General features: G+C 69.7%; 54 protein-coding genes (2 of these 54 only partly in view). 25 read left to right on the forward strand and 29 right to left on the reverse strand.

Annotation, left to right across the window (positions count from 1 at the left end; all coding sequences use genetic code 11):
* The 9 genes from ACFSE6_RS17255 to ACFSE6_RS17295 form a co-directional block, all read left to right on the forward strand.
* Positions 1-475: the 3' portion of a gamma carbonic anhydrase family protein gene (locus ACFSE6_RS17255; RefSeq protein WP_388010210.1), read on the forward strand. Its footprint begins 50 nt before the window's first position; only the last 475 of its 525 coding nucleotides appear in the window; its start codon lies off the left edge, out of view; the stop codon is at positions 473-475.
* A 60-nt stretch (positions 476-535) separates the two neighbouring features.
* Positions 536-1408, forward strand: a complete 873-nt coding sequence (locus ACFSE6_RS17260; protein ID WP_388010213.1) for an NAD(P)-dependent oxidoreductase — start codon at positions 536-538, stop codon at positions 1406-1408.
* A complete protein-coding gene (locus ACFSE6_RS17265) occupies positions 1405-2289 on the forward strand; it encodes an amidohydrolase family protein (protein WP_388010216.1) in 885 nt (294 codons plus the stop codon). The genes ACFSE6_RS17260 and ACFSE6_RS17265 overlap by 4 nt, the downstream gene beginning before the upstream one ends.
* Positions 2286-3302, forward strand: coding sequence for a 4-hydroxythreonine-4-phosphate dehydrogenase PdxA (locus ACFSE6_RS17270; protein ID WP_388010219.1), 1017 nt, complete (start codon positions 2286-2288; stop codon positions 3300-3302). Before ACFSE6_RS17265 ends, ACFSE6_RS17270 begins: the two co-directional genes overlap by 4 nt.
* 167 nt (positions 3303-3469) lie before the next feature.
* On the forward strand, positions 3470-4225 hold the full coding sequence (locus ACFSE6_RS17275; RefSeq protein ID WP_388010222.1) for an RraA family protein: 756 nt from the start codon (positions 3470-3472) through the stop codon (positions 4223-4225).
* 124 nt (positions 4226-4349) lie between these two features.
* A complete protein-coding gene (locus ACFSE6_RS17280) occupies positions 4350-5318 on the forward strand; it encodes a carbohydrate ABC transporter permease (protein WP_388010225.1) in 969 nt (322 codons plus the stop codon).
* Positions 5315-6241: a carbohydrate ABC transporter permease gene (locus ACFSE6_RS17285; RefSeq protein WP_388010228.1), complete on the forward strand. Its 927-nt coding sequence runs from the start codon at positions 5315-5317 to the stop codon at positions 6239-6241. The genes ACFSE6_RS17280 and ACFSE6_RS17285 overlap by 4 nt, the downstream gene beginning before the upstream one ends.
* Positions 6242-6284: 43 nt before the next feature.
* On the forward strand, positions 6285-7655 hold the full coding sequence (locus tag ACFSE6_RS17290) for an extracellular solute-binding protein (protein ID WP_388010231.1): 1371 nt from the start codon (positions 6285-6287) through the stop codon (positions 7653-7655).
* 154 nt (positions 7656-7809) lie between these two features.
* Positions 7810-8463 (forward strand): hypothetical protein, encoded by a 654-nt coding sequence (locus ACFSE6_RS17295; protein WP_388010234.1) that lies wholly within the window; start codon positions 7810-7812, stop codon positions 8461-8463.
* A gap of 34 nt (positions 8464-8497) precedes the next feature.
* Here the strand turns inward: ACFSE6_RS17295 and ACFSE6_RS17300 are convergent, their stop codons facing one another.
* The 7 genes from ACFSE6_RS17300 to ACFSE6_RS17330 form a co-directional block, all read right to left on the reverse strand.
* Positions 8498-10108 (reverse strand): alpha-L-arabinofuranosidase C-terminal domain-containing protein, encoded by a 1611-nt coding sequence (locus ACFSE6_RS17300; RefSeq protein ID WP_388010237.1) that lies wholly within the window; start codon positions 10106-10108, stop codon positions 8498-8500.
* A gap of 38 nt (positions 10109-10146) precedes the next feature.
* Positions 10147-10980: a carbohydrate ABC transporter permease gene (locus ACFSE6_RS17305; protein WP_388010240.1), complete on the reverse strand. Its 834-nt coding sequence runs from the start codon at positions 10978-10980 to the stop codon at positions 10147-10149.
* A complete protein-coding gene (locus ACFSE6_RS17310; RefSeq protein ID WP_388010243.1) occupies positions 10980-11930 on the reverse strand; it encodes a carbohydrate ABC transporter permease in 951 nt (316 codons plus the stop codon). The genes ACFSE6_RS17305 and ACFSE6_RS17310 overlap by 1 nt, the downstream gene beginning before the upstream one ends.
* A 15-nt stretch (positions 11931-11945) precedes the next feature.
* Positions 11946-13265 (reverse strand): extracellular solute-binding protein, encoded by a 1320-nt coding sequence (locus tag ACFSE6_RS17315; protein ID WP_388010246.1) that lies wholly within the window; start codon positions 13263-13265, stop codon positions 11946-11948.
* On the reverse strand, positions 13262-14752 hold the full coding sequence (locus ACFSE6_RS17320; RefSeq protein ID WP_388010249.1) for a sulfatase-like hydrolase/transferase: 1491 nt from the start codon (positions 14750-14752) through the stop codon (positions 13262-13264). Before ACFSE6_RS17320 ends, ACFSE6_RS17315 begins: the two co-directional genes overlap by 4 nt.
* Before the next feature lie 75 nt (positions 14753-14827).
* A complete protein-coding gene (locus ACFSE6_RS17325; RefSeq protein WP_388010252.1) occupies positions 14828-16036 on the reverse strand; it encodes an ROK family transcriptional regulator in 1209 nt (402 codons plus the stop codon).
* 131 nt (positions 16037-16167) lie between these two features.
* Positions 16168-16941 (reverse strand): FadR/GntR family transcriptional regulator, encoded by a 774-nt coding sequence (locus tag ACFSE6_RS17330; RefSeq protein WP_388010255.1) that lies wholly within the window; start codon positions 16939-16941, stop codon positions 16168-16170.
* Between the two features lie 179 nt (positions 16942-17120).
* On the opposite strand from ACFSE6_RS17330, the gene ACFSE6_RS17335 reads away from it, so the two are divergent.
* From ACFSE6_RS17335 to ACFSE6_RS17345, 3 genes are all read left to right on the forward strand, one after another.
* Positions 17121-18272 carry a trans-sulfuration enzyme family protein gene (locus tag ACFSE6_RS17335; protein WP_388010258.1) on the forward strand — a complete coding sequence of 384 codons (1152 nt, stop codon included), beginning with the start codon at positions 17121-17123 and terminating at the stop codon, positions 18270-18272.
* Positions 18273-18300: 28 nt separating this feature from the next.
* Positions 18301-19809, forward strand: coding sequence for a Na+/H+ antiporter NhaC (gene nhaC, locus ACFSE6_RS17340; RefSeq protein WP_388010261.1), 1509 nt, complete (start codon positions 18301-18303; stop codon positions 19807-19809).
* A 97-nt stretch (positions 19810-19906) separates the two neighbouring features.
* Positions 19907-20443 (forward strand): hypothetical protein, encoded by a 537-nt coding sequence (locus ACFSE6_RS17345; RefSeq protein ID WP_388010264.1) that lies wholly within the window; start codon positions 19907-19909, stop codon positions 20441-20443.
* Here the strand turns inward: ACFSE6_RS17345 and ACFSE6_RS17350 are convergent.
* Positions 20440-21891, reverse strand: a complete 1452-nt coding sequence (locus tag ACFSE6_RS17350; protein ID WP_388010267.1) for a sulfatase-like hydrolase/transferase — start codon at positions 21889-21891, stop codon at positions 20440-20442. The two genes, ACFSE6_RS17345 and ACFSE6_RS17350, sit on opposite strands and share 4 nt — an antisense overlap.
* Positions 21892-22049: 158 nt before the next feature.
* On the opposite strand from ACFSE6_RS17350, the gene ACFSE6_RS17355 reads away from it, so the two are divergent.
* Together ACFSE6_RS17355 and ACFSE6_RS17360 are read left to right on the forward strand one after the other, a co-directional pair.
* Positions 22050-22679, forward strand: coding sequence for a bifunctional 4-hydroxy-2-oxoglutarate aldolase/2-dehydro-3-deoxy-phosphogluconate aldolase (locus ACFSE6_RS17355; protein ID WP_388010270.1), 630 nt, complete (start codon positions 22050-22052; stop codon positions 22677-22679).
* A gap of 1 nt (position 22680) precedes the next feature.
* Positions 22681-23667, forward strand: coding sequence for a sugar kinase (locus ACFSE6_RS17360; protein ID WP_388010273.1), 987 nt, complete (start codon positions 22681-22683; stop codon positions 23665-23667).
* A gap of 16 nt (positions 23668-23683) precedes the next feature.
* Here ACFSE6_RS17360 and ACFSE6_RS17365 read toward each other — a convergent pair whose 3' ends face one another.
* Positions 23684-24418: a GAF and ANTAR domain-containing protein gene (locus ACFSE6_RS17365; RefSeq protein WP_388010274.1), complete on the reverse strand. Its 735-nt coding sequence runs from the start codon at positions 24416-24418 to the stop codon at positions 23684-23686.
* 322 nt (positions 24419-24740) lie between these two features.
* On the opposite strand from ACFSE6_RS17365, the gene ACFSE6_RS17370 reads away from it, so the two are divergent.
* Both ACFSE6_RS17370 and ACFSE6_RS17375 read left to right on the forward strand, forming a co-directional pair.
* Positions 24741-25109 (forward strand): STAS domain-containing protein, encoded by a 369-nt coding sequence (locus ACFSE6_RS17370; protein ID WP_388010276.1) that lies wholly within the window; start codon positions 24741-24743, stop codon positions 25107-25109.
* A 172-nt stretch (positions 25110-25281) separates the two neighbouring features.
* Positions 25282-26787 carry an FAD-dependent oxidoreductase gene (locus tag ACFSE6_RS17375; RefSeq protein WP_388010278.1) on the forward strand — a complete coding sequence of 502 codons (1506 nt, stop codon included), beginning with the start codon at positions 25282-25284 and terminating at the stop codon, positions 26785-26787.
* A 70-nt stretch (positions 26788-26857) separates the two neighbouring features.
* Here the strand turns inward: ACFSE6_RS17375 and ACFSE6_RS17380 are convergent, their stop codons facing one another.
* From ACFSE6_RS17380 to ACFSE6_RS17390, 3 genes are all read right to left on the reverse strand, one after another.
* A complete protein-coding gene (locus ACFSE6_RS17380) occupies positions 26858-27241 on the reverse strand; it encodes a PIN domain-containing protein (protein ID WP_388010281.1) in 384 nt (127 codons plus the stop codon).
* Between the two features lie 2 nt (positions 27242-27243).
* A complete protein-coding gene (locus tag ACFSE6_RS17385; protein WP_388010284.1) occupies positions 27244-27513 on the reverse strand; it encodes a hypothetical protein in 270 nt (89 codons plus the stop codon).
* A 137-nt stretch (positions 27514-27650) separates the two neighbouring features.
* A complete protein-coding gene (locus tag ACFSE6_RS17390) occupies positions 27651-29090 on the reverse strand; it encodes a sulfatase-like hydrolase/transferase (protein ID WP_388010287.1) in 1440 nt (479 codons plus the stop codon).
* A gap of 159 nt (positions 29091-29249) precedes the next feature.
* On the opposite strand from ACFSE6_RS17390, the gene ACFSE6_RS17395 reads away from it, so the two are divergent.
* Positions 29250-29960, forward strand: coding sequence for a FadR/GntR family transcriptional regulator (locus ACFSE6_RS17395; RefSeq protein WP_388010290.1), 711 nt, complete (start codon positions 29250-29252; stop codon positions 29958-29960).
* Between the two features lie 12 nt (positions 29961-29972).
* Here ACFSE6_RS17395 and ACFSE6_RS17400 read toward each other — a convergent pair whose 3' ends face one another.
* From ACFSE6_RS17400 to ACFSE6_RS17410, 3 genes are read right to left on the reverse strand one after another with little or no spacing between them, the layout of a single operon-like run.
* Complete coding sequence (locus ACFSE6_RS17400; RefSeq protein WP_388010293.1) at positions 29973-31478, reverse strand: tripartite tricarboxylate transporter permease; 1506 nt, start codon at positions 31476-31478, stop codon at positions 29973-29975.
* Positions 31479-31922, reverse strand: a complete 444-nt coding sequence (locus ACFSE6_RS17405; RefSeq protein ID WP_388010296.1) for a tripartite tricarboxylate transporter TctB family protein — start codon at positions 31920-31922, stop codon at positions 31479-31481.
* Positions 31915-32868, reverse strand: coding sequence for a tripartite tricarboxylate transporter substrate binding protein (locus ACFSE6_RS17410; RefSeq protein WP_388010299.1), 954 nt, complete (start codon positions 32866-32868; stop codon positions 31915-31917). Before ACFSE6_RS17410 ends, ACFSE6_RS17405 begins: the two co-directional genes overlap by 8 nt.
* A 329-nt stretch (positions 32869-33197) precedes the next feature.
* Between ACFSE6_RS17410 and ACFSE6_RS17415 the strand changes: the two genes are divergently transcribed.
* The 8 genes from ACFSE6_RS17415 (at position 33198) to ACFSE6_RS17450 (ending at position 41024) form a co-directional block, all read left to right on the forward strand.
* Positions 33198-34220 carry a LacI family DNA-binding transcriptional regulator gene (locus ACFSE6_RS17415; protein ID WP_388010302.1) on the forward strand — a complete coding sequence of 341 codons (1023 nt, stop codon included), beginning with the start codon at positions 33198-33200 and terminating at the stop codon, positions 34218-34220.
* 88 nt (positions 34221-34308) lie between these two features.
* Positions 34309-35202, forward strand: a complete 894-nt coding sequence (locus ACFSE6_RS17420) for a creatininase family protein (RefSeq protein WP_388010305.1) — start codon at positions 34309-34311, stop codon at positions 35200-35202.
* Between the two features lie 26 nt (positions 35203-35228).
* Positions 35229-35891, forward strand: a complete 663-nt coding sequence (locus tag ACFSE6_RS17425; protein ID WP_388010308.1) for a class II aldolase/adducin family protein — start codon at positions 35229-35231, stop codon at positions 35889-35891.
* A gap of 4 nt (positions 35892-35895) precedes the next feature.
* Positions 35896-37125 (forward strand): Tm-1-like ATP-binding domain-containing protein, encoded by a 1230-nt coding sequence (locus ACFSE6_RS17430; RefSeq protein WP_388010311.1) that lies wholly within the window; start codon positions 35896-35898, stop codon positions 37123-37125.
* A 48-nt stretch (positions 37126-37173) separates the two neighbouring features.
* Positions 37174-38286 carry a zinc-dependent alcohol dehydrogenase gene (locus ACFSE6_RS17435; RefSeq protein ID WP_388010314.1) on the forward strand — a complete coding sequence of 371 codons (1113 nt, stop codon included), beginning with the start codon at positions 37174-37176 and terminating at the stop codon, positions 38284-38286.
* A 29-nt stretch (positions 38287-38315) separates the two neighbouring features.
* Entirely contained in the window at positions 38316-39077 is a 762-nt protein-coding gene (locus tag ACFSE6_RS17440; protein ID WP_388010317.1) for an ABC transporter ATP-binding protein, read from the forward strand.
* A complete protein-coding gene (locus tag ACFSE6_RS17445; protein WP_388010320.1) occupies positions 39074-39940 on the forward strand; it encodes an ABC transporter permease in 867 nt (288 codons plus the stop codon). Before ACFSE6_RS17440 ends, ACFSE6_RS17445 begins: the two co-directional genes overlap by 4 nt.
* 22 nt (positions 39941-39962) lie before the next feature.
* Positions 39963-41024 (forward strand): ABC transporter substrate-binding protein, encoded by a 1062-nt coding sequence (locus tag ACFSE6_RS17450; RefSeq protein ID WP_388010323.1) that lies wholly within the window; start codon positions 39963-39965, stop codon positions 41022-41024.
* A 33-nt stretch (positions 41025-41057) separates the two neighbouring features.
* On the opposite strand, the gene ACFSE6_RS17455 is transcribed toward ACFSE6_RS17450, so the two are convergent.
* The 14 genes from ACFSE6_RS17455 to ACFSE6_RS17520 all read right to left on the reverse strand — a co-directional run.
* Positions 41058-42395, reverse strand: coding sequence for a sulfatase family protein (locus ACFSE6_RS17455; RefSeq protein ID WP_388010326.1), 1338 nt, complete (start codon positions 42393-42395; stop codon positions 41058-41060).
* A 116-nt stretch (positions 42396-42511) separates the two neighbouring features.
* Complete coding sequence (locus tag ACFSE6_RS17460; RefSeq protein WP_388010329.1) at positions 42512-43534, reverse strand: LacI family DNA-binding transcriptional regulator; 1023 nt, start codon at positions 43532-43534, stop codon at positions 42512-42514.
* Between the two features lie 20 nt (positions 43535-43554).
* The gene (locus ACFSE6_RS17465; RefSeq protein ID WP_388010332.1) at positions 43555-44790 is read right to left on the reverse strand and encodes a Gfo/Idh/MocA family protein; all 1236 of its coding nucleotides are present in this window, start codon (positions 44788-44790) and stop codon (positions 43555-43557) included.
* A 204-nt stretch (positions 44791-44994) separates the two neighbouring features.
* The gene (locus ACFSE6_RS17470; RefSeq protein ID WP_388010335.1) at positions 44995-45786 is read right to left on the reverse strand and encodes a carbohydrate ABC transporter permease; all 792 of its coding nucleotides are present in this window, start codon (positions 45784-45786) and stop codon (positions 44995-44997) included.
* Between the two features lie 107 nt (positions 45787-45893).
* Complete coding sequence (locus ACFSE6_RS17475) at positions 45894-46787, reverse strand: carbohydrate ABC transporter permease (RefSeq protein WP_388010338.1); 894 nt, start codon at positions 46785-46787, stop codon at positions 45894-45896.
* Complete coding sequence (locus ACFSE6_RS17480; RefSeq protein ID WP_388010341.1) at positions 46784-48157, reverse strand: ABC transporter substrate-binding protein; 1374 nt, start codon at positions 48155-48157, stop codon at positions 46784-46786. The genes ACFSE6_RS17475 and ACFSE6_RS17480 overlap by 4 nt, the downstream gene beginning before the upstream one ends.
* A complete protein-coding gene (locus tag ACFSE6_RS17485; RefSeq protein WP_388010344.1) occupies positions 48154-49452 on the reverse strand; it encodes an ADP-ribosylglycohydrolase family protein in 1299 nt (432 codons plus the stop codon). Before ACFSE6_RS17485 ends, ACFSE6_RS17480 begins: the two co-directional genes overlap by 4 nt.
* A 32-nt stretch (positions 49453-49484) precedes the next feature.
* A complete protein-coding gene (locus ACFSE6_RS17490; RefSeq protein ID WP_388010347.1) occupies positions 49485-50411 on the reverse strand; it encodes a ribokinase in 927 nt (308 codons plus the stop codon).
* Positions 50408-51445, reverse strand: coding sequence for a nucleoside hydrolase (locus tag ACFSE6_RS17495; protein WP_388010350.1), 1038 nt, complete (start codon positions 51443-51445; stop codon positions 50408-50410). The genes ACFSE6_RS17490 and ACFSE6_RS17495 overlap by 4 nt, the downstream gene beginning before the upstream one ends.
* A complete protein-coding gene (locus ACFSE6_RS17500) occupies positions 51442-52293 on the reverse strand; it encodes a carbohydrate ABC transporter permease (RefSeq protein ID WP_388010353.1) in 852 nt (283 codons plus the stop codon). Before ACFSE6_RS17500 ends, ACFSE6_RS17495 begins: the two co-directional genes overlap by 4 nt.
* Before the next feature lie 2 nt (positions 52294-52295).
* Positions 52296-53207, reverse strand: a complete 912-nt coding sequence (locus ACFSE6_RS17505) for a carbohydrate ABC transporter permease (RefSeq protein WP_388010356.1) — start codon at positions 53205-53207, stop codon at positions 52296-52298.
* A gap of 24 nt (positions 53208-53231) precedes the next feature.
* On the reverse strand, positions 53232-54530 hold the full coding sequence (locus tag ACFSE6_RS17510) for an ABC transporter substrate-binding protein (RefSeq protein WP_388010359.1): 1299 nt from the start codon (positions 54528-54530) through the stop codon (positions 53232-53234).
* The gene (locus ACFSE6_RS17515) at positions 54527-55528 is read right to left on the reverse strand and encodes a LacI family DNA-binding transcriptional regulator (protein ID WP_388010362.1); all 1002 of its coding nucleotides are present in this window, start codon (positions 55526-55528) and stop codon (positions 54527-54529) included. The genes ACFSE6_RS17510 and ACFSE6_RS17515 overlap by 4 nt, the downstream gene beginning before the upstream one ends.
* A gap of 212 nt (positions 55529-55740) precedes the next feature.
* Positions 55741-56188: the 3' portion of a carbohydrate ABC transporter permease gene (locus tag ACFSE6_RS17520; protein ID WP_388010365.1), read on the reverse strand. Its footprint extends 434 nt past the window's final position; only the last 448 of its 882 coding nucleotides appear in the window; the start codon falls outside the window, past its right edge; the stop codon is at positions 55741-55743.

Genomic DNA, 56188 nt, shown 5'->3' on the forward strand with positions numbered 1-56188 from the left:
GGCCTGGGTCGCCCCGGACGCCACCGTCATCGGAGCGGTCGAGCTCGGCCCCGACGCGAGCGTCTTCTACACCAGCGTCCTCCGCGCCGACATCGAAACCATCCGGATCGGCGCGCGCAGCAACATCCAGGACGGCTGCGTCGTCCACGCCGACCCGGGTGTTCCGGTCTCCGTGGGAGCCGGCGTCTCCGTCGGGCACCGCGCCGTGCTGCACGGCTGCACGGTCGAAGACGACTGCCTGATCGGCATGGGCGCCGTGGTGCTCAACGGTGCCCGCATCGGGGCCGGCAGTCTGATCGCGGCCGGTGCCGTCGTCCCGGAGGGCACCGACGTCCCACCCGGGTCCCTGGTGGCGGGCGTCCCGGCGCGCGTACGGCGCGAGCTCGACGACGCCCAACGAGAGAGCCTGCGCGAGAACGCGCGGACCTACGTCGACCTCGCCCGGCGGCACCGGGAACGGCACGAGACCGACTGACCATCTGGCGCACCCCTGCGCCCCCGTGACCTTCTCCCTGCCCCGTCGAAAGGTGCGCGCATGATCAGCCCCTCGGAGACCACCGTCGGCTTCGCCGGCCTCGGCAACCTCGGTGCTCCCATGGCACGCCGGCTTCTCGACGTCGGATGGCGCGTCACCGTCCACGACGTCACCGAGCACAAGACACAGCCCTTCGCACAGGCGGGCGCCACGGTGGCGGGCTCGGTCGCGGACGTCCTGGCGTGCGACGTCCTCGTCCTCGCCGTGCCGGATGACCACGCCGTCGAGTCGCTGCTGCTCGGCGCCGACGGTTATTACGCGGGCGACGGCTCAGGGCGCCTCGTCATCGTGCACAGCACGATTCTGCCGGCGACCGCGCAGCGGCTGGCCGACGTGGCGGCCGACCACGGCGTCGACCTCATCGACGCCCCGGTCAGTGGCGGCGCCGACCGAGCGGCGGACGGTGACCTGACCCTGTTCCTCGGCGCCGAGCCGGACACCGCCGCCCGTGCCGATCGGCTCCTCGGTTCCGTCGCCAGCACGGTCGAACACGTCGGCCCACCCGGTGCTGGTGCGGCGGTGAAGCTCGCGAACCAGCTCATGCTGTTCGCAACACTGGCCGGAGCGCACGAGGCCCTCGCCATGGCCGGCGGCTACGGCGTCGACGAGGGCGCCGTGCTGCGCGCCGTCGGCACGAGCACCGGGGCCTCCTGGGTCACCGACCACTGGGGCTTCTTCGATCGCACGGCACAGGCCTACACGGCGGCCGGCACTCCCGTGACCGATCGCCCGTGGAGCAAGGACCTCCTGGAGATCCTGGCCGCAGCGCGCGCAGTCGGCGTCGAGGTACCCGTCGCGGCCGTGACCTCCCAGACCCTGGCCCCCGCCGTCGAGCAGCACGCCCACGACACCGCGAGACCGGAGCAGTCATGATCATCGACGCGCATCACCATTACTGGCACACCGCCGCGCAGGAACAACCGTGGCGCGACCCCGCCCACGAGGCCCTGGCGCGGGACTACCTCCCCGGCGACCTCGCACCCCAGCTCGCCGAGGCCGGCGTGGAGCGCACCGTGCTCGTCCAGTCCGTCGACACGCCGGAGGAGAACGACCGGCTCCACCGGTTCGCCGACGAGGCCGGCACGGTCGCCGGTGTGGTCGGCTACCTCCCGCTGCACGACGCCGACGGCTCCCGTGCCGAACTCGACCGGGCGGCGACCGAGCGCTGGTGCGGCGTCCGGTGTCTCATCGGGCGCGACCCGATCCCCTGGCTGACCGAGGCACCGAGCCGCTCGCTCTTCGCCGCGCTCGCCGACCGCGGCCTGGCCTGGGACGTGGTCCCGGTCACGGACGAGCAGACCGACTCGGTGCTCGAGCTGGCCGACGCCGTCCCCGAGCTGCGCATCGTGGTCGACCACCTGGCCCGGCCGCCGCTCGACGGCTCCGATCGGAACGCCTGGGAACGCCGCATCGAGGCCCTGGCGGGCCGCCCGAACGTGGCCATGAAGGTCTCCGTCGGGATCGACGTGCTCAGCCGCTGGGAGCGGTGGGAGCCAGAGGCGCTGCATCCTTACGTGCGCCACGCCGTCGAGACCTTCGGTCCGCAGCGACTCCTCCTGGCCAGCAACTGGCCGGTGGTCGAACTTGCCACGGACTACCGCCACGCCGTGACCGATCTGCGTGCCGTGCTCGCCGCCCACCTGGGACCGGCCGAGCTCTCCGACATCTGCGGTCGCAGCGCGGCGGACTGGTACGGCCTGCGCACCTCCGACACCGCCGACGCCGCGGCCGCCGGACCGGCGGACCGACCATGACCGCCGGTACCGGACGGCGCGTGCGCATCGCCGTCACCCTCGGGGACGTCTCGGGGATCGGGCCGGAGGTCGTGGTCAAGCTGCTCGCACAGGACGCGGTCCGGCGCCGAGCCGACATCGAGGTGCTCGCCCGCGAGGACGAGATCGCCCGCGCGGCCGACGAGGCGGGCGTCAGCGTCCCGGTCGCACCGACGCCGTCGCCGGACGCCGTAGCCACCATGGCGCCGCACGTCGCGGGACCCGTCGAGCGTGGCACGATCTCGCAGGCCGCCGGCGAGCGAGCACTGAGCGACCTGAGCCACGCCCTGACGAGGTACCGCGACGGGGCGGTCGACGGCATCCTCTACGCACCGCTGAACAAGAGCGCACTGGCGCTGGCGGGCATGAACGAGAAGGACGAGCTCCGGTGGTTCGCCCGGCAGCTCGGGTTCGACGGCGTCACCTCGGAACTCAACGTCGTCCCCGGGCTGACCACGGCACGCGTCACCTCCCACATCGCCCTGCGCGACGTGCCCGCCCGTGTCACGCCGACCGGGGTCCTCGACGCCTGCGAGCTGCTCGATCAGGCGTTGCGTGCCCAGGGAATCGACCACCCCCGGCTGGCCGTGTGCGCGTTGAACCCGCACGCCGGCGAGAACGGCGCGTTCGGCACCGAGGAACGGGACGTGATCGCCCCCGGCGTCGCACTCGCCCGCGAACGTGGCCTGCGCGCCGACGGCCCCCATCCGGCGGACACGCTGTTCCTGCGCGCCTTCGGCGGTGAGTTCGACGGTGTTGTGACGATGTACCACGACCAGGGCCAGATCGCCCTCAAGCTGCGCGGCTTCGACGAGGGCGTCACGGTCCAGGGCGGGCTGCCCGTCCCGATCGCCACGCCCGCGCACGGCACTGCCCACGAGATCGTCGGGCAGGGCGTGGCCCGGCCCGGCCCGATCGAGCGAGCGTTCGAGGTGGTCGCCTCGCTCGCCGAGCACGCACGGCCCGCCGTTCCAGCGCCGAAAGCGGAAACCTGAGTCAACAGCGGACGTTCAAACATCCGCTCAAGGCACAGGTTTCCGCTTTCGGCGGGGGCACGGCAGGTCCGGTCCGGCATGCGGGAACCACCGCTGCAGGGGTTGCCCCACCACGCACGTCTACTGTAGACAATAGGCACCGATTGCTCAGCGCAGAGAGGAACACGATGACGTCGCCGACGACGACCCTCGAGAAGGCCGACCCGAACGACCTGAACAGCCTGTACAAGTACCTGCGGGTCTGCGACGTGGCGGACGCCCTCGACGGGATCGGCTACTTCAACCTCACCCTGATGTCGCCCGAGGTGCGGCCGCTCTGGGAGGGCATGAAGTTCTGGGGTCACGCCGCCACCATGCGGTGCGTCCCCGCCAACAAGCCGATGTGGAAGCTCGACACCACCGAGGACATCGTCGATGCGCACCGCATCTGGTTCGAGCGCCACGGCCACCGCAAGCTGCCCGATGATCTCGCACCCGGCCACGTCATCGTGATGGACTCCGGAGGCGGACCCGAGGTCGGATTCTGGGGTTCGGAGAACACCATGGCCGCCGTGGGGGCCGGCGCCGTCGGCATCGTCAGCGACGGCAACTGCCGCGACACCGGCGAGGTCATCCTCCAGCGCACCCCCGTGGCCGTGCGCGAGCGTGGGCGCACGATCATCCCCGGGCGCATCGAGGTGGTCGAGGTCCAGGGGACGATCTCCTGCGGCGGCGTCCAGGTCCGTCCGGGTGACATGGTCGGCTGCGACGACGACGGCGTGATCGTCGTCCCCGCGGAGGTCGCGCACGAGGTGGCCACGCACGCCCGCGCGATCCTGCTCGCCGACATGTACAAGCGTCGCAAGCACTACGACGCCCTCGGCATGCAGCCCGACAGCACCGTCGACGTCGACGCCGTGCTCGCCTACTACGACGGCATCTGATCCCGACGGGCCCCGCGGCCGCCCGAGTGCCGCCGCGGGGCCCGGCCCGCTTCTGTCCCCGACCGCGTCCCCGCGGTCTGCTGGTGCTCACGCGCACCGACGCGCACTCGAAGGAGGAGGACCGGTGGCAACACTCTCGACCCCGGCCGCCACGGCCCCTGAGCCGGCTTCGCACCGCCCGGCCGCACCGGGCCGGTCCCGCTCGCTGAACCGGCGCACCCGCGAGGCGATCGCCGGGTACGGCTTCCTCGCGCCGTGGATCGCCGGCATGGTGCTCCTGACGCTCGGGCCCATGGCGTACTCGCTCTACCTGAGCTTCACCGACTACGACCTGATGTCGTCACCGAACTGGATCGGCCTCGGGAACTACGAGCGGATGGCCGCCGATCCGCGGCTGGCCTCGTCGGTGCTCGTCACGCTGAAGTACGTCGCCGTCTCCGTGCCCGGCGTGCTCGCGTTCTCGCTCGGCGTCGCGATGATCCTCAACAAGGGGATGCGGTTCCTGCCGTTCTACCGCGCCGCGTTCTACCTGCCCTCCCTCATCGGAACCAGCGTGGCCATCGCGGTGCTGTGGCGACAGGTCTTCGGCGGTGACGGCATCGTCAACGCGGCGCTCGGCACGCTCGGCATCAGCGGCCAGAGCTGGATCGGCGATCCGGACTCGGCGCTGTGGACCCTCGTGGTGCTCAACGTCTGGACGTTCGGTTCGACCATGGTCATCTTCCTCGCCGGCCTACGTCAGATCCCCACCGACCTGTACGAGGCGGCCTCGGTCGACGGCGCCGGACCCATCCGGCGGTTCCTCAGCGTCACCGTCCCCCTGCTGACCCCGTTGATCTTCTTCAACCTACTGCTGACCACCGTCAACGCCTTCCAGGCCTTCACGCCCGCGTACGTCGTCAGTGGCGGGACCGGGGGCCCGCTGGACTCCACGCTCTTCTACACCCTGTACCTCTACCTGCGCGGCTTCGCCAATCTCGAGATGGGCTACGCCTCCGCCATGGCGTGGGCCCTGGTGGTCGTGCTGGCTGTCTTCACCGCGGCGTTGTTCGCCTCGTCGCGGTACTGGGTCCACTACGGAGACGAACGATGACCGCCACTACCACATCCACCGACCGCGCCGCCCGTGACCACTCCGCCGGCCGGCCCCGGCCACCGCGGCAGATCTTTGGTCGCCGCGTGGTGCGCAACCGCCTGCTCGTCGGGCTCGTCCGGCACGCGACCCTCATCGCGGTACTGACGATCGTGCTCTATCCGCTGCTCTGGATGGTGGGGGCGTCGCTGCGCCCGGGCAACGAGGCGTTCGGAACGCTGAACTTCCTCACCTCGAACCCGACGTTGGAGAACTACCGCGAAGGCTGGAACTTCGGGCAGCTGAACTTCTCCCGCTTCTTCCTCAACTCCCTGGCGGTCACCACGCTGTGCGTGATCGGCAACGTCGTCGCCTGTTCCATGGCCGCCTACTCCTTCGCGCGGCTGAACTTCCCGTTCAAGCGGATCATGTTCGCCCTCATGCTCGGCACGATGCTGCTGCCGTACCACGTGACGATGGTTCCGCAGTACGTGCTGTTCAACGAACTGGCGTGGATCAACACCATCCTGCCGCTGACGGTGCCGAAGTTCCTGGCCACCGACGCCTTCTTCATCTTCCTCATGGTCCAGTTCATCCGAACCCTGCCGCGGGACCTCGACGACGCCGCCCTGCTGGACGGGTGCGGTCATGTGGGGATCTTCTTCCGCGTTGTCATCCCGCTGTCCCTGCCGGCGCTCGGCACCACCGCCCTCTTCACGTTCATCAACACGTGGAACGACTTCCTCGGACCGCTGCTCTATCTCAACCGGCCCGAGCTGTGGACCGTCACGCTCGGGCTCAACGGCTTCCTCGATGCCACCGGCGAATCGGCCTTCGGACCCTTGTTCGCGATGGCCACGTTGTCCCTCGCCCCCGTCGTCGGCTTCTTCCTCGTCGCACAGAAGCTCCTCGTCGAGGGCATCGCGACGACAGGCCTGAAGTAACCCGCCCATCACCCCTGACCGGTCATGACAGAGAGGACACCCCATGACTTCCACCCCACGGCCGCGCAGGCTCGCCGCAATGATCGCGGCCGGTACCTGCGCCGCTCTGCTCGCCGCCTGCACCGGCGGCACCTCCGTCGGCGAGAACCCTTCCGGCGCGAACTCCGGTGAGACCGTCGACGGAACCGGTCCAGTCGAAGGCAGCGTCCGCCTGGCCTACTGGGGCTCGGGGCCCCGAATCGAACGGACACAGGCTGTGGCCGACCTGTTCCTCGAGGAGCACCCCGAGGTAACCATCGAGCACGAGAACGCCGACTTCGCACCGTACTGGGAACGCCTCAACGTCCAGGCGTCCAGCGGCAACATGCCGTGCCTCACCCAGACCCAGGGACGTCAGCTCAACGACTACACGACCCGCGGGGCGCTTCTGCCGCTCCAGCCGATGATCGACTCCGGCGCGATCGACGTCAGTGACATTCCCGAGGACGTCCTCGACACCGGGCGCGGTCTCGACGGCGAGCTGTACATGATTCCCTACGGCGCCGCGTACGACGCCGTCGTCATCAACGAGACCCTCGCCGAGGAGGCCGGAGTCGGGCTGCCCGAGGAGGGCTACACCTGGGAGGAGTTCGGCGACTACCTGCGCGAGGCGCAGGAGGGGCTGCCCGAGGACGTCAAGGCCGCGAACCTCGGCGGCGGACTGCCGAACTACTTCATCGTTTACGTCCAGGGCACTGGGCAGGACCTGTTCGACGGCAACCAGATCGGCTTCGACGAGCAGGTGCTCGTCGACTACTGGAACTTCTGGGAGGAGCTCCGCGCCGACGGCGTGACGACGACTCCGCAGCAGTCGTCCGAGGAACCGGACCAGACCGAGCAGCGGTACGTCGCCCAGGGCCGGGTCATGGTCGACAACCTTCCCGGCAACGCCCTCACACCGGCCCAGACCACCCTCGACGGGCTGGCCCCGGGACAACAGCTCACCAGCGTCGCCGCCCCGTGGGGCGAGGCCGGCCAGGGCAACGCGCTCTTCACCTCGGGCTTCTCGATCCCGGCGAACTGCGACAATGCGGCGACCGCGGCGGCGTTCATCGACTTCTGGATCAACAACGACGAGGCCGGCCAGGCGTTCGCCTCGGACAACGGCGCGGCGACCAACAGCCGGCACCTCGACCAGCAGCTCGAGGATCCCGAGCTGCCCGACGAGAAGCAGCACGAGCTCGGGCTGTACCAGGAGATCGTCGAGCGCGAGCCGGTCTCGATCGTCTACCCGCCGGGCTACCAGGCGAACTTCGAGGACACGTTCACGCGCCACTGGGACTCCGTCGCCTTCGGTGAGGCCAGTGTCGAGGAGGCTGCCCACGCGTTCTACGAGGAAGTCAACGCCGCGCTGGCGGCCGAGTCGACCGAGTAGCACGGACCAGGACGGACCGCGCGGGCCGGCCACCGGAGATCCCGGGGCCGGCCCGCGCGCCTGATCGCCGCCGCACCGATCGGTCAAGCCCGAGCCAAACCGGCCGCTTTCGGGCAGACTGAGGGGCACATTGGTGTCGTGACGAGGGGGAACAGTGTCGGACAGCAACAACCCGTACGGCCAGCCGGGACCGCAGGGCGGTCAACCGGGCGGACCGGCAGGGCCACCGCAGTACGGCCAGCAGTCCGGTCCACCGCAGTACGGCGACCAGGGCGGCATGCCGCAGTACGGCCAGGCCGCAGGACCGGAGTACGGCCAGGCGGGTTACGGACAGCCCGGCCCCTCCCCCGCGCCCACCGAGCGGCCGAGGCCGCTCGATCTCGCGGTCAAGCTCATGTACGCCGGTGCGGTGATCGCCGTCATCGACCTCGTCATCGCCCTGACCCAGATGGACGCGATCCGGGAGATGGCGCATGAGCAGGCCGCCGCCCAGGGGATGCCGGAGATGGCCGACGCCATGGCCGGCACCTCGATCGCCATCGGTATCGGCGTCGGCGCGATCAGCATCGCCCTGTGGATCTGGATGGCCGTCATGAACGGCAAGGGCAAGTCCTGGGCCCGCATCCTCGCCACGATCTTCGGCGCCCTCGCCGTCATCGGCTTCCTGTTCTCGCTGGCGCAGGTGATGACCGGGATCCAGCTTGTGATGGCGGTCATCCGCGTCGCGCTGGCGATCGCGATCCTCGTGCTCCTGTGGAACAAGGCGTCCTCGGCGTACTACAACGCCATGTCGAACAAGACGCCCTGAGCCCGCTGAGCCGCCAGGGCACCGAGCGCCGGTCTCACAGATCCCACTCGAGCACGGTCACCGAGTGCGGCGGAAAGTCGTAGCTGCCGTTCACGGTGACCTGCTCGGGTGCGGACAGTGTGACGGTCTCCGGCGAGGAGATGGCGTTGGTGGCGAACAGGTCCTCGACCCCGACGCCGAGCTGGCGACGGGTGGCGGCCGGCGGCAGCGGACGTCCGGCGTCCAGCCGTGCGGTGATGGTCTCCTCCGGTGACCGGTTGATCGCGGCGACGTAGAGGTGTCGGCCGTCCTCGCTCAGGGTGACCGAGACGTCGAGGAGCCCGAGCACGTCCGGAGTGTGCCGGAACTGACCACGAGCGCCGCGGACGTCCCCCTCGCGCACGCCGACGGTTACGCTCGGCCCGGCGACCCGGGCGGGCACATGCACCCGGCCGGTGTGGTTCTGGTAGAGGTCCCACACGTGGTACGTCGCCGACCTGACCAGCCCACCGGGGCGGACGGCGAGCAGGCCGTTGGCGTTGACGAGGTTGACCGTGTTGGCCATCGTCACCGGAACCTCGAGCTCGGTGGAGCGGTGCATGGCGTGGAAGACCCCGGCGTAGAAGAGGGCGTCGGCCAAGGTCTTCGGGCTGTACCGGTTCACACGCCGCACCTGCGCGTCGCCGTGGTCACCGGCGTCGGGCAGGTCCCGATCGGCGACGCCGCCATCGGCGCCGGGCCGTGGCTCGGGCCAGGCGGCGGGCTCGAGGTGACGGTTGTTCCACTCATCCATGGCGATGCCGAGCGGCCGGTCCCGGCCGTGCTCGGTCTGGGTCCGGGCGATGAGGTCCGACTGCTCGTGGATGGCTCGCTCGACGTAGGCGGACTGCGCGACCACGGCCTCGTACTCGGCAACCGACGGATCGATGAGATGGCGGCTCGCCCCGTACAGGTGCAATGAGATCCAGTCGACCATGCCGCCGAGCCCGGCGACGACGTCCCGGGTCCACTCGCGCGCGTCGTGCCCGACCGCGACAAACCGCAGACCAGGGTCGACTGCGCGCATGAACCGGGCGTGCTCGACGGCGTCGAGCACGTAAGCCTCGACGGATCGGTGGCCCATCTGCCAGGGGCCGTAGACCTCGTTGCCGAGTCCCCAGATCGCCACCCCGTACGGCTCGCTGGCCCCGTCGGCGGCGCGCCGCCGGGTCATCTCGGTGTCCCCGCCGTAGTTGGTGTACTCGACCCAGCGGACGGCGTCGTCGACGTTTCGGGCGCTGTGCGCCAGGTAGGGCGTGGTCCCGACAGCGCGGCACCACGCGAGGAACTCCGGGGTGCCGAACCGGTTCGACTCTTCTTCACCCCAGGCGAGTTCGAGGCGGCGTGGCCGCTGATCGCGCGGGCCGGTCCCGTCCTGCCACCAGTACGGCGAGGTGAAGTTCCCGCCGGGCCAGCGCACCACCGGAAGGCCGAGCTCGCGACAGGCCTCGATCACGTCGCCGCGGCATCCGGCGAGCGGGCCGGGGCCGTCCACCGCGAACTCCGAGCCCTCGTCGAAGACCCCGCCGTCGATGTTGCCGAAGAATGCGGACTCGAGGAAGTGCCCGTAGACGGCCTCCTCGATGCGGTGACGGGTGTCGGTGCTGAAGGTGACGGTGGCTCTCATCGTGTCCTTTCGGTGGTGTGGCAGGTGGGTTGCCGGGGTCATCCCTTCACCCCGCCCTGGGAGACGCCCTCGATGATGTAGCGCTGGGCGACGATGTAGACGATCAGCACGGGGACGCTGGCGATGACGGCGCCGGCGGTCAGCAGGTCGAACCGCGTGGCGTATTCACCTTGGAGCTGGGCGAGCCCGGCGGGCAGCGTGAGCATGTCCGTGCTGAAGAGGACGAAGACCGGCCAGAGGAAATCGTTCCAGCTCGACAGGAACGACAGCACGGCCAAGGTGGCGATGGCCGGCGCTGCGAGCGGGACCATGATCCGCAGGAAGACCTGGAAGGCGTTGGCGCCGTCGATGCGCGCGGCCTCTTCGATCGCCGGGCTGATCCCGAGGAAGAACTGCCGCAGGAAGACGACCCCGAAGGCGCCGGCCGCCGAGGGCACCACCAGCGAGGCGTAGCTGTTCAACCAGCCGAGCCCGTTGACGATGAGGAAGTGCGGGATCAGCAGGATCACACCGGGAACGAACATGGTGGCCAGCACGACGGCGAACAGCGTGCGTTTGAACGGGAAGTCCAGACGTGCCAAGGCGTAGGCGGCGGTGGTCGAGATCGTCACGACGAGGGCGCTGTGCGCCGCGGCGACCAGGAAGCTGTTGCCGAGCCAGCGGAGCACGGGCAGCCGCTCGTTACCGAGGATCTCGCGGTAGGCGTCGAGGCCGGGTTCACGCGGAAGCAGCGTGAATTCCAGCGAATTGGCCTCTGCGGTGGGCTTGAACGAGGTGGAGATCATCAGCAGCAGCGGGGTGACGAACACGGCCGTCAGAGCCAGGACCGTCAGCGCCAGAGCCACCCGGCGGGGTCGGAGGAGGTGGGCCATCAGTCCTCCTCCCCCATCCGGTGGAACGCCAGGACGACCACACCGCTGACCACGATGAGGCTGACGGCGAGGATCATGCTCATCGCGGAGGACATGCCGATGTCGAAGCCCTGGATACCGGTCTGGGCGATGAACCCGATGGCGGTGCGTGTGGCCGTGCCCGGCTGCTCCTGAGTGATGAGCGCCGACTGTCCGTACATGTTGGCGCAGGCGATGATCGTGATGGCGATGACGAACTGCAGGACGCGCCGGATGCCGGGCAGGGTGACCGTGAAGAACCGGCGCCAGGCTCCGGCGCCGTCGACGGTGGCCGCCTCGTACAGCTCCCGGGGTACGTCCTGCAGCGCCGCAAGGTAGATCACCGCGTTGAATCCCACCGTCCACCAGATCGTGGCGCCGACGAGCGCGACCCAGCCGGCCGGCAGCGAGGTGGTCCAGGCGATGTCGTCGGGTAGACCCAGCGCGCCCAGGAGCTGGTTCACCGGGCCGAGCTGACGATCGAGCAGGTAACGCCACAGCAGGCCGATGACGGCCACACCGAAGACGTAGGGAGCGAAATAGATGGCGCGGAAGGCGATGCGCCCGGGGAATCTCCGGTTCAGCAGCAGCGCGAGCGCGAGCGGGACAGCCACCAGGAGAGGTGCGCTGTAGAGCGTGAATATGCCGGTGGCCTGCATCGACTTCCAGAACTCCACCGAGGTGACGGTCGAGCCTTCGAAGAGCTCGGCGTAGTTGTCCCATCCGATCCAGGGCCGGCCCGGGAGCCCGAGGCTCCAGCGGTGCAGGCTCGCCCAGAGGGCGGATCCGATGGGCACGATGACGAAGACGACGAACAGCACGAAGAACGGCAGCAGGAACGCGGCCGCCGTCCAGGGGCTGTTGCGTCGCGAGGCGACACGCGTCCGGGCATCGACGCCCGTGGCGACGTCTCGCACGCTCAGCTGGGCCATGGGGTGTCCCCGATCTCAGCCGTCGAGCAGTTCATGCATCTCCTCGAGTTGTTCCTGGGCCGTGCGTTGGGCGAAGTCGAGGGCCTCGGCGGCGTCGGCGCCGCTGAGAACCACTTCGCTGACGGCGCGTTCGTAACTGTTCGCCGCGATCTCCCGGGACCCGGGGATCTGCGGCAGGAAGGCGGCGGAGGAGAAGACCTCGGGTTCCGCCAGTGCGGCTTGCGGTGCGGCCGCGAACGCCTCGCCGGCTCGCACCGTGGCGCGTGCGGGGGTGTTGCCGGAGGCGATCCACGGCTCAGAGTTGCGGCTCGTCCACTCCACGAAGGTCTGTGCCGCATGGGCGACGTCGTCGTCGGCCTGGGACTGCCCGGTCAGGACGAAGTTGTGCGAGTTGGCGAAGGTGCCGGGCCGGGTACCGATCTGCGGGAACGGCGCGACGTCCCAAGCCAGGTCGGGCGCGGTCAGCTGCAGGTCCGGGATGGCTGCGGGCAGGTCGGCGAGCATAGCCGCCCCGCCGTTCTTGAACGGCAGGCGAGGATCGGTGGCACCCGAGGGGCTCACGCCTGCTTCGATGAGCGAGGTCATCCACTCCAGGGCTGCCACACCGGCGTCGGAGCCCATGGTCGCGGCCGTCGCGGCCTCGTCGTACAGGCTTCCGCCGAACTGGGCCAACAGGGTGACGAACAACTGCCACGACGGCGTGACCCAGAACGGGTGGGTCACACCGGCATTCCGGAGCGAGCTCGCCGCGGCGTCGAAGTGGCCGCGGTCGCGCACCGGGCCCTCGAGGCCGGCCCCGCCGAACGTATCGGTGGCCCAGTACTGGGCCATGGTGAACACGTCGAGCGGGATGCCGTACCGGTGCCCCTCATACACGCCGCTGTCCCAGACGGCGGGGATGAAGTCGGTGCCGTCCAGGCCGAGACCGTCGGTGAGCTCCTCCAGCGGGGCGATCGTGCCGCGAGCAGCGAAGGTGGCGAGCTGGTCGAGATGCATGATTGCCACGTCGGGGCCCTCGCCGGCACCGACGGCGGGCATGACCTTGGCGTACAGGTCGTCTGCGACCAACGAGGTCATCACCACGCGGATGTTGTCGTGCGCGGCGTTGAACGCCTCGACTATCTCGGCCATGGCCGGGCCGTCTCCGCCGGTGAACGGGTTCCAGAACTGCAGCGTGACCGCCGGCCCGGTGTACTCACCGCGGCGAGGACGCACCGGCGCAGGTCGGTCCGCGGCTGCGACCGATGCCGAGCAGCCGGCGAGCGCCGCCACGCCGAAGGCACCCAAGAAGCCGCGCCGCGTGACGTGGTGAGCGCGCCCGTTCGCGGGGCTCACGGCACGTCCTTCTCGAAGGAGCTGAGCGAGGTGTCGTAGTCCTTCGCTCCGACCGGGTACATCGACGTCATCCAGTGGAAGAAGTTGTCACCGCGGTCGCGCAATTGCCGGTAGAGCCGAGCGAGCAGGGCGTCGCGGACGTCACGCAGGGACGCGTCGTCGTAGCGGTTCGTCAGCTCGTTCGGATCGGTGTGGAGGTCGTAGAGCTCGTTGACGGACTCGGGGTTGACCACGAGCTTGTACCGCTCGGTGACCAGCATGCGCTGCGGGTACGGGAAGTGGTGGCCGTGGAACTCGGCGACAAGATCCGCGCGCCACTGCGGATCCTCCCCGCGCGCGATCGGAGCCAGCGAGGAGCCGTCCACGGCATGCGCGGGCTCGAGACCGGCCAGGTCGAGGATCGTGGCGGTGAAGTCGATGAGGTGGGTCAGCTCGCCCGAGCGTTGTCCGGACGGCCCGCCGGGGATCCGCAGCAGGCCCGGCGTGCGGTAGATGTCCTCGTACATCGCCGGCCCCTTGTCGTGCAGGCGGTGGGCACCGGTGAACTCGCCGTGGTCGGCGGAGAAAAAGACCGCGGTGGAGTCCATGAGGCCGAGGTCCTCGGCGGCGCGCAGCACGCGGCCGATCTGTTCGTCGACGAGCGTGACGTACCCCCAGTAGGCCGCGATGAGCCATCGCGACGTCTCCTCACTGAGGGTGTCGTAGGTCCAGTGCGCCGAGTAGTTGCGTTGCACGGATGGCTTGTTCTCGAACGTCTCGGCGACGGACGCGGGCAGCTCGATCCGGGCCGGATCATACATCTCGAGGTACTCACTCGGCAGCACGTAGGGCAGGTGAGGGCCGAAGAAGTGGGTCGCCAGAAAGAACGGCGAACCGCTTGACTCACGCTCCGCGGCGTAGCGGCGCAGCAGTTCGATCGATCGCTCGGCGAGGTAGTACTCGAACGTGGCCTCGACCGGCTGATGCAGCCGTGCCGCCAGGAGGTTCCCGGGCTGGCCGTTGGGGAAGGTGCCGCGGACCTCGTCGCTGATCCGGTAGCCCGGCAGATCGTTCTCCTCGAGGTAGCGCAGGTAGTCCGGATGGTCGACGGGGTTGTGCCAGCCGGGCAGGTCCGGGCCGTCGAAACCGAAGTCGGCGGCGGTGCGGTGGGTGCCGACGTGCCACTTGCCGATCAGCCCGAGCTGATAGCCCGCCTGCTGCAGATCGTCGGTGAAGGCGTAGTGGCCGTCGTCGAGATCCTCGAGGTAGCCGACGTTGCGTTCGTAGTTGGCCAGCAGACGATGGCGGAACGGCGCCTGGCCGGTGAGCAGACTGGCGCGTGCCGGCGTGCAGATCGCGGTCGGGGTGTAGAAGCGGTCGAACGTGGTCCCGGACGCGGCGAGGGCGTCGAGGTTCGGGGTGCGGACGGTGGTGTTTCCGTAGCACCCGAGGGTGTCGACCCGGTGCTGGTCGGTGAGAAAGAAGAGGATGTTGTTCGGTGTGCTCACGTGGTCAGGTCTCCGATTTCCGGATCGGCGGTGTCTGGTGGTCCGGGATCGACGGTGTGGTGACGACGTCGTCGGTCAGGCCCGCTGGTCCGGCTCCGGTTGGGGATAGCCGGCGAGCAAGGGCGAGCTGTGGAAGACGGCGGCGAGGGCGCCGTGTGCGCCGTCGGAGTCGCGCAGTTGGCCGGCGCGCACAGCGATCGGTGCTGCGGCAGCCAGGGGGTAGAGCTCGTAGCGCAGTGTCGCGGCGGCCTGGTCCACCAGGGCCGGTGCGACGTGGACGACCTCGCCGGCGATGACCACCTCGCCCGGGTCAAGGGTCATGGCGGCGGCGCCGAGGACGCGGCCGAGCACCGTGCCGACGTCGCGCAGGACGGCGTCGGTCGCCGGATCAGACTTCGCCACGGCGTCGGCGAGGTCCTCGAGCGTGTCCGTTTGTGCGCCGCGAGCGCGGCACGCGGCAAGGATCGCCGCCGTCGAGGCGACCGTCTCGAGGCATCCTCGCTTCCCGCAGCGGCATGCCGAACCCCCGGGGTCGGCGGTGACGTGGCCGATCTCGCCGGCGAGGCCGCGGGATCCGGTGACCAGCCGGCCGTCCACGACCAGTCCTCCGCCGACGCCGTCGGAGAGGCGGACGTAGAGCAGGTGGCCGGGCGCCCCCGGGCGGGAGACCGCCTCGGCCAGCGCGGCGAGGCGGGTGTTGTTGTCGACGAGGACGGGCGCCCCGAACCGTTCGGCGAAGACGCGGTCCACCCGGTCCGGGGCAGGTTGGGCACGCCAGGACACGCGTGGACCGGCCTGTCGCGCGCCGGTGTACGGGCCGGGCACACCGATGCCGATCGCCTGCAACGCGGTCAGGTGTGCCCCGACCTCGCCCGCAAGCCGGTCGATGAGTCCCATCGCTCGCTCGATCCGTTCGTCCCACTCCGTGCCGTCGGCATAGCGGTCGGCGCCGCTGGCCATCACCTGGTGCGCCGCGTCCGCGAGGACCACCTGCACCCGCCGGTGCCCGAAGTCGATACCGAGGAACTGCCCGGACGCCGGGTCCAGGGCCAGGCGCTGGGCGGGCCGGCCGGAGCCGCGGCGAGTGGCGCTGTCGTCGTCGACCACCACGATGGCCCCGCGGCGCAGCAACTCGCCGGTGACCTCGGACAACGTGGTGCGCGAGAGGCCGACCCGCTCGGCCAGATCCCCGCGGCTCAGTGCTCCGCCGGAACGCAGCGCGTCCAGGACGCGCTCCTCGTGCGTGCGTCGTGGGACTGCACGAACATCCGTCAACGTCGACATGGCGTGGACGCTATGGAGGTCGGATTTTTCCGTCAACGAGCCGACAGAAAAATGTCCGGATTCGGTCGACTGTCCGGATGAACCCGCCGCACCCAGGCACGACACAGGTTCGTCGGCGCACCTGCCGGCGATCAGTCGGCGTCGGGCCGCGTCTCGATCTCGTGCAGGGTCACCTGGAGGTGGTGCTCCATCGCGGCCGCCGCGCGCGAGGGGTCACCGCTGAGGACCGCCTCGAGCAACTCTTCGTGCTCGGTGGCTGATCCGGCCGGGTCTCCCCCGCCGTCCAGGTAGCGGCGGTGACTGCGCTCCCTGCTGGCGGCGAGGGATTTCTCCAGCGCCTGGAGGATCTGCGCGAGGCTGCCGTTCCCGGAGGCCAGGGCCAGCGACTGGTGAAAGGCGACGTCGGTCCGTAGGCGAGTCGCCATCGTCTCCGGGTCCGCCCGCAGTTCGGCGATCGAGGCCCGGGCGCGAGCGATGTGCTCGCGGGTGTCGGGTTCCTCCGGCCCGGCGATCCGCTCCGCGGCGAGTCGGGCCCCGTGCACCTCGAGGGCCTTGCGGATCTCGGTGAACTCCATGAGGGCGCGCCGGTCGCGCAACACGGCGAGGGCGACGAAGTTCTCGATCGGCAGCGCGTTCGGCGAGGCGATCACCGCCGGCTTGCCCTGCCGGCGGTGCACCAGGCCGCGCGCCTCCAACGTCTTCATCGCTTCCCGCAGGACCACCCGGGAAACACCGAACCGCTCGGCGAGCTCGTTCTCCGACGGCAGATGATCGCCGGGGCGGGCGTCCGGCGCGAGACACAGCTCCTCGACCAGCTCGACGACCTGGGCCGTGAGCGAACGCGGCTCGGCGCGGCGCGGCCGCGGACCGCCTGCCGCCGAGGTCTCGCCCGCGTACTCGCTCACATCGCCCCCTCGCTGGATCCGACGTGCCAGCTTATCGGCGTCGCCGGTCCCGCCTCGTCCGCCACCGGAATTGACCCCACGATGACTTGTCCGCTTATATGACAAGTCGCGTTGCGGCGTCGTCGGCTCGGCACGTGACAGCCAGGGTGGCCACTGCCGCCGTCGGAGAGGGAGACACGGTGATCAGCCAGACCGATCGGGACATCTGCATGAGCCCGTGGGAGGGCCCTGGCGACTCCCCCGGCGCCGTCGCCCCGCCCATCTTCCAAACGAGCCTGTTCGCGAAGCCGACATTCGCCGAGTACGCGCGGCAGCAGGCCGCTGAGCACCACAACTTCGTCTACAGCCGGGGCACGAACCCGACGGTGGCGTTCCTCGAGCAACTCCTCGCCCGCCTCGAACGCGGCGAGGCCGCCAAGTGCTTCGCCTCCGGCATGGGAGCAATCAGCGCCGTGCTGGGCGGTCTGCTGCGCAGCGGGGACCACGTGCTGTTCGTCAACACGATCTACGGCCCGACCCTCCAGCTGGCCGAACACCTCAGGCGCTTCGGCGTGGAGTACACGCTCCTGCCCGAGCCGACGGCGGACATCGAGGACCATCTGCGGGAGAACACCGCGATGGTCTACGTGGAGTCGCCCGGCACCATGATGATGAAGGTGCTCGACCTGCGCGTCCTGGCGGCGACGGCGCGGCGCCACGGCATCCGCACGGTCATCGACAACACCTGGGCGACGCCGCTGCTGCAGAAACCGATCGAGCTCGGCGTCGACGTCGTCATCCACTCCCTGACCAAGTACATCGGCGGGCACAGCGACGTCATCGGCGGCGCCGTCATCGGCTCCGCCGACCTCATCGAAGAGCTCTTCTACCGCGGGTACCTGCTGTTCGGGTCGGTCATGTCCGCCATGGAGGCCTCGTTCGTGCTGCGCGGCCTGCGCACCTTGCCGGTCCGCATGGAACAGCACGAGGCCAACGCGATCGCGGTCATCGACCATCTCCGCGGGCGCGAGGAAGTCACCGCGATCCACCACCCCTATGCGGACCATCCGGCGGATTCGCCGCTGGTGACCGAGCAGCTGGCCGGGTACTCAGGCCTGCTGAGCTTCGAACTCGCCGAACCCACTTACGACCGCATCGCCGGGTTCGTCGACGCGCTGGAGCTCTTCCGGATCGGCCCCAGCTGGGGCGGGTACGAGAGCCTCGTCACCTCCCCGATCCGGCCCACCTCCACTCCCGAGCCCCCGGCGAGCCTGATCCGGCTCTCCGTGGGGCTTGAGGGCGCGCAGCGCCAGATCGAGGACCTCGACCACGCCTTCGCGGCCATCCGCTGACCCTCCCAGCCTGCCGAGAAAGGGAACGATGACGTCACCGCACGGACCGCGCACCGACACGGCCGGCCCCGACGACGCACCCGACCGAACACCGGCCACGCCCGGCGCCGGCGAGGACGCGGCGGCAACCGCCCGCCCCTCGGGCGCCGTCGCCGGACTGGCCCTCGGACTCGTCGTCGTCATCCTGGTCGGCGGCATCGGCGTCCTCGAATACCCGGCCGAGCTCATGCTCATCGTCGCCGCCGCCGCGCTGACGATCGTCGCCGCGTGCTACGGCGTCAGCCTCGCTCAGGTGCTGACGGACATGGGTCAGAAGATCAAGCGCGCTCTTCCGGCCATCCTCATCCTGCTGAGCATCGGCCTGCTCATCGGGACCTGGATGATCGCCGGCACGATTCCGCTGATGGTCAGCCTGGGCCTCGAACTCATCGACCCGTCCTACCTCTACGTGCTCGCGTTCGTCGTCACAGCCATCGTCGCCAGCTTCACCGGCACCTCCTGGGGGGCCGGTGGCACGATCGGGGTGGCCCTCATCGGCGTGGCGTCCACGATGGACATCTCGCTCGCGGTCACGGCGGGCGCCGTGGTCTCCGGCGCCTACTTCGGCGACAAGCTCTCGCCGCTCTCCGATACCACGAACATGAGCTCTCTGGCGGCCGGTGCGAACATCTACGAGCACATCCGGCACATGCTCTACACCTCGGGGCCGTCCGCACTGCTGGCCCTGGTGGTGTTCTTCGTGGCAGGCCTGAGCATCGACGCCGAGTCGGTGGACCTGCAGATCATCGACGCGACGACGGCGCAGCTGCACGAGCTGTTCACGCTCAACCCCGTCCTGCTGATCCCACCGGTCGTCGTGCTCGCCGGCTCGGTCTGGAAGAAGCCGCCGCTCATCGTGCTGTCGGTCTCCACCGTCTCCGCGATGGTGCTCGCCGTCGCGGTTCAGGGCTTCTCCCTGGCCGAGGTGTTCACCGCCACGATCGAGGGCTTCAGCAGCACGGACATGCTCGGCGGCGAGGTCTCCGACGCCCTGACCGAGCTGCTCGACCGTGGCGGCCTGTACTCCATGTACAACTCCGCGTTCTTCGTCTTCTGCGCGTTCTTCTTCGCCGCCGCGCTGGAGAACGCCGGCGTGCTGCGGGTGCTGCTGGCGCGCATGATCGAGCGCCTGCGCTCGACCGGATCGCTGGTCCTCGCGACGCTGATCTCCGGCTTCGCCATCATCAACGGCACGTCCAACGCGCTGGTCACGTTCTTCCTCGTCAAGGACCTCTACGGCGAGGCGTACCGCCGGCGGAACCTGCACCCGGTGAACCTCTCCCGGTCCATGGAGGACTCGATCACCATCACCGAGGTGCTCATGCCGTGGACGGTCTCCGGGGTCTTCTTCGCGACGACGCTCGGTGTGGGGAACTTCGAGTTCCTCCCGTGGGCGATCTTCTGCTGGGCCGGCATCGTGTTCTCGGCACTGGTGGCCGTCCTCAGCCCGCTCACTCGCGGGTTCGGGATCCGCCCGCTGGAGCCCGCGACGCGCTGATCCGGACCGCGGCGCACGTGTGTCCACAAGCCCGCCGCAGGCCGTCCGCTTTCCCGGCACACTGTCCGCCAACAGCAGCGAGCAGGAGGGGGAAAGCATGTCGACCACGCCCAGCGGGCCGGCCCGCCCAGCCACGATCCGATGGGCCGTCGGGCTGATGTACCTCGGCGCGGCGTGGTTCGCCGTCGTCGGCATCGTGCTGCTGATCGTCATCGAGATGATGCGCCGGGACCTGCGGACCGCGGCCGACGTCGGGGCTTTCCCCGCCGGCTCCTCCGGGTTCGCGGTGGGTCTCGCGGTGGCGCTCGCGGTGACGGCGTTGGCGACCGTCGCGCTCTGGGTCTGGATGGCGGTGATGAACCGGAAGGGCCGGCCGTGGGCCCGGCTGGTCGCCACCGCACTGGGAGCGGTGGCGGTTCTCGGGATCGTCGGTGACCTCACCGGTCCGGGCGGACTGACCACCACCGATCGGCCCGGCCTGCCGGACGACGCCGTTCTCCCGGCTGCCGAGATCGCCCTCGCCGTCCAGCTCGCCACGCTGGTGCTCATCGCCGTGATCCTCGTGCTGCTCTGGCGGCGGGAGTCGTCCGAGTTCTACGCGGCGGCCTCAGCACCTCCGCGGCCGGGTGGCTAGCCGCGCGGTTGATGCCCGAAGCGGACCGGCCGCCACGTCCCGGCACAGGCCTCCGGGTCGACGCGACGTTGACCGATCACATCGCCGACCGGCGGATGCGGCTCGATCACCGGCCGCTCCTCCCCTGCCTGGATCATCCGCTCGAGCAGCCGGTCCCGCAGCCGGTCCGCCAGCGTGCGGTGCGAGGCCAGGCCGGCGAGGTTGTCCAGCTCGTACGGATCGTGCGAGAGGTCGTACAGGGCGGTCTCCACATAGCGCTCGGCGGCGGCGTCCTGCCACGGGTCCGCGTCCGGGGCGGTGACGTAGTACATCCATCGGGACGTGCGGATCGCGCGGCCGACCTCCGACTCGCTGACCTGGACGAAGGCTTCCTCCGGGAAGTCGGACGCCGCCGGATCGGCCAGCAGTGGCAGCAGCGAGCGGCCCTGCATCTCCTCCGGCACGGCGAGACCGGCGGCGTCCAGCAGTGTGGGCGGCAGGTCGATGGTGCTGACCGGCCGGTCGATGCGGTGCCCGCCGTCGAAGCCGGGTCCGGACAGGGCAAGGGGCACACGCAGGGAGGCGTCGTGGCACGAGCGCTTGTACTCGGCGTTGCGCGTCTTGAAATGACATCCGTGGTCGGAGGTGACGGCGATGATCGTGTTCTCGAGCAACCCCATGCTGCGCAGGGCGTCGCGGAGCCGGCCGAGCCCCTCGTCGACGCGCCGGATCTGCCCGTAGTACCCGCCGATGTGCCGGTGCACGCTCGCGCCCGGCTCGCCGGCGAGCGCGGCGAGGTCGGGTGGGACCCAGCGGCCCTGATAGCGCTCCTCGTACCCCTCGGGCGCCGGGTAGGAGTCGGTCTCGTTCTGGTGGTGCGGTTCGATGAGGGAGCAGAACAGGAAGAACGGTCGCGCTCCGTCCGTCCCGTTCGTCCCGCCGGCGGCTGCCGCCGGGCCGGTGTGGTCGGCGACGAACCGGATGGCGGCGTCGAACAGGGCGTCGGAGCGGTAACCGGGGAGCATGACGGGGGCGCCGTCGTCGTCGAACATGGTCACGCGGTAGGCCTCGGAAGTGAACTCCAGGACGTTCGATCCCAGCCACGACTGGTAGCCGCCGCGCTGGTCGGGCGGGACGGGCTCGTCGTCGGCGAGGTGCCACTTGCCGATGTAGCCGGTCGCGTACCCGGCGTCGGCGAAATGGTGCGCGAGGGTACGGCGGTCCTCGGGCAGCCGGACACCGTTGCGGAAGCAGCCCGTCGTCGTCGGGTACTGACCGGTCTGCAGCGCCGCCCGCGCCGGGGCACACACCGGCTGCGGCGTGATCGCCTGCGTCGCGTGGGTGCCGTGCCGGGCCATCCGGTCGAAGGTGGGCGTCAGGTCGAGGGGGTTGCCACCGACGCCGGTGGTGTCCCAACGCTGCTGGTCGGTGAAGACGACGATGACGTTCGGCCGCGTTGCCGGGGGCATACCTCTCCTCGGAAGGTCCGCTCGGACGCCCCCATCATGGCCTACTCGCCGGCGTGGGACGCCCGGACGGTCGGCGTGGCGGGCCGCGGTAGCGTGAGCAGGTCTGCCGTCGGGGCCGTCACCGCCGACCGGCCCGTATCCCGAACAAGGAGTGGTTCATGCCCGAGGCCGCCTCGCCGTCAGGAGTCATCGCGATCGTCCGGTTGCGCCGGGAGCAGGCCGTGGACGAGATCGTCGAGGCGTTGCACGCCGGTGGCGTGCGGGCGATCGAGGTCACCATCGACTCTCCCGGTGCGCTGGACGCGGTGCGCCGGTGGCGCGAGCGCGACCAGGCGCTCGTCGGCGTCGGGACGGTGCGCACGGCCGATCAGGCTCGTGCGGCGATCGACGCCGGGGCACAGTTCCTCGTCACGCCGACGACCATGGCCCCGGTCCTGGACGTCGCGGACCGCGCGGGGGTCCCGATCGCCGCCGGCGCGTTGACGCCGACCGAGATCGATACCGCCTGGCAGCACGGCGCCACCGCGGTGAAGGTGTTCCCGGTCGACACCGTGGGCGGTCCGGCCTACGTCCGCGCGGTGCGGGCTCCGTTGCCGGACGTGCCGCTGGTCCCCACCGGCGGGGTCGATGCCGACGCCGCACGCACCTATGCCGCCATGAACTGCACCGGCGTCGGGGTGGGCAGCGCACTGGTCGACGAGAGCACCGTCGCCTCCGGTGACTGGGCCGAGCTCCGACGCCGCGCCGAGGCCCTGACCACCGCCTGGTCCGAGGGACAGGCCGGCTGAGATGGCGGAGACCACATGGCCGCCGCCCGCGCGCCGGCTCGGCGAGACGCTCGACGTCGTCGGGGTCGGCGAGGTGATGCTGCTCCTGCAGGCCACTCCCCCGCAGACGGTGGCCGACGCGACCTCGATGCTCGTGGACGTGGCCGGTGCGGAGTACAACATGTGTGCCGCCGTTGCCCGGCTCGGTGGCCGTGCGGGGCTGCTGAGCCGCCTGGGTGCGGATTCACCGGCGGAGCGGGTGCGTGCCGCCATGGCGGCGCTCGACGTCGAGCAGTCCCTCACCGCGACCGATCCGAACCACCCGACCGGTCTGCTGCTTCGCGAGGTGCCGCCGGACGGTTCCCGGCGCGTGACCTACTACCGATCGGGTTCCGCGGCCTCGGCCATGAACGCGCACGACGCCGACCGCCTGTGGACCACGCCGCCACGCGCGGTCGTCCTGTCCGGGCTGACCGCCGCCGTCGGGCCGGGGCCGCGTGCCCTCGTCACCGCCGTCGCGCAGGGGGCTGCCGAGCACGGCACCGGTGTGGTGGTCGACGTCAATCTCCGCCGCGGCTTCGGTGATCTCGACGCCGTCGTCGAGACGCTCGCCGCCGTCCTGCCCTCCACCGACCTGCTCGTCCTCGGGGACGACGAGTCCCAGCCCGTGCTCGGCGCGACCGCCCCGGAGGCCGTCTTCGCCGCCGCGCACGACCGCGGCGTGGGCGAGGTGGTCCTCAAGGGCGGCGAACGCGGATGCTGGTACCAAGCCGAGGACGGCGCACCCCGCCACGTCCCGACGCGTGCCGTCGACGTCGTCGATCCGGTGGGGGCCGGCGATGCGTTTCTCGGCGGCTATCTGGCCGCCCGGCTGGCGGGCGCATCGCCTCGTGACGCGGCTGACCTCGGGTCCGAGCTCGCCGCTGGTGTCATCGGCGCGTTCGGGGACACCCGTGGGCTGCCGGCGCCGGAGCAGGCGCGCCGGATGCTCGACGACACGCTCGCGTGACGGGCGGCCCGACGTGTCAGAGACGACCCTTCCTACTCACCGCGTCGACGATCTCGGTCGCGACGGCGCGGAGCTTGATGTTGCGGTGCTGCGAGGCGTTGCGGAGGATCGCGAATGCCTCGTCCGCGCTGCACCGATTTTGGCCCATGATGATGCCCATCGCCTGGTCGATGATCGTGCGGGACTCGAGGGCCTTCTCGAGCTGAGCGTTCACCTCGGCGTGCTGGGTCAGCCGCAACACGAGCTTCAGCGCCCGGGACGCCTCCCCCGCGAAGCGCCGCGCAACCTCCTGCTCGGCGCGGCCGAAGGTTCTTGGACGGTCCGAATAAAGGTTGAGCGCCCCGACGGCGTGGTGGCCACCGTCCAACGGTAGCGACAGTGCTGACCGCAGACCGGAGGCCATGGCGTGGGAGCGGTACTCGCCGAACCGATCCTCGAGCGACAGGTCCTCGATGAGGATCGGTTCACCCGTCCGCGTCGTCGTGAGGCAGGGGCCGTTCTCATAACGGTATTGAATCTCGTCCCATCGTGCGCTGGCCGCGTCACTGCTGGCCGCCGTCGTGGCGTGGCCGTCGCGGATGAGGGTGACGCCGGCCGAGACGTCCGCGTCCATCACGTCCACGGCGATCTCGACCAGTTGCTGAAGGAAATCCTCCACGTCCTCAACCGAGAGCAGGAGGTCGTGAAGGCGGTCGAACGGCCGAGCACCGGAGTCACCGTCGAGCTGTAACGAGTGGCTCTGATCCGTCATGAACAGCTGCGTCGCAATCCCGGGTAGCCCCGCGCTCTCGAGAACCGAAGGTGACGCACCGCTGGTAGCACGCTCGACCTGCCTCCGGCTGTTCGATCGTCGCACAGAGATCGGACAACCGTCGCACTTTGGGACTCCTCCGCTACGGCCCTGCACGGTTTCCGGCGCTCGATGGCACACCGGCGAAGGATGCCAGGTCAGGAGTTTGCCCTTCGTCTCATGGCCTCGCTAATGTCGGCCTTGGTTAGGACCATTAGCCATGCGGCGGATCGTCGCCGCCCGGGGAGAGCTCTCTCCGGTGAGCGTTGACGAGTCGAGGCGCATGCACACTGGTCCGCCGTCTGGCAACTTCTGGTCCTCGCCGGGTGACACGGCTCGCCTCAGCGTGCGCCCACGGACGGGTCGTCCCGACCATGTCGTCGTCGTTGGTGAACTGGACATGGCCGGCGCCCCGCTCCTCGAGGGGGCATTGCGGGCTGCGATCCATCGGGGGCATCGCGACGTCGTCGTCGACGCACGGCAGCTCACATTCTGCGACGCCGCCGGACTCCATGTCCTCATCGCGGCGACAGCCGAGCTACGCGCGTCTGGGGGGCAACTCACGGTCTACGGACCGTGTCAGGCTCTGCAGGCCCTGCTCGACGTCGTCGAGGACGCGACCATCGAGCTCGCCCCGGCGCCGCCGGACTGAGTCATATCACTCGGCGTTGGTGCCGGCGCCGTGGTGTGTCCACGTTCCGCTGGGTGGTAGACCGACGGGCCTCCGGAGCATGCCGCTTCTAGCATTCCCGCATGTCGACGCCGACCCGTCCGCCGAGGCGCCACAGCCGTCACCCGGCAGGACCGTCCATCCTGCTCGCCGCATGAACGCAGCGCCGCCTCACGAGCCGGCACCGGAAAGCTACTTCGGCTCCGCCGGGAGTGATCTGTTCACCGCCGGCAAGGACCGTGACCAGCGACGCTCCCCCGCACCGTCCCGCTCCGCCGTCGCCACGATCACCGAGCCCGCCCGCGAGACGCCGGTGCACGAGGAGACCGACGTGCTCGTGGTCGGCGGCGGGCCCGCCGGGACGGCCGCCGCGATCGCGGCCCGGCGGCTAGGGCAGCGGGTGACACTGGTCGAGCGCTACGGCGATCTGGGCGGCCTGTCCGCCGGCGGGTTGGTGATCTGGATCGACCGGATGACCGATTGGGAAGGCGTCCCCGTCATCGCCGGCGTCGGCGTCGAGTTGCTCGACCGCCTGCCCGACGGCGCACTCGCCGGCCCAGGTCCGGACCTGTGGGGATCGAAGGACCCCGACCAGGTGGCGTATTGGCGCGAGCGGCTCTCGGCGTTCCGGGAGACCGTGTGCCGCTCGCCCATGATCGACCCCGAATGGCTCAAGATCGTCTCGCACGAGACGGCCGTCGACGCCGGAGTACGCGTACTGCTGCACTCGTGGGTGGTCGACACCATCACCGAGCCCGGCACGAGTGCCGACGGCGTCATTGCCGTCGACGACGGCCCCGGGGTCGTCCGCGGCGTGATCTTCGAGAGCAAGCAGGGCCGCCGGGCGATTCTGGCCAGGGTGGTGGTCGACACCACCGGCGACCTCGACGTGGTCGCCCGGGCAGGCGGCGCCTTCGTCACCGACGCTCGGTCCGACGGTGCCGGCGGCAACGTCCAGCAGTGCGTGAACACCGCCTTCACCTGGAGCGGGGTGGACATGCGGCGCTGGCTGGACTTCAAACGGCGCGATCCTGAGGGCCACCGCGACCTCATGGCCCGTGGCCGTGACCAGCTCGGCTTCGTCGACACTCCGCACGTGGGCTGGCGCGACGACGTCGTGGTCTTCATGGGCCCGCGCCTGGCCGGTTACAGCGGCCTCGACGTCGAGGACCTCAGCGTCGTCGAGCTCGAGTCCCGGCGTCGGATGGTCGCGCACCTGGACTTCTTCCGCCGGTACGCACCCGGCTTCGAGCAGGCGTGGATCATGCTCGCGGCGCCGCAGATCGGTGTACGGATGACCCGGCGGCTGGCCGGACTGCACCCGCTCGCCACCGAGGAGTGGCGAGCCGGCATGCGTCATCCGGATGAGGTGGGTGTCTCGCCGTCGCCGTCACAGAAGTACGCGACGATCTCGGTGCCGTACGGCGCCCTGGTGCCCACACAGCTCGACGGTGTGCTGGTCGGCGGGCGGCACGTGGCCAGCGACGCCCCAACGCAGGCGTTCATGCGGGAGATCCCGCAGTGCTGGATGACCGGGCAGGCCGCCGGCACCGCCGCGGCGCTTGCGGCGGCGACCGGGGTCGAGCCCAGGGACGTCGACGTCACCGATCTGCGTGCGGAGCTCGGGCGGCAGGGGGTGTATCTGCACGAGGTGCCGTAGGTCGGGACGTCGTGACGTCCGGCAGCCGCGGCGTGTGCGGCACGCGGGCCTCACCGAGGACAGCGGTCCGTCAGGTGCGGCAGGCGATTCCCAACGCTTCGGCCGACTGCCGGAGACGGTGATCGAACGTGAACAGCTCAGTGCGCAGATGCGCGGCGGCGACCATGGCGCACACGTCGGGGATCTTCTGACGCGACGCGTACCGGAACCGCCCGACGAGCAGTGCCTCGTCCTCCACGGGGAGGTCGGCCAGGGCGATCCCGCCCGCGACGACGTCGTCCCAGGCGCCGGCTTGCTCAGCGTCCGAATAGCCGGCGAGGAACTCCCCCGCGTTTACGGGATGGACCCGGACCGGCGTCTCCGGATCGAGGCCGGCCAGGACGTCGATCGCCACTCGATGGTGGATGTGGCCTGCATCGGCGAGGGCGATCAGGATGTTCGCGTCGATAACCACGGTCAGTCCTCGGCCGCGCGGATCTCGGCGAGATGCCGCTCAGCGGGCGGTCCCGGCCAGGGGTGGCGCTCAGCAATGGACTCGAGGTTTCGACGACGGCGCGCCCGGACCTGCGCCCGTGTCTCGCTCAGGTGAGTGACGCCTTCGCTCATGAGGTTCCGCATGAGCCGGGTCGGTGATGTCTCGTCGGGCCAGGCAGCACGCGCCACGTCGAGGTAGGCCTGCAACTCGTCGTCCTCGGTGACGGAGTGACGCTTCAGGTTGGTGGGCATAGGAACATGATACGTCGAGTGCTGTACCAGGTGCAGCACTGGCGGCGGCGCCGTGCACGGGCTGTGCCCGTAGAGCCGCACCCGAGCCAATTTCGCGGCCTAGCACCTCTCGATGTGCCCGAGCGCGGGCCCAAACCTCAGTGCAGGCCCCGCTGCTGCGACAACCCGCGGTCGGCTGTCCGCTCGGGGTGCCGTGGTGGCAGACCCACCAGGGCGCCGTCACGGATCCACTCCTCGTCGTTGCCGTAGGCACGGTCGACGATGACGCGCTGCAGCCGCTCGACGACGTCCGCGTGCTCGGGCGAACCGGCCAGGTCGTGTTCGTCGAGCGGGTCGGACTCCACGTCGAACAGCTGGGTGATGTTCCCCATCGGGTAGTAGACGAGCTTGTAGCGGCCGTCATGGGCCATCCTCGTCGCCTCGTCCCGTTCCCCGAACTCGCCGTGCAGCACCCCACGGGGTGGCCCGAGCATCGACCGGCCTTCCACGGTCTCCGGAACAGGGAGGCCGGCCATGTCGAGGAGTGTCGGCATGACGTCCTGGAGGCCGATGAGACGGTCGTCGACCACGCCTTCGCCGACGCGCGCGTCCCCCGTCGGGCCGACGAGAAGCATCGGGACGTTGGCGGACTTCTCGTAGAAGACCCTTTTCGCCCACAGGCCGTGGTCGCCGAGCATGTCGCCGTGATCGGAGGTGAACATGATGACGGTGTCGTCGAGCAGGCCCTGTTCGCGCAAGGTGCCGATCACCACGCGCAGCTGGTGGTCGACGTAGGTGCACTGCGCGTAGAAGGCTCTCTTCGCGGCCTGGAGCTCGTGGTCGCGGAAACCCTCCGGGGCGTCGGCATGACGTCGATTGTGCAGTTGCACCGGCAGTGCGGCGGGATCGGTTGCCCAGTTCCCGACGGTGGGCGGGTCCATCTCGATCCCGTCGTACATCTCGAGGTACTCGCGCGGGGGGGTCAGCGGCGGGTGTGGTGCCGTGTACGAGAGGTACCAGAACGCGGGGCGGGTGGGATCACGGCGGGTGATGACCTCGGCCATCTGCCGGGTCGCCCAGTGCGTGACGTGAAGGCGTTCGGGCAGGTGCCAGGGCCGCTGGACGTACTGGTTGTTGCTCATGCCGTGGGTGTACGCCTGCCCCGCGTACCCCTCGGCGGCGAGGTGGCGTTCGTAGTCGTCAGCCACTCCCCACTGAGCGCGCCCCTCCTCGCTGAGGATGACGTCGTCAAATCCAATCCGTGCGCGTTGGGGGAAGACGTGCAGTTTCCCCACGGCGGTCGCCTGGTAGCCGTGGTCCCGGAAGGTCTGCGCGAGCGTGGGCAGCTCGGGCATGGGCAGGTCCTGCTGGAAGATGCGGTCCCCGTGCGTGCGAGGCGCGGTGCCGGTCATGATCGTCCGCCGGGCCGGGACGCACACCGGGGACTCGCTGTAGGCCCGGCAGTACCGCGTTCCCGCGCGCGCGAGCTGATCGAGGGTCGGCGTCTGGACAACCGGGTGGCCGGCGGCCCCCAGCAACTGCCCGAACCAGTGATCCACGGTGATCAGCAGCACGTTCGGTCGGTTCGATGGCGTCATCGCGTCTCTCTCGTTCGTCAGGGACTGCCTCAGGATCGGTGTAGGTCCGATCTATCTAGTCAATCGTACAATCTAATGGTCATGTCGTTCGCCGCCCGACTCACCGCCGGATGGCGAGGCGAACGGCGACCGCTCGTCTACGCTCCGGATTCGAGGACTATGTCGACGCCTGAACCGAACGCCGCAACGCCGCTCCGTCACGTCCACGTCCTGAACGGGCTGGGCGCGGACATCGTCGCCGGACGCCTGGAACCGGGCACGTCGGTCACGCTCGACCAGCTGCAGGACCGGTACGGTGCTTCCCGCGGACTCGTCCGGGAGTGCATGCGCATCCTCGAAGGGCTCGGCATGCTCCGTTCCCAACGGCGCACCGGGATCGAGATCCGGCCGCCGGAGTCGTGGAACGCCTACGACCCGATGATCATCCGGTGGCGCCTGGAGGGACCGGACCGCGAGGAGCAGCTCCAGGTCCTCACGGAGCTGCGCCTCGGCCTGGAACCGGTCGCCTCCCGGTTGGCCGCGCTTCGGGCCGCGGAGGACGAACGCGACGAGCTGCGCGAGGTCATGGCGATGCTCCGCGCCAACGGCGAGGCGGGCCGCCAATCGCGCCATCTCGACGCCGACCTCCGGTTCCACGCCGTGATCATGACGGCGTCGCACAACCCGATGTACACCGCGATGGTCCCGGTGGTCCGGGAGGTGCTCCAGGCGCGCCGCAGGCATGAGGAGATCGATCGACCGCACGTCCTCGCTGCGCTGGACCGCCATGAGAGGGTCGCCCGCGCCGTCCTCGCAGGAGACGAACAGGAGGCCGAACTCGCCATGCACGACCTCCTGGCCGAGGTGCGGCAGACCCTGTCGGCGGACTAGCTCTGCGCCGCCCTACGTAGCGGACCGAGCGCGCTCCGCGGTTCGCCGGCGGCGTCCGTAGAGCAGACTCCCCGCGATCGCGAGGACGGCAATGACGAGCATGCCCAGGGAGATCGGACGCTCGAGGAAGACGAGCAGGCTGCCCTCCGACAGAAGCATCGAGCGCCGGTACTCCTCTTCCAGGATCGGGCCGAGGATGAAGGCGAGAATGAGCGGACCGAGCTCGTAATTCAGCTTGCGCAGCACGTAGCCGACAAGTCCGAACACCACGGCGAGTCCGACGTCGAACATCGAACGCTGAACGCTGTACACCCCGCAGATGGCGACGATGACGATGATCGGTGCCATCAGCGCGCCACGCAGCCGCAAGATCTGCACGAAGACCCGGATCAGCGGCAGGTTCAGCGCGAGCAGCATGAAGTTGCCGATGAACATCGAGGCGATGACGCCCCAGAAGACGTCCGGATGTTCCGTGATCAGCTGCGGACCCGGCGTCACGTTGTGCAGCAGCAGGGCGCCGAACATCAAGGCGAGGGCCGGGTTCGGCGGCAGTCCCAGGGTCAGCAGCGGCACGAACGAGGAGTTCGACGACGCGTTGTCCGCCGTCTCGGTGGCCGCGAGGCCGTCGATCGCCCCTTTGCCGAACCGCTCCGGCTGCTTCGAGAACCGGCGCTCGGTGGCGTAGCCGATGACGGAGGAGATGGTCCCCCCGCCACCGGGCATGACGCCGATGAAGAACCCGAGGATCGAGGCCCGCAGGATGGCCAGGCGGCTGGCGATCCAGTCCCCCATGGTCGGTAGAACGTTGGAGATCCGCAGTTCTCCGGCGCCTCCGAAGTATCCTCGGTCGGACCGGTAGAGGATCTCTCCGATGCCGAAGATACCGACGGCGAGCGGGACGACGTGGATGCCGCTCATCAGGTCGACGTTGCCGCCGGTCAGCCGGACGCCGCCGGAGATCGGATCCAGTCCGACGGCGCCGAGGATCAGACCGAGGGCGGCGAGCGACAGCGCCTTGATCTTCGAACCCGACCCGAGGAACACGACCATGCTGAGGCCGAGCAGGGCAAGGATGAAGATCTCCGGTGCACCGATCGAGCCGGCGAAGCGCGCCAGCGGCACCGCGAGCAGCGTCAGTCCGACGACGGCGACCATTCCGCCGGCGAACGAACCGATGGCGGTGATGCCGAGCGCCGAGCCGGCCCGGCCCTGTTTAGTCAACGGGTAGCCGTCGAGCACGGTCACCACGGACGAGGCGTCACCTGGCAGACCGAGCAGGATCGCGGGAATGCGGCCGCCGTACATCGCGCCGTAGTAGATCCCGGCCAGCATGATGATGGCGGTGGCCGGGTCCAGCTCGAAGGTGAGCGGGAGCAGCAGGGCGATGACGGCGACCGGCCCGAGCCCGGGAAGCAGCCCGATGACGGTCCCCACCAGGACCCCCAGGGTGACGAACAGCAGGTTCGTCGGCGAGAGCGCCACGGCGAAGCCGTCAAGGAGTGAGGTGAGCGTGGACATCTAGATCGCCCTCATGTGCGCGCCGAGCAGTTCCGAGAAGAGGTAGAAGGTCACGCCCGTTCCGAGCACGGCGACGAGCGCCGAGGTACGCCACGACTCGCCGCCGAGGAACCTCAGATGGACGAACATCAGCACCACACCGGGGATGAGGAATCCGACGTAGTCGTAGGCGCCGATGAAGACGAAGAGCATCGCCGCCAGGCCGAGGGGTCGCACCGCCCGCACGGTGAAGCGTTCCCCCTCGGGACTCCGGAGTAGGAGGGCGAGCGCGGTCGTGAGCAGTCCTGCGGCGACCGCGAACGGCCACATGCCCGATCCCGGCTCACTCAGCCTGCCGAGGCCCACGTCCCAGGACTGCCACAACGTCCACCCGGCGAAGGCCGCGACACCGATGGCGAACAGCCGATCGGCGAGGCGACTCCGCGGGATCTCCTCATCAGTCACCAGCCACCTCGGCGTAGGACTCGGCCGCCTCGTGCAGGCGCTCGTTCGTCTCCTCGGCGCCGACGAACTCCGGTGGTGCGACTCCCTCACCGAGCTGGTCCTGGACGTCGCTGTCGCTCATGCACGTCTGCATGGCCGATTCGAGGGTGTTCGCGATCTCGTCGGGCGTGTCCGGCTGGGTGGCGAGGAACCAGAACGAGTCCGCGTACGGCAGGTCGGAGTAGCCCAGTGAGTCGAGCGTCGGCACGTCGGGCAGGTGCGGCGCCGGTTCCGTCACCGCGGTGGCCAGCGCCTCCACGCCGCCTTCTTCGAGCGCGGGCAGGGTGACACCGCTGTCGGCCGAGACGAAGATGGCGTCCACGTCCCCGGCACGCAGCGCCTGGAGAGTGTTGCCGTTCCCGTCGAAGGGCACCGTCTCGACGCCGACGTCGTGCGTCGCGATGAGTCCGTCCACGACGATGGCGGGCACGCTCGTCGCCCCCGGGACCCCGACGACCGTCCGCGAACCCTCTGCCGAGGTGAGCAGCTCCTCGGCACTGTCGTACTCGCCCTCACGGGCGACCATCACGATCGGCGCCTGCCCGATGGTGCCCACCGGACGGAAGGAATCGGCGTCGAACTCGACGCTGTCTTCGAGCAGCGGCGGCAGGACCGCGTTGGCCGCAGTGGTCGAGACCAACGTGTAGCCGTCGGGCTCGGACTGGCTGAAGTAGGTGTTTCCGACGGCTCCTGAGCCACCCTCACGGTTCTCGACCTGGATGGAGGTGTCGAGCTCCTCCTCCAGGCACGGCGTGACGATCCTCGTCGACAGATCGGTCGAGGACCCTGCCGGCACCGGAACCACCACGGTGATGTTCTCCTGGGGGTACTCCGCCGGATCACCGGAGCCTGAGCACGCCGTCACGCCCACGGCAACGGCACCCACCACGGCGGCTGTCCTGATCATGCTCCTCATTGAGGTCTCCCGTTAGGCAACGACGTCGACAGGTCGGGCCGGCGCCGTGAGGCGACAACCGCTCGAGCGAAAGTACCATCAATCGTGCCAATGAACCAATCATTGGTTGCCAGTACCAAGCTACATCTCTCTCGCATCGCGAAATTGCGCTTCCGCCTTGACGCGTCACTCAGGCGGGCTCTACGTTAAACAGTAAGCGGTTTCTATGAACCACTTTGATTAGAGTTATCAGTAGTAGCCGGTTACTAACATTGCCGGTTACCCGCCGCACCACCCGGTGCGAGCCACCGACCACCTGCACCGACGCGCGGAGGGATCACATGGCAGCGGTGACCATCCGCGAGGTTGCGGAAGCAGCCGGCGTCTCGGTCGCGACCGTCTCGCGCATCGCCTCCGGTTCGGACTACCCGGTCGGCGCCCGCACCCGCGAACGGGTCGAGGCAGTCATCGAGGCCCTCGGCTACCGGCCCAACCAGTCGGCCACCGACCTGAGCCGTCGCGACACCCACCTCGTCGGAGTCCTCGCCCCGGACATGGCCAACCAGTACTACGCCGAGGTCACCCGCGGGATCGAGGACGCTGCGCACGAGGCCGGTTACCAGGTCCTCTTCTCCTCCACCGACCGGCGAAAGACTCGTGCCGAGACGGCCCTCGAGGCACTCCTGCGCCGCCGCGTCGCCGCCCTGATCATCCTCGGTGGCGGTGACGAGGTCCGGCTCACCCGCAAGCAGGTCGCCAGCTACGGCACGGAGGTCGTCCTCATCGGGCGCGCCGGTGAGGACTTCCCCACCGTCACCACCGACGGCGAGCAGGCCGGACAGGTCATGGCCCAGCACTTCATCGACCTCGGGCACCGACACCTCGCCTTCATCGCCGGATCGCGCGGATCCACCGCGACCCGCCTACGTCTCAGCGGCGTCCGCAGGGCGGCCCGCGCCGGCGGACTCACCGCTCCCCCGGTCAGCCGGGGCGGATACACGGAGCAGGGCGGCTATCGCGCCGCGCGCGACCTCCTCGCGAACACCACCGCGCGCGAACGGCCCACAGCCCTCATCGCGGCCAACGACCGCATGGCCATCGGCGCCATGGCCGCGGCCCACGATCTGGGCCTCAGCGTCCCGGACGACGTCGCCCTCGCCGGCTTCGACGACACCCCCATCTCCGCCTACGTCCGGCCCGCGCTGACCACGTACTCCCTCCGTTCCGCCCAGCTCGGCGCGGAGGCCATGCAGATGATCCTGGACAGAGAGGAAGGCGAGACGAGCATCCGCCACCGCACGGTGGACGGCGACATCGTCGTGCGCGAGAGCTGCGGCGCACACCGCAGGGCCACCACACCCTGACGCCCCGGCCCCGCACGACGCCGATAGGCCACGACAGCGCACACGGCGTGCGCGACAACGGCAACCAGAGACGAAGGAGTTCTCCAACATGTCGGTGAAGGACTACGCGAAGACCGATGCCGGATCGGACCGCAAGCACAACATCCTCGGGATGTCGTTCGCGGAGGTCGCGGAGCGGCTCGCAGAACCGGGACAGGACACCGTCCTCATCCCCATGGGCAGCACCGAGAAGCACGGCGCCCACATCCCGCTCGGCACGGACAGCTACGTCACGATGGAGGTCGTCTACCGTGCCGCCGAGGCGGTGGACGTCATGCACACACCGCTGCAGCCGTTCGGCTACTCACCGCACCACATGGGCCGCCACGAGGAAGGCGCCGGCACCATCACGCTGCGGGCCGAGACCTACCGGCGCGTCCTGCACGACGTCGCCCGCAGCCTGATCTACCACGGCGTCAAGAAGATCATCTTCGTCTCGCACCACGGATCCAACACCAAGCCGATCGACGAACTCATGCGCCAGCTGCGCTACCACACCGGCGCGTACATCTCCTTCTACAAGACACCGACCGAGCGCGAGGCGAACGTGGTCCAGCACCACTTCGACAACCCGCCTGAGGAGACGCCGGGCTGGCACTCCTCCGAGCTCGAGACGGCCTGCCTCATGGCGACGGCGGACAACCTCGTGCACATGGACCGCGCCGTGGACGACCGCGCCCACGCCCCGGCCTACATGGGACCGGAGTTCTCCAAGATCGACGGCGTCGGCACGGTGAAGTTCCGCGGCTCGGAGAACATCTGGGTCCCGATGGAGCACCACGAGTACTCCGACACCGCGACCATCGGCAACCCCTTCCGCGCCACGAAGGAGAAGGGGCTGGCGATGTTCGACTCCATGGCCGAGCACCTCGCCGCCTACGTCGAGGAAGTGCGCAAGTTCGAGGTCGGGGAGATCAACTCCGACTACCCGGAGCGCGCCTGACCCCGCACCACGACGGAGGTGGTCGCATGATCGGCACCGCGCCGAACCAGACCGGCACGGACGCCCTGCGCGAGGAGCTGGCGCGGCTGTCCCGCCGCAGCTTCTTCCGCGGGCTCGTGCCCGGCGTCAGCGGCAACAACTCCATCCGAGTGCCCGGCACGGACACGATGGTCATCAAGACCTCGGGCTGCAGCCAGGGGGACATGACGGCCACGGACACGGTGGTGATGTCCTTCGACGGCGAGGTGCTCGACCCCGGGCGCACGCCGAGCAAGGAGTGGCGTTTCCACGCCAGGATCTACGCCACCCGGCCCGAGGTCGGTGCGGTCGCGCACCTCCACCCGCCGCTGTCGGTGGCCTTCTCGGTGGCGGGCCAGGTCCCGCCGCTGGTCACCGCGGCGGCGCGGGGCCACGTGCGAGAGATCGCCGAGGTGCCGCTGCTGCCGGCCGGCTCGCCCGAGCTGGCCGACGCCGTCGAGGCCGTCATGGCCGGGACGCAGACACGGGTGGTCCTCATGCGCGAGCACGGCACCATCGCCGTGGGCCCGGACCTGGCGACGGCGGTTCACCGGACGGACTACATGGAGGACAACGCTCGCGTAGCCCTGGCCGCGGGGATTCTCACCTCGACCCGTCCGGGCGAGATCGAGCTGGCCCACGACCCGGATCCGACGGCGGAAGGGGGCTGATCGCGTGCGCCCGAGAATCGCCGTCCTCGCCACGGTGGACACCAAGGCGGCCGAGGCCTCCTTCCTCGCGGCAGAGATCCTCGCCCGCGGAGGCGCCGCCCCGGTGATCGACATCGGGCTCGGCCAGGCCGCCGGCGAAGCCGTCGACGTCCCGGCGCAGACACTCGCCGGTCGAGCCGGGACGACGGTCGCGGACCTGCGCGCGGGCCCTCGGCACGAGGCGATGGCGGCCATGGGCGAGAGCGCCGGGCAGGTGCTGACCGAATGGTTCGATGCCGGCCGGCTGGACGGCGTCATCGCCGTCGGCGGCAACCAGGGCAGTGCCGTCGCGGCGATCGCCATGCGGCACCTGCCGATCGGGCCGCCCAAGCTCATCGTCTCCACGGTGGCCTCGGGCAATGTGCGCCAGTACGTCCAGGACTGCGACATCACCATGCAATTCTCCGTCGGTGATCTGCTCGGTGGCCCCAACCGGGTGACCGGGATGATCCTGCGCCGCTCGGCGGCCGCCGTCGTCGCCATGGCCGGCGTGGCCGGCGGCGGTACCGCAGCACCGACCGACACCGGTCCGGCCGTGGGGGTGACGGCGTTCGGCAACACCGAACCCGCCGTCGTCACCGCCATCGAGAAGCTTCGCGACGGCGGCCTCGCGTCCGTGCCGTTCCACGCCTCCGGGGCGTGCGGCTCGGCCATGGAACGCCTTCTCGACGACGGAGTCCTCACCGGGGTCCTCGACCTCACCATCCACGAGGTGCTGGGCGAGATCGAGCCGGCCGACATCTACGCACCCGTCCGGCCCGGCCGGCTCACCGCCGCCGGCCGGCAGGGGATGCCGCAGGTGGTCGTGCCCGGCGGCTGCGAGTACTTCTGCTTCGGCGGGCCGGACTCCATACCGCCCGCCTACCGGGACCGGCCGGTGCACGTGCACAACCCGTACAACACCAACGTCCGCACCACGGCCACCGAGCTGACCGAACTCGGCCGGCTGGTGGCCGACCGGCTCAACGCCTCCCGAGGCCCGGCAGCCGTGCTCATCCCGACCCAGGGATGGTCCGGCGTCGGAAGCCCCGGCGGCATCCTGCACGACCCGGACGCCAATCAGGCGTTCGTCGACGCCCTCGAGGCCGGCCTGAACCCGACGGTCCGGCTCGAGCGCCATGACACCACGATCAACGACCCCGCATTCGCGACGGCGGCGGCCGAGACCCTTCTCGACCTCATGCCGTCGCGCTGACGGCCCGCTGCCGCACCGCGGCGGCGACCCGACGCGAAGGAGCTTCGAATGGTTGCGCAACAGGCGGCCGCCCAGGCAGCCCCACGTCCGGACAGCGACGTCCCCGAGAGCATGCGCGCGGCGGTGATGTTCGGCCCCGGTGACATCCGCGTGGTCGACAAGCCGGTGCCGCGGCCCGGCCCCGGCGAGGTCCTGGTCAAGGTGTCGGTCTGCGGCATGTGCGGCACGGACCTGAAGATCTACGACGGCCATTTCCCCGGCACACCCCCGTACGGCAGCTACACACCCGGCCACGAGTGGTCCGGCACGGTGGTCGAGGTGGGCGAGACGGTCGACGAGGTCGCCGTCGGTGACCGCGTGTGTATCGAGGCCCACCACGGCTGCGGCCGGTGCGAGAACTGCATGGCCGGCCTGTACACGTGCTGCCTGAACTACGGCGACGTCGCCAAAGGGCACAAGGCCTCCGGGATGACGGTCGACGGCGGCTTCGCCGAGTACGCCATCCATCACGTGGCCGCGCTCTCCCGGATGCCGACGAACGTCTCGGATCTCGACGCCGTGCTCATCACCACCGCCGGCACCGGCCTGTTCGGCATCGACATGATCGGCGGGTACCTACTCGGCCAGGACGTCGTGGTGTTCGGACCCGGCCCGGTGGGCTTGATGACCGCGCAGGCGGCCAAACAGCTCGGCGCTCGCCAGGTGATCCTCGTGGGCACCCGCGACAGCCGGCTCGCCCGTGGACGGGATCTCGGCGCCGATCACACCATCAACGCCCGGCAGAGCGATCCGGTCGCCGAGATCGCCCGGCTGACCGGCGGCGAGGGCGCCGACGTCGTCATCGAGACCTCCGGCAACGTCGCCGCACCCCAGCAGTGCGTCGAGGCCGTGCGCCGCGGCGGCACGATCCTCGTCGTGGCGTTCTACCCGGAACCGGTGACGCTGGACCTGTCCGCCGTCGTGCGGCAGGGCGTCCAGGTGCACACCACCCGCGGCGAGGGCGGCAACAACGTCCGCCGCGCCCTGGCGCTGGCGGACATGGGCCGCCTGCGCGGCGAGGAGCTCGTCACCCACGAGTTCCAGCTCGACGACATCGCGGAGGCCCTCCGCGTGGTCCGCGAGCGCGACGGCGATCCCCTCAAAGCCGTCATCCGCTTCTGATCTCGGGCTGTCACCACGAAGGAGTGACCATGACGCAGAGCCTGTGCGTGGAGGACGTCCACGTGACGTTCAAGAACACCTGCATCATCGACGGCTTGTCGTTGTCCGTCGACGACGACGAGTTCGTCAGCATCGTCGGCACGTCCGGGTGCGGGAAGACCACCTTCCTGCGGGCGCTGGGCGGGCTGTTGCCGAACAGTGCCCGGATCGGCCGCACGGAGCTGCACGGCAGTGCGCTCCAGGCGCCGGAACCGCGCGTGGCCATGGTCTTCCAGCACTTCGGCCTCTTCCCGTGGAAGACCGTGGAGGAGAACATCCTCTACGGCGTGCGGGTCCAGGGCCGGACCGAGCCGCGCGAACGGATGGAGCGGCTGCTGGAGGTCATGCACCTCGGCCACGCCCGGAAGAAGTATCCGCGGCAGCTCTCCGGGGGCATGAAGCAACGCACCGGGATCGCCCGCGCGCTCGTGCTCGAGCCGGAACTGCTGCTGCTGGACGAGCCGCTGAGCGCCGTCGACGCCATCACCCGCGAGGTGATGCAGCAGGAGGTGATCGAGCTCATCGAGGCCGAGCCGCGCACCGCGTTGCTCGTCACCCACGACCTCGACGAGGCGATCATCATGTCCGACCGGATCGTCGTGCTCGGCGGGCCGCCGGCCCACGTCGTGCTCGATATCCGCTCCCCCATCGAACGGCCCCGGACCCTGGAGACGGTCCGGAGCCATCCGGAGTACCTCGGCCTGCGCCGCCGGTTGTGGGGCGCGCTCGAGTCCGGGAGGGCCGCCGCATGACCACCTCACCCACATCCGAGAACAACGTCCAGCCGCGCCGCGTCGACCCCCTGGCGACGACAGCCTCCCAGGAGGAGGTCCGCCAGCGGCGGGCGATGAAGATCAGCCAGCCAACGCGCAACCGGCGCATCGTCGTGCGCTACGCCTCCCTGGCGATTCTCCTGCTGATCTGGGAGATCTACGGACGCAACGTCAATCCGGTGCTGTTCACGTATCCGGTGGCCATCGTCGAGTCGGCCGTGGACATGGTCGCCGACGGGACGTGGCTGACCGCCACGTGGCAGACCGGTTCGGTGCTCGCCGTCGGGGCGACAGCGGGTGTGCTGCTCGGCATCGGCACCGGCTTGCTCGCCGGTCGCAGCTGGATCGCCAAGGAGATCCTCGACATCCCGATCAGCGCCCTGTACGCGCTGCCCGCGGTAGCCCTGATCCCGGTGATCGTGCTGTGGTTCGGCTTCGGTGACCCGGCGAAGATCTTCATCGTCGCGTTCTTCGTCTTCTTCCCCGTGGTCATCAACACCACCCGCGGCGTGGAGGAGGTCGAGTCCGAGCTGCTCGAGGTCACCCGGTCGTTCTGCTCCTCGGAGCGTGCGGTGTGGCGTGACCTGCTCATCCCGGCCTCGTTGCCGTACGTCTTCACCGGCATCAAGCTCGCCATCGGCCGTGGTCTGGTCGGCGTGATCGTGGCGGAGTTCTTCACCGCCATCTCCGGCCTCGGCAACCTCATCGTCACGAACTCGAACTCGTTCCAGACGGCACGCACGTTCGTGCCGATCGTGACGCTCTCCCTCATCGGCGTCGTCCTGACGGCGATCCTCGGCGTGGTCGAGCGAGCGCTCGCGCCGTGGCGCCGCGACGCCTGAGCCCACTGAGAAGGAAGTGACAATGATGTCCACACGTGTGCTGACCCTGCGCGGGTCACCGCGCCGCCGCGGCGGGATCGCCGCCGTCGTCGGCCTGTCCCTCGTCGCCCTGGCGGCGTGCTCCGGCGCCGGAGGTGACGACGACGGCGGACCGGCTCAGATCCGGATCGCGTTGCCGACCGGCGTGACCAGCTTCGCCAACGCCGACGTGGTGGTCGCCGACGAGCTCGGCTACTTCGAGGACGCCGGAATCGAGGTGGAGATCATGAACCTGCGGTCGGGCACCTCGGTGGCCAACGGTGTGGTCGGCGGCGAGTTCGAGGTGGGCGGCGCCAGCATCGAACCGGTCGTCAACGCGTTCGCCGGAGGTGCCGAGATCAGCGTCTTCGCCTCCTACGCCGACCGCCTCGAGGTGGAGCTGGTGGTGCCCGAGGACGTGCAGAGCGTCGAGGACCTCGCGGGCCGTGACCTCGGTATCCAGGAGGTCGGCGCGTTCCGTGAGGCGATGACGCGGATGGTGCTCGAGGACGCGGGCATGACACCGAACGACGTCAACTACGTGTCCGTCTCCTCCGACGCCTACGTCTCCGGCCTCGTGCAGGGGCAGATCGCCTCGGCGGTCCTGCACCCGGAACAGGGATTCCAGGCCGCGGCCGAGGACCCGAGTCTGCACCCGCTGGTGAACCTCTACGAGATCGAGCCGGACTACTTCTACGGCGCCTACTTCGCCGACAACGCCTGGCTCGAGGACAACCCCGACGCCGCACGCGGCTTCGCCCAGGCACTCACCCGCGCGCACCGCACCATGTACGCCGAACGCGACCGCGTGGTGCCGATCATCGCCGAGGTGACCTCGATGGAGGAGTCCGTCATCGACGACGCCTGGGAGGTCTACATGCAGGACGTCCAGGCGTTCCCGCGCAACGTCGGCCTCGAGGAGAATCGCCTCGAGTACACCCTCGAGCGCATGCAGCAGATGGAGACGCTCGCGCCCGGGGCCGAGGTGGACCTGGCCGAGCTGATCGACCGTGGGCCGATGGAAGCGGCCGTCGAGGAGCTCGGCGAGGCCGAGCAACGGGAGTGAGTGGGTGGCAGAGGTTGCGTTGCCGCCCGCCCGTCAGGCCGGCGCCACCTCGGCCTCCATCTCCTCGATGATCGCGGTCAGGCGTTCGACGACGTCCGGATTCCGGCTGGCCAGGTTGTAGCTCTCCCCCGAGTCCCGCTCGAGGTCGTACAGCTCTGGTAGACGCCGGGTGGTCTCGTCCTGGCGCTGGGCGTGCAGCTTCCAGCGGCCGTCGCGAACGGCGGAGAGACTGCCGTCGTCGTCGTCGAAGTAGTAGATCGGAGTGCGCGGCACACTGCGCCGTCCTTCGAGGACGGCCCGCACGTTGGTGCCGTCAAGGGTCACGTCCGGGTCCGGCTCCACACCGGCGTAGGAACACAGAGTCGGCAGCAGGTCGATGACCGTCACCGGGAAGTCGTGCTCGCGGCGGCGCGGGACCACCCCGGGCCACCGGACGATGAACGGCACCCGGAGACCGCCCTCGTAGGTCCCGATCTTGCGTCCGCGGAAGGGACCGCTGCTGCCGTCGAACCACGGCCCGTTGTCGCTGGTGACGATCACGAGCGTGTTCTCGTCCAGGCCACGGGAGGACAGCGCCTCGAACAGCACGCCGAGGTAGTGGTCCAGGGATTCGACGACGTCGCCGTACTCACCGGCCTCGGACTGGCCGTCGAAGCGTGACTCGACGGCGAGCGGGAGGTGCGGCATGGTCTCGGCGAGATAGATGAAGAACGGGTCGTCCCCGGCGCGGTCGATCGCGGCGATGGCCTCCTCGGTGTACCGGCGGGTCAGGGTGGACTGGTCCACCGGGTCCTCGATCATCTCCTCGTCCCGCCAGAGCTGGAACGGTGTCATGTCGTTGCTGTAGAGCGCGCCGAAGAAGTGGTCGAACCCGTGCCGAGTGGGGTTGTGCTCCGGCTGGGAGCCCAGATGCCACTTACCGATGCAGGTGGTCGAATACCCGGCCTGTTTGAGGTACTCGGGAATGGTGCGTTCGTCGGCGGACAATCCCTTGGTGTCCTCCGGGAACAGCACGTGCGGCAGTCCCGCCCGCGGCGGGACCCGGCCGGTCAGCAGTCCGGCACGCGACGGCGTGCACACCGTGTGCCCGGCGTAGCCGTGGGTGAACCGGGTGCCCTGACGCGCCAGTCGGTCCAGGTGGGGGGTGTGGATCATCGGCGAGCCGTAGCAGCTCAGGTCGCCGTACCCGAGGTCGTCGATGAAGACGACGAGGATGTTCGGCGGCCGGGATGACGGCGGGCCGGCCGACTGCGCCGCGGCCGCGGGCTCCGCATATGCCGACGTCGCACCGGCACCAGCACCGAGCATCGCCGCCGCCCCGCCGAGGAGCACGTCGCGCCTCCCGACGCCGGCCTGTCCCTGTCGTGTCATCACCACTCCTTCGTGAAATCGTTTTCAGCGACAGTAGAGCTGAGCCGCCCGACGGTCAAGGACGGAGTCTGTCCGCTACGGCTCTTCGTCAGCGCGCCGCTCGGCGCACCAACTGACTACGCGTGCGCGCCGCAGGACTCACGCACGATCAGCTCCACCGGGAACACCTGGTGGGAGGCTTCTTCGGGTGGCGAGATGAGCCGGTCGACCGCGGCCGCAGCCATCTCCTCGATGGGCTGGCGCACCGACGTCAGCCCCGGCCAGGCGTAAGCCGATTCCCACGAGCCGTCGAAGGAGATCACGGCCACGTCCTCAGGTACCCGCACGCCGCACTCGTGGAGTCCGCGCAGCACGCCGAGGGCGGTGCGGTCGGAGACCACGAACACGGCACGCGGCGGCGAGGAGAGGTCTGCCAGCTCCAGCGCCGCCTGGCGCCCGCCCTCCCGGGTGAAGTCGACGTCGAACAGCGGCGAGGCCTCCACCCCGTGCTCGGCGCAGACCTCACGCCAGGCCCGGCGCCGAGGCTCCGACCGCGGCGCGTCCCCGACGAAGCCGATACTCGAGTAGCCGTGCTCGACGAGGTGTCCCATCGCCACGGTGGCTCCGCCGAACAGGTCCGCGCCGATGCTGTTTCCGCCGCCCGGCGCCTCCTCGGTGTTGACCAGCACCCAGGGCACCCCGACGGCGTCCAGCTCGGCCGGGTCGAGCTGCTGCTCGGATGACGCAAGGAGTACGACGCCGTCGACCTGCCGGGAGGCGAACTCGCGCAGCTCCTGCATGGTGCGGGCCCGGCCTCCGCCGGGGGTACTCGCCGTGTACAGCGCGTACCCCCGGCTCGCCGCAGCGCGCTGCACGGCGTGGACGTACTCGGCAAAGATCGGGTTGGTGAAGATGGCGTCGTCGGCATCGACCGTGAGGAACGCCAGCGTCCGCGTCGACCCGGACCGCAGGGCACGCGCCGCCTGGTTGGGCCGGTACCCGAGCTCGGCGACCGCCTTGAGCACCCGTTGAGCGGTCTCCGGTGCCACCGGGGCGCCGCCGTTGAGGGTGTAGCTGACCACCGCGGCACTGACCCCCGCACGCTCCGCGACGTCCCGGCGGGTGACCGACCGACCGCCGCGACCACCCTGGCGGACCATGCGCACCTCCGGCCGTAATTCTAGGCGCGGCCGGATGTCACCGCCTCGAGCCGCTCGGGCGCGGGCCCGAGGTCGTCGATCTCGAGGCGTTCGCCGCCGCGGCGGGCCGATTCCATCGCGACCAGACCGGGCAGGGTGAACCGGGCGGCGACCCAGGCGTTGACGGTCGGCACGGCGGATTGCTCGACGGCCCGGACGAAGTCGTCCGCGAGGAGCTGGTGCGAGCCCTCGTGCCCGTTCGGGGCGTGCGCGTAGGTCTCCGGCAGCCGGCGGGTGTCCTCGTCGTGGATCGGGGCGTGCCCGGAGACGAAGCCCTTGCGCAGCGACGGCGCGACATTCGCCAGCATCGGGTCGTCCTCGCTCAGGGTCTCCCGGTTGGCGATCTGGTCCGAGACGTCACTCACGCCCTGCTTGTCCTGCCACACCGAGGTGGTCGCGAGCTGCTCGAAGCTGCCGTCGGTGCCGAAGTAGCGGAACCGGCTCTCTCGCAGCGGCGAGGGGTAGCCGACGCGCCGGAACTCGTTGATGCGCATCATGCCGCCGTCGGCGAGGTGGAACAGCGCCGTCATGTTGGAGAAGTCGTTGTCGAACATCGAGACCTCGGTGTCGAAGACGCCGTCCCCGAGGTGATCGCGCATGCCGAAGCAACTCACCGCGACGGCGTGGGTCGGGATGGCACCGAGGACCCCGCCGATGGAGTGGGTCGGGTACCACATGGGCGGGTAGCTCGCGGTCGACTTCCACGCCTCACCACCGCTGTAGCGGTAGGCGTCGTAGAAGCCGAGGTGCATGTCGTGCAGGTAGTCGCCCTCGGTGTAGAACACCCGCCCGAACTCCCCCGCCGCGAGCTTCTTGCGGGCGAAGACCGTCGCGGGGTTGTAGTAGCTCGTCTCCCCCATCATGTACGTCAGGCCAGTCCGCTCGACGGCGTCGATGATCGCGGCGATCTCCTCACGAGAGGTGGCCATCGGCACCGCCGAGTACACGTGCTTGCCGGCCTCGAGCGCGCGGACCACGAGTGGCCCGTGCGTCCACCGCTGGGTGAAGATCGCGACGGCGTCCACAGCCGGATCCGCCAGCATCGCCTCGAAGTCCGCATGCGTCCCGGCGAGCCCGAGCTCATCGACCAGACGTCCGGCGCGTTCAGGCAGCACGTCGGTGGCCGTCACCCGATCCACGCCGGGGTGCAGGTCGAACAACGAGGCGAAGTGGGCGGAGAACTGACCGGCACCGACGATGCCGAGGGTGAATCCCATGACTGAGTGCTCCTCCATCGTCGCGGCGGGACGCTAGGCATGTCCGGCCGCGACGCTAGCGGAGCGCTATTACTCGAGTCAATGACTCCTCACCTGGCTAACGTGGCGCTTTCACTCATCGAATCAACCCGTGTCACCGGTCGAGTCCGACGGGTTCGACGGGTTCGACGGGTTCGACGGCGAAAGGTTTGGCATCCCCCACCGCTACGTCCCGCCGAGCCCAGAACTCGTGATGCCCTCGATGAACCGGCGCTGCAGCAGGAGGAACGCGAGGAGCATCGGCGCCGCCATGATGACGCCCGCAGCGGCGATCATCGTGTAGTCCTGCGTGAACCCCTGCCGGAAGTTGAACAGTGCGCTCGAGACGGGCAGGTACTCGTCGGACTGGATGAACGTCACGGCCAGCAGGAATTCGTTGTAGGACTGCAGCGTGGTCGTCAACGCCACGGTGAGCAGGCCCGGCCACGCCATCGGCATCACGACCTTGAGGAACACGGTGAACTCGTTGGCACCGTCCAGCCGTGCCGCGTTCTCGTAGTCCGGTGGCATGTTCACCAGGAACGACCGCAGCAGCAGGGTCGCGAACGGTGAGAACACCGCGGCGTGAATGAGGATCAGGCCGAGATGCGTGTCGTACAGCTGCATCCGCGCCCACAGGTAGAACAGCGGGACCAGGAACAGCTGGATCGGCAGCGATGACGCCACGAGCAGGTAGACCACGACCCAGCCGCCGCCCGGCACGTCGATGCGCGCCAGAGCGTAGGCACCACAGCTCGCCACGAGACATACGAGAACAACCGTTCCGGCGACGATGACGGCCGAGTTCAGCAGACCGATACCGATACGGCCCGTGGTCCAGGCCTCGACGAAGTTCGCCCAGAGCCATTGCCGTGGCAGGCCGACCGGGTTCTCCGCCAGTTCGGACTGGGACTTCAGCGATGAGGTGAGAAACAGGTAGAGCGGCGCGAGCGAGACGAGCCCGAGGGCGACGAGCACCGCATGTCTGGTGACGGCTCCCCGACGCGGCCTCGTCGGTCCGCTCCCCCGGCCCGCGCGTCCTCGTCCGGCCTGTGTCCTCACGCCCGGAGGCGTACTGACGGCGGTCAAATGTCCCACCCCCTCCACCGGCGCAGAGCGAGGTAACCGCCGACCATCACCACGCTGATGAGCGCCAGGACGATGCCCATCGCGGCGGCGTAGCCCGCCTCGTACGTGGAGAAGGCAGTCGTGTACAGCAACGTGCCGACCACCTCGGTGGCTCCGGCAGGCCCACCGCCGGTCATGATGTAGATGTAGTCGAAGACGAGGAACGACCAGATCACCGTCATCAGCGCCATGAACACCAGCGTCGGGCGGATGCCGGGAATGGTGATGTGGAGGAACTGCTGCCATCCCGAGGCGCCGTCGAGCCGCGCCGCCTCGTAGAGGCTCGGGCTCACACTGGACATCGCCGCCATGAAGATCACCATCAGGTATCCCCACCACTGCCACGTGTTCGCCACCGCGACGGAGGCAAGCGCCGTATCCGGGTCACCCAGCAGATTCAGGTCCACACCGAGCACCGCAGTCAGTCCGTACTCCGGCGAATAGATGTTGGACCAGATACTCGCCACGACGATCGTCGCGAGCGTGTAGGGGATGAAGAACAGAACCCGGTAGATCACCTGGCCGTGCGTGGTGCGGGAGAGCAGGAATGCACCGGCAAGCGCGATCGAGATCGGCACGATGAGGAAGAACGCCGTCCACCAGAGGTTGTTCAGGAGCGCCTGGAGGAACTTCTCGTCGGAGAACAGGCGGACGTAGTTGTCCAGGCCCACGAAGTTCGCCGGTCCGAGGCCGGACCAGTCCGTGAAGGAGTACACGAAGCTCATCGCCCCAGGGGCGCCGATGACGAGCAGGTTGAGAGCAAGCAACGGCAGCAGGAAGAGCCAGCCGCGTGCCGCACGGCGCCTGCTCGGTGACAGGGTGGGGCGCATCTTTGCGCCGGTGACACTCATGCGATCACCGGCTCCGGTGTCGGCGGCACCTTGCCCTGGTCTGCTTCCTCGCGGAAGACCTCGTCGAGCCCGGTGCAGTAGTCCTGCGGGGTGAGTTGCCCGGTGATGACGCGGTCCATCTGCTCATAGATGTAGACATCGCTGCGCGGGGGCCAGAAGGTCCAGGTCAGGTAGCCGATCCGATCAGCCGCGTCGACGCCGTCGTACAGGCGTCGGATACGGGGGTCGAGCTCGTCGGGGAAGTCCCCGGGCGAGTACTCCAGCGGGATCGGCTGACTCTGCACCTCGGCAACGCTGCGCATCTGGGCGGCCGGATCGGCGAGGAGGAAATCGATGTACGCGGCGGCATCCTCCTGCCGTGGCGAGTCCGCGCTGATCGAGTACGTCGATCCGACGCCGATGGCGTACAGGTCCTGCGTCGTCTCGTCACCGAACGCGGGAAGCGGGGCCCAGTCCCAGTCCTGATAGTTGCCGGCGTCCTCGTTGAAGTACGGGGCCATCGACGTGAACGCCCAGCTCCCGACGAAGTACAGACCGGCCTCGCCGTCGACGAGCTTGGCCCACAACTCGGCCTCGCGGTTGGTGAAGTAGGCCTGGCTGCCACCTCCCATCCAGCCGCGGTCGAAGTAGTCCTTCAACAACGCGATCGACTCGACGATCCGCTCGTCCGACCACCCGATCCTGCCGGTCAGGGCGTCGTGGATCGTCTCCGGACCGGCCACGTGGTTGAAAAAGATGCTCACGAGCCATTCCGTGGTCGCCGGCCAGTCCGCGCTGCCGATGGCCACGGGCATGACGCCGGCCTCCTGGGCGGCAGCGGCGTACTCCTCGAACTCCTGGCGATTGGTCGGGACCGTCCACCCGTGTCGCTCGAACGTTCTGGCGTTGTAGACCATGATCATCGTCTCGTACGAGGTGGGGATCATGTAGCTCGAGCCGCCGAGGACGCCCGCCCCGTACGCCCACGGCTGCAGCCTCTCGCGCCACCCGTACCGCTCGGCGTAGTCGTCCAGCGGTGTGAACTTCTCGGCCTGGACGAACTCCAGGCCGTACGAAGGTCCGGCGGTATAGATCAGGTCCGGGCCAGATCCCGACGCGATGGCGGTGCGTTGCAGCCGCTGCAGCGAGTCGTCGTCGCCGCGGATCGTCAGCTGCAGCGGCGCGCCGTCGTGCTGGGCGTTGAACGGGTCGACGAAATGCCGCCGGAAGTAGTCACGTTGGCTGTCCGAGGCGAACGTGACCCACAGCGAGAGTCCGCTACCGACACTTCGCGTGGCGGACCCCTGTACACATCCGGTCAGCGCCGCACCGATTCCGGCGCCGCCGGCGGCCATCAGGAGGTGTCGGCGCGATATCTGCCGCCTGGTCACGACACCCTCGCGGCAGCCAGGCGCTCCGTACGACGCGCGAGGTCCGAGATGTGCACGCCGTCGAACCCGAACACGGCAGACCGGACGGTGTCCTCGAGGGGATCGGTCCAGTGTGCGGGGATTCCGGCGGTCCCGAGCACCGCGCCGACGACGGATCCGACCGTCGCACCGTTGGAGTCGGTGTCCAGGCCGCCCTGAACCGTCAGGGCGATGCTGCGGGTGAAGTCGCCGTCACCCCACAGCAGTGCCGCGGCGATGACCGCGGCGTTGTTCACGGTGTGCACCCAGTGGTAGCCGGCCCAGCGGCGGTCGGCGTCGGCAAGTGCCTCCTCCCAGGTGCCGCCGTCGTCGTGAATGCGGGTGACAACGGCGACCGCTTCCCGCAGGCGGCTGCGCTGCGGAATGTAGGTGACGGAGCGGTCGAAGGCCTGGCGGACACTGTCGGCGACGAGGGCCGAAGCGGTGAGGGCGGCCGCCCATTGCTCGCCGTAGATGCCGTTGCCGACGTGCGAGAGGCGCGCGTCGCGGTAGGCCTGCTTCGCGGCGAGGTCGGGCCGGCCAGGGTTGACGTAGCCGAAAATGTCGGCCCGGATGAGGGCGCCGATCCACTCCCGGTACGGATTCCGGCGTCGTGCCGCCTGCTCTGCCGGGATCTCCTCGATCAGATTCCGGTAGGCCGCTCGCTCCGCGGTGTAGGTCTGGTGATAGGGCAGGCGCAGCAGCCACTCCTCGGCCACGTCCTGCGTGGTGAAGTCGTGTCCGTACTTCTCGAGGAGGTGGAGCCCGAGGATGGTGTAGTCGACGTCGTCGTCACGGCAGGATCCATGCACGTGACCCCGGGTGGTCTGCTCCCAGTTGTCAGCCCGGAGCTCGTAACGCTCACGCAGGCCCGCGGGCGCCGGGACGTAGTCGGTCAGCGGGTAGGCACCGGCGGCCTCGAGGTACTCACGCAGCCGGGCACGCGTCCAGTAGACACCCCACTCGACCGGCTTGCCGAGCATGTTGCCGGCCACGCGTCCGCGCCAGGCGGCGAGCAACCGGTCCGCCGACACGAAGGCAGGCACCTCGTCCGGGTCATCGGCGAACTCCGCCTCGATCGCAGTGAGCTCGTCGGGTTCGTGGTAGCCGAAGCTGCGCCGCGGAGCGGCCTCGATCCGCGCCAGGAGGTCGGCCAGCTGATCCTGGTCGAGATCAGCCGCCGCCTCCGGCCGGAGGGCCGCGACGTCGTGACCGGTTTGTTCGCGCTGGTCGAGTTCGTTGCTGACGTAGTCACGCATGGTGGCGTCATCGCTCATGTGTGCGTCCTTTCGTTGTGCCGTTTCCGGCGCTACGGCGCGGCAGGTACCGCACCGGTGGTCATGAACTCCCGCACCTGGGCGGCGTCGGGCATGGATTCCTGGGCCCCCTCGCCGGTGACGGACAGAGCGGCCGCGTGCACGGCGTACTCAGCCGCCTCGACGAGCGGCGCTCCCCCGGCCATCGCGGCGGCCAGGGCGCCGCAGAAGGTGTCACCGGCGCCGGTGGTCTCCACGGCATCCACCGGCGGGGCGGGGATGTGCTCGACGTGGCGCCCGCGCTGGATCAGCGCGCCGTGAGCACCGAGTGTGGCCACCGCCTCGACCCCGGGAACCTCGGCGAGCAGCACGCGGGCCTCGTCCGGCGTAGCCGGGACGCTCGCGCTGCCGGCGAGCCCGGCCAGCTCCGGCCCGTTGACCACCAGCACGTCGACGCTCTCGAGCGTCGCCGCCGCGAGCGGCCGGAACGGTGCCGGGTTGAGGACGGTGACGGCATCGCCCGCCCGGGCGGTGGCCAGCGCAAGGGCGGTCACCTCATCGGGGACCTCGTGCTGGAGGAGCACGACGCCGTCGGCCAGGGCCGGGACGTGGTCGGGGGCCAGCAGGCCGTTCGCACCCGCATCGAGCACGATGGCGTTCTCCGCCGCATCGTCGACGAAGATCCACGCGGTGCCGGTGGGAGTGCCGGGCAGCCGCACCGCCCCGGAGACGTCCACGCCGTGCGCGGCCAGCGCCGCCAGCACCTCCTCCCCGTCCTCGCCGACGGCGCCGCACCACCTGGTGCGGGCACCGAGCCGGGCGGCCGCGACGGCCTGGTTGGCTCCCTTGCCGCCGATCCGTGCCGTGACACCGCAGCTCGACTGCGTCTCCCCGGGCCGCGGCAAGCGCGGCAGCCGGATGGCGATGTCCCGGTTGACCGAGCCGACGACGGTGACCTGCGGTGGTGCCGTCGCCGTCACTGAGCCGCCGGGGTGAGCTGGGTGGCGTCGGTCCGGGCGAGCTCGGTGAGCAGCAGATCGACCAGCCGGGCGTTGTCGACGCCGACGACGATGTCGATCTCGGTGCCGGCCGGCAGGTCGATGCCGGTCGCGAGCTTGACGCCGTTCGGGTCCCAGCGAACCGGCCGGGAGCGGACCAGGCCGGTGAGCTGGACGTCGACCGCGGCGCGCTCGACGCTGACGAGCTCCGGGTCGAGCAGGACGGCGGCGGCGAGGGGGTCGTGCAGCCGGCATCCGGACATCTCCCGCTCGCTCTCGCAGTAGCGGATCCACGGCGCCGTCGTGGTGGCGAGGTACTGCGCCACCGGCGTCGACACCCCCCGGAGCCGGTCGACGTCGTCGAGCAGCAGCGTGGTGGTGATGGTGACGTCCAGCGGGACGAGCGTGATGTCGCCGCCGCTGGCGAGGACGACCTGAGCGGCTTCGGGGTCGATCCCGAAATTGAGCTCCTGGAGGAATCCCGGCACGTCGAACGCCCCGCCCATGATGACGATGCGGCGTGCGTCCCGGGCCAGGCCGGGGTGCAGCTGCATCGCGTGCGCGATGTTCGTCAGCGGGCCGACGGCGACAATCGTGATCTCCCCCGGCTCGGCGGCCACGCGGCGGGCGATCTCGGCGGCGGCCGAGTAGTCGCCGGCCGGGTCGTACTCGCCAGGCCCGGGCACCGAGGACCACAGCTCGGTGGCCTGGGGGCTGACGCGCCCGGCCTCGCGGCGCTCGGCCCAGGGTGTGGCCGGCTCGACGAGAGCGGAGGCTGCGCCGGCGTATACGGGCACGTCGGCCCCGACCTCGTCGAGCATGGTGCGTGCCACCCGGTAGCCGACGTCGCGGTGGGTGTTGCCGGTGGCGATGGTGACGGCCTCGACGTGCACCTCGGGGCTGGCCAGCAGTAGGCCGAGGGCTAGCCCGTCGTCGATGTCGGTGGCGGGCACTCCGTTGCCGGGATCGCAGTCGAGGATGACGCGGTGGGCGGGCCGGTGGGTCTCGGTGGTCATTCCTTGCTCCCTGAGGTTGCGGTGGATCCGGTGAAGTGCCGTTGGAAGAAGAGCAGCAGCAGAAGCGGGATGGCGGCGGTGAGGATCGCGGCGGCGAACATCTGGCCGAAGTCGACGCCGGTCTCCTGGGCGAAGTCCGCGATGGCGACCGGCGCCACCCGGACCGCGGGCGCGGGGGCGATGAGCAGCGGCCACAGGAAGGACTGCCACTGGAAGACGAACAGGATCAGGCCGGCGCCGATGAGCGGGCCGCGCGAGAGCGGGAGGTAGATCCGCCGGAAGACGCCGAACCAGCTCAGCCCGTCGAGCCGGGCCGCCTCGCCGAGGGAGGTCGGGATGCCCATGAAGAACTGGCGCAGCAGGAAGATCGACAAGCCGTTGCCGAGCGCCGGGAGGATGAGGCCGAGGTAGCTGTTCGCGAGGCCGAGGTCGCGGAACGTGGTGGACAGCGGGATGGCAATGGCCTCGAAGGGCACCAGGAAGCACATCACCATGAGCGCGAAGACGGCGGTCCTGCCCGGGAAGTCCAGGCAGGCGAGCGCGAAGGCCGCCAGGGCCGCCACGGCGAGTCCGAGGACCACGCTGAAGAACGCGACGATCACGGAGTTGAGCAACGCGAGGGCGAAGGGGCTGTCGAGGACGGCCGTGAAGTTCGCCAGCGTGAGTCGCTGCGGCACCACGGTCTGCCAGGTCAGTGGCGAGAGGAAGCGGAAGATGTCCTCGCCGGGGCGGACCGAGGAGACAAGCGCCCACAGCAGCGGCGCGATGGAAACCAGCGCGACGGGGACGGCGATGATCAGGGCGCGGCGGCCGGTGCGGCGTTCCCGCGCGGTGGCTGTTTCGCTCATGGTCAGTCCTTCCCGGGCAGGAGCCGGAACTGGACGGCGACGACCGCCACGACGATCACGATGAGCACGAGCGTGGCCGCGGAGGCGGCCTGCGTGTCGCCGAGCGTGTAGGCGCGGTCCGAGATGTTGTACATGATCAGGTCGGTGCTGTCCTGGGGCCCTCCTTGGGTGAGGACACGGACGGGTGCGAAGACCAGGAAGTTCGAGACGGTGTCCGCCACCAGGACGAACAGCAGCGGGCGGCGCAGGCTCGGCAGGGTGATGTTCCAGAACTGCCGCCAGCCGCCGGCGCCGTCGAGCGCGGAGGCCTCGTAGAGGGAGTCGGGGATCTCGCGGATGCCGGTCACGAGGAAGGTCATCCAGTAGCCGACGCCCACCCAGGAGCACACGATCATCACTGAGACCAGGGCCCAGCCGGGCTGGGTGAGCCACGGTACGGAGGGAAGTCCGAGGGCGTTGGCGAGCCCGTTGAGCGGTCCGTCCGGACGCAGCAGGACGAGCCAGACGATGGCGGAGACCACCTGCGGGACCGCGATCGGCAGCAGGATCAGCGTGCGCCACAGCCCGACGAACGGCAGCTTCTTGGTCAGCAGTACGGCGAGCGCCAGCGCCAGGGCGATCTGCACCGGGTTGATGATGACGGCGAACAGCAGCGTCACCCGCACCGCGTTCCAGAACGAGGGGTCGGTGAAGATGTAGGCGAAGTTCGACCAGGGTGAGCGTTCACCGCCAACAGGGACCGCCTCCGCGAGCGCGGTGATGGTCGGCATGATCCGCAGGAGCAGCAGCAGGACGACGGCGGGCAGCAGGAACCAGACGGCGGTGCGCCACATCCGGCCGCGGCGGCTCGACCTGGCGGGCGGCGTGCGGGTGTTCGGTGCGGCGTCGGTCTTCACCGGGACGTGCGTGGTCATGGGGAACTCCTTCGTTCGGCAGGCTCAGTCGTCTCGGGCGAGTTCCCGACGGCGGTCGAGCTGCCGGGTGAGCGTCTCCTGGGCGTTGGTCAGCACGCCGGCGACGTCGGCTCCCCCGTTGAGGTCGGAGAAGGCGCTGTTCATCGTGGTCTCGAACTGGACGTAGCCGACGGAGGTGGGCCGGTGACGCGCGTACTCGTCGCTGTCGGTGCGGAACAGGTCCGCGAAGTGCCGCGTCTGTTCGGGGGCGACCTCGTGCAGGGTGTCGACGTAGCCGCCGAACGCGGCGGCGTTCACCGGTGGGAGGCTGAGCACGCTGGAGGACAGCTCGGCGCCCTCGGGATCGAGGGTGGCGAACTGGACGAACTCCCGCGCGAGGTCCTGGTGCTCGCTGGTGGCGCTGATGCCGATGGCCCACGAGTCCGTCGGCGTGACCACCGGGCCGTCCGCGAAGTGCGGCATCGGGGCCATTCCCCAGGTGTCGGCGAAGTCGCCCTCCTGCAGACTGGTGATGTTCGAGGCGCTGCCGAGCAGGAACGCCGACTGGCCGGAGCGGAACACGTCGAGCATCTGGGCGGGGTCGACGCCGCGTGGGACCACGCCGTCGGCGAAGAGGGCGCGGTACCACTGTCCGAACTCGTGCCACTGCGGGGTGTCGACCTCCGGCACGAGGCTCTCCTCGCCGGCCAGTCCGGGGCCGGCGCCGGAGGATTCGATCAGCGGCTGCAGCTGGTAGTAGCGGTCGACCTGGTCCATCGCGAGGCCGTAGCGGGTCTCCCCCGCGTCGACCACCTGGTGGGCCATGTCGATGACCTCCTCCCAGGTGAGCCGGTCCGCGTCGGTGGGGCCGGGCGGCTCGACGCCGGCGTTCTGCAGCGCCTCGCGGTTGTAGAAGAGGAAGTTGCCGCTGGTCCACAACGGGTAGGACCACTGCCGGCCCTCGGCCGTGATGGAGCGGATCCCCACCTCGCTGACGTGCTCGCGCATGTCCTCCAGGTACGCGCTCTCGTCGGTGAGGAAGCCCTGCTCGACCATGCCGGCGAGCCGGGGTGGGTCCACGGTGAGCAGATCGATGCTGGTATCGCCCGAGGCCAGCCGGGCCTGGGTCTGTTCGACCATCTGCTCGAACGGGACGCTCTGCAGTTCGATCCGCACGTTCGGGTGGGATTCCTCGAACGCGTCGACGACGTTGACGAAGGCCCCGGAGTGGGCGTTGAGGAACGTCAGGGTGACGGGTTCGTCGGCCGGTGCGCTCTGGCAGCCGGCGGCGAGCAGGGCCGCGGCGATCGACGACACAGCGGCGGTGGTGCGGCGTGTGGTCATGAGGTCGGTTCCCTCTCGGGGTCTCGGGGCTCGGGGCATCCGCAGGACCGCCGCGGCACGAGGTCGAAGTTGCAGACTGCGGTCCGCGATTCCGCGGCGGGGTGCTGGATCAGTTCGATGGCTCGGGCGGCGAGCTCGTCGAACCGTTGGGTCACGGTGGTCAGGGACGGCACCGAGTACTCGGCCGCCTCGGTACCGTCGACGGCGACGACGGCGACGTCGTCCGGGATGCTCACGCCGGCCTCGTGCGCGGCACGAAGCAGGCCGAACGCCTGCTGCTCGCTGGCCACGAAGACGGCGTCCGGTGGGGTCTTGACGCCGAGCAGGGACCGGCCTGCCCGGTAGCCCCCGTGTCGGTCGAACCGGCTGTGCCGGGTGAGGTCCTCGGCGGGGGCCAGGCCGGCGGCCGTGAGCGCCTCGCGCCAACCATCGGCGCGAGCGGCGGCGGTGGGCAAGTCCTCCGGACCGGTGACGAGGCCGATCCTGCGGCGACCGTGGTGGAGCAGGTGCTCGGTGGCGAGTGCGGCAGCGGCCCGGTTGTCGATGCCGACGGCGCCCACGTCCGGCTCGCCGAGGATGCGGTCGAGGACCACGACGGGCAGTCCGGCGCGCCGCGCGGGACTGAGGTCGAGCTCCTCGTCGACGCCCACGATGACCAGGCCGTCGACGCGCCTGCCGACGAAGCTCTCGATGAGCTCGTGCTGGCGGGCGCGTTGCTCGGCCGAGTCGCCGAGAAAGAAGACGAGCCCGTGCCGGGAGGCCTCGTCCTCGAGGGCGTGGGCCAGCGCGGCGAAGAACGGGTTGGCGATGTCCGGCAGGACGAGGCCCAGGGTGTGCGTGGCGCCCGAGGCCAGCGCCCGCGCGATGCCGTCGGGGCGATAGCCGGTGGCCTCGACGGCGTCCAGCACGCGCCTGCGGGTCTCGGCGGCGACGGGTCGTGGCCCGTCGTTGAGGACGTAGCTGACGACGGCGGTCGAGACGCCAGCGGCACGTGCCACGTCAGCACGGGTCACCCGGCCCCCGGACCGCTCGCCTGCTCGCACGGACTGCTCCGTCCCTCTCGTCGTTGTCTACGCGCGTTGTCTACGCGGGTAGATGGGACGGTAGCGAAGTCTCGTGCCGCGGACAAATCCGTCTCAGCACGTGCGCCGGGCGCGCCGTGGGCATCGGTTTCAGCTCAGGTGCACCTACGGATGACCCAGCTGTGCACTCACTGACCGGCCAGCGAGCCGCCGATTCCGCCGATACTGAAGTACTTGTTGAGGAAAGTGAACAGCAGGACGGGCGGCAGCATCATGACCACCGCGATTGCCATGACGAGGCCCCAGCTGGTGGCGTTCTGCTGGAAGAACGACTGCAGTCCGACGGGCAAGGTATAGACGAAGTCCGAACGGAGGAACACCAACGCGACAAGATAGTCGTTCCAGGACAGCAGGAACGAGAAGATCGCGGTCGAGAGGATGCCCGGTGGCGAGTTGCGCAGCACGATCCTGAGGAAGCCGCCGAAGACGCTGCACCCGTCCAACCAGGCGGCTTCTTCGAGGGTGACCGGGATCGAGTCGTAGTAGGCCGCCATCATCCAGATCGCGACGGACATCGTCATGCCCACGTAGACGATCGTGACGCCACTGAGGTTGTCGACCAGTCCGAGCCGGGCG

It is taken from the genome of Georgenia deserti (assembly GCF_042680605.1).
GTDB classification, from domain to species: Bacteria; Actinomycetota; Actinomycetes; order Actinomycetales; family Actinomycetaceae; genus Allobogoriella; species Allobogoriella deserti.

What these genes read in the sequence shown, in the direction of transcription:
- ACFSE6_RS17360 (WP_388010273.1), top strand. Translation starts at nt 22,681, where the DNA reads ATGGCGGAGACCACATGGCCGCCGCCCGCGCGCCGGCTCGGCGAGACG.
- ACFSE6_RS17455 (WP_388010326.1), bottom strand. Translation starts at nt 42,395, where the DNA reads ATGACACGACAGGGACAGGCCGGCGTCGGGAGGCGCGACGTGCTCCTC.
- ACFSE6_RS17450 (WP_388010323.1), top strand. Translation starts at nt 39,963, where the DNA reads ATGATGTCCACACGTGTGCTGACCCTGCGCGGGTCACCGCGCCGCCGC.
- ACFSE6_RS17270 (WP_388010219.1), top strand. Translation starts at nt 2,286, where the DNA reads ATGACCGCCGGTACCGGACGGCGCGTGCGCATCGCCGTCACCCTCGGG.
- ACFSE6_RS17310 (WP_388010243.1), bottom strand. Translation starts at nt 11,930, where the DNA reads ATGGCCCAGCTGAGCGTGCGAGACGTCGCCACGGGCGTCGATGCCCGG.
- ACFSE6_RS17265 (WP_388010216.1), top strand. Translation starts at nt 1,405, where the DNA reads ATGATCATCGACGCGCATCACCATTACTGGCACACCGCCGCGCAGGAA.
- ACFSE6_RS17460 (WP_388010329.1), bottom strand. Translation starts at nt 43,534, where the DNA reads ATGGTCCGCCAGGGTGGTCGCGGCGGTCGGTCGGTCACCCGCCGGGAC.
- ACFSE6_RS17435 (WP_388010314.1), top strand. Translation starts at nt 37,174, where the DNA reads ATGGTTGCGCAACAGGCGGCCGCCCAGGCAGCCCCACGTCCGGACAGC.
- ACFSE6_RS17400 (WP_388010293.1), bottom strand. Translation starts at nt 31,478, where the DNA reads ATGTCCACGCTCACCTCACTCCTTGACGGCTTCGCCGTGGCGCTCTCG.
- ACFSE6_RS17505 (WP_388010356.1), bottom strand. Translation starts at nt 53,207, where the DNA reads ATGACCACGCACGTCCCGGTGAAGACCGACGCCGCACCGAACACCCGC.
- ACFSE6_RS17305 (WP_388010240.1), bottom strand. Translation starts at nt 10,980, where the DNA reads ATGGCCCACCTCCTCCGACCCCGCCGGGTGGCTCTGGCGCTGACGGTC.
- ACFSE6_RS17325 (WP_388010252.1), bottom strand. Translation starts at nt 16,036, where the DNA reads ATGTCGACGTTGACGGATGTTCGTGCAGTCCCACGACGCACGCACGAG.
- ACFSE6_RS17350 (WP_388010267.1), bottom strand. Translation starts at nt 21,891, where the DNA reads ATGCCCCCGGCAACGCGGCCGAACGTCATCGTCGTCTTCACCGACCAG.
- ACFSE6_RS17440 (WP_388010317.1), top strand. Translation starts at nt 38,316, where the DNA reads ATGACGCAGAGCCTGTGCGTGGAGGACGTCCACGTGACGTTCAAGAAC.
- ACFSE6_RS17300 (WP_388010237.1), bottom strand. Translation starts at nt 10,108, where the DNA reads ATGAGAGCCACCGTCACCTTCAGCACCGACACCCGTCACCGCATCGAG.
- ACFSE6_RS17425 (WP_388010308.1), top strand. Translation starts at nt 35,229, where the DNA reads ATGATCGGCACCGCGCCGAACCAGACCGGCACGGACGCCCTGCGCGAG.
- ACFSE6_RS17260 (WP_388010213.1), top strand. Translation starts at nt 536, where the DNA reads ATGATCAGCCCCTCGGAGACCACCGTCGGCTTCGCCGGCCTCGGCAAC.
- nhaC (WP_388010261.1), top strand. Translation starts at nt 18,301, where the DNA reads ATGACGTCACCGCACGGACCGCGCACCGACACGGCCGGCCCCGACGAC.
- ACFSE6_RS17415 (WP_388010302.1), top strand. Translation starts at nt 33,198, where the DNA reads ATGGCAGCGGTGACCATCCGCGAGGTTGCGGAAGCAGCCGGCGTCTCG.
- ACFSE6_RS17365 (WP_388010274.1), bottom strand. Translation starts at nt 24,418, where the DNA reads ATGACGGATCAGAGCCACTCGTTACAGCTCGACGGTGACTCCGGTGCT.
- ACFSE6_RS17395 (WP_388010290.1), top strand. Translation starts at nt 29,250, where the DNA reads ATGTCGACGCCTGAACCGAACGCCGCAACGCCGCTCCGTCACGTCCAC.
- ACFSE6_RS17500 (WP_388010353.1), bottom strand. Translation starts at nt 52,293, where the DNA reads ATGAGCGAAACAGCCACCGCGCGGGAACGCCGCACCGGCCGCCGCGCC.
- ACFSE6_RS17285 (WP_388010228.1), top strand. Translation starts at nt 5,315, where the DNA reads ATGACCGCCACTACCACATCCACCGACCGCGCCGCCCGTGACCACTCC.
- ACFSE6_RS17385 (WP_388010284.1), bottom strand. Translation starts at nt 27,513, where the DNA reads ATGCCCACCAACCTGAAGCGTCACTCCGTCACCGAGGACGACGAGTTG.
- ACFSE6_RS17475 (WP_388010338.1), bottom strand. Translation starts at nt 46,787, where the DNA reads ATGAGTGTCACCGGCGCAAAGATGCGCCCCACCCTGTCACCGAGCAGG.
- ACFSE6_RS17445 (WP_388010320.1), top strand. Translation starts at nt 39,074, where the DNA reads ATGACCACCTCACCCACATCCGAGAACAACGTCCAGCCGCGCCGCGTC.
- ACFSE6_RS17375 (WP_388010278.1), top strand. Translation starts at nt 25,282, where the DNA reads ATGAACGCAGCGCCGCCTCACGAGCCGGCACCGGAAAGCTACTTCGGC.
- ACFSE6_RS17510 (WP_388010359.1), bottom strand. Translation starts at nt 54,530, where the DNA reads ATGACCACACGCCGCACCACCGCCGCTGTGTCGTCGATCGCCGCGGCC.
- ACFSE6_RS17345 (WP_388010264.1), top strand. Translation starts at nt 19,907, where the DNA reads ATGTCGACCACGCCCAGCGGGCCGGCCCGCCCAGCCACGATCCGATGG.
- ACFSE6_RS17275 (WP_388010222.1), top strand. Translation starts at nt 3,470, where the DNA reads ATGACGTCGCCGACGACGACCCTCGAGAAGGCCGACCCGAACGACCTG.
- ACFSE6_RS17410 (WP_388010299.1), bottom strand. Translation starts at nt 32,868, where the DNA reads ATGATCAGGACAGCCGCCGTGGTGGGTGCCGTTGCCGTGGGCGTGACG.
- ACFSE6_RS17495 (WP_388010350.1), bottom strand. Translation starts at nt 51,445, where the DNA reads ATGACCACCGAGACCCACCGGCCCGCCCACCGCGTCATCCTCGACTGC.
- ACFSE6_RS17420 (WP_388010305.1), top strand. Translation starts at nt 34,309, where the DNA reads ATGTCGGTGAAGGACTACGCGAAGACCGATGCCGGATCGGACCGCAAG.
- ACFSE6_RS17370 (WP_388010276.1), top strand. Translation starts at nt 24,741, where the DNA reads ATGCACACTGGTCCGCCGTCTGGCAACTTCTGGTCCTCGCCGGGTGAC.
- ACFSE6_RS17290 (WP_388010231.1), top strand. Translation starts at nt 6,285, where the DNA reads ATGACTTCCACCCCACGGCCGCGCAGGCTCGCCGCAATGATCGCGGCC.
- ACFSE6_RS17390 (WP_388010287.1), bottom strand. Translation starts at nt 29,090, where the DNA reads ATGACGCCATCGAACCGACCGAACGTGCTGCTGATCACCGTGGATCAC.
- ACFSE6_RS17355 (WP_388010270.1), top strand. Translation starts at nt 22,050, where the DNA reads ATGCCCGAGGCCGCCTCGCCGTCAGGAGTCATCGCGATCGTCCGGTTG.
- ACFSE6_RS17485 (WP_388010344.1), bottom strand. Translation starts at nt 49,452, where the DNA reads ATGAGCGATGACGCCACCATGCGTGACTACGTCAGCAACGAACTCGAC.
- ACFSE6_RS17465 (WP_388010332.1), bottom strand. Translation starts at nt 44,790, where the DNA reads ATGGGATTCACCCTCGGCATCGTCGGTGCCGGTCAGTTCTCCGCCCAC.